General features: G+C 72.3%; 42 protein-coding genes. 28 read left to right on the forward strand and 14 right to left on the reverse strand.

What is annotated here, in order from left to right; translation table 11 throughout:
• Nucleotides 1-120: 120 nt before the first annotated feature.
• Genes ACFV9T_RS21910 through ACFV9T_RS21920 form a run of 3 tightly spaced genes read right to left on the reverse strand, consistent with a single transcriptional unit; the run spans nt 121 to nt 3,490 of the window.
• Nucleotides 121-1,275, reverse strand: coding sequence for an acyl-CoA dehydrogenase family protein (locus ACFV9T_RS21910; RefSeq protein ID WP_385442838.1), 1,155 nt, complete (start codon nt 1,273-1,275; stop codon nt 121-123).
• Nucleotides 1,272-2,489, reverse strand: coding sequence for an acyl-CoA dehydrogenase family protein (locus tag ACFV9T_RS21915; RefSeq protein WP_385442841.1), 1,218 nt, complete (start codon nt 2,487-2,489; stop codon nt 1,272-1,274). Before ACFV9T_RS21915 ends, ACFV9T_RS21910 begins: the two co-directional genes overlap by 4 nt.
• Nucleotides 2,486-3,490 (reverse strand): NADPH:quinone oxidoreductase family protein, encoded by a 1,005-nt coding sequence (locus tag ACFV9T_RS21920; protein WP_385442843.1) that lies wholly within the window; start codon nt 3,488-3,490, stop codon nt 2,486-2,488. The genes ACFV9T_RS21915 and ACFV9T_RS21920 overlap by 4 nt, the downstream gene beginning before the upstream one ends.
• A gap of 246 nt (nt 3,491-3,736) precedes the next feature.
• On the opposite strand from ACFV9T_RS21920, the gene egtA reads away from it, so the two are divergent.
• The 6 genes from egtA to ACFV9T_RS21950 all read left to right on the forward strand — a co-directional run bounded on the left by egtA (nt 3,737) and on the right by ACFV9T_RS21950 (nt 10,717).
• The gene (gene egtA, locus ACFV9T_RS21925) at nt 3,737-5,002 is read left to right on the forward strand and encodes an ergothioneine biosynthesis glutamate--cysteine ligase EgtA (RefSeq protein WP_385442845.1); all 1,266 of its coding nucleotides are present in this window, start codon (nt 3,737-3,739) and stop codon (nt 5,000-5,002) included.
• Entirely contained in the window at nt 4,999-6,333 is a 1,335-nt protein-coding gene (gene egtB / locus ACFV9T_RS21930; RefSeq protein ID WP_385442846.1) for an ergothioneine biosynthesis protein EgtB, read from the forward strand. Before egtA ends, egtB begins: the two co-directional genes overlap by 4 nt.
• 42 nt (nt 6,334-6,375) lie before the next feature.
• Nucleotides 6,376-7,131 carry an ergothioneine biosynthesis protein EgtC gene (egtC, locus tag ACFV9T_RS21935; protein WP_385442848.1) on the forward strand — a complete coding sequence of 252 codons (756 nt, stop codon included), beginning with the start codon at nt 6,376-6,378 and terminating at the stop codon, nt 7,129-7,131.
• Nucleotides 7,128-8,093, forward strand: coding sequence for an L-histidine N(alpha)-methyltransferase (gene egtD, locus ACFV9T_RS21940; RefSeq protein ID WP_385442851.1), 966 nt, complete (start codon nt 7,128-7,130; stop codon nt 8,091-8,093). The genes egtC and egtD overlap by 4 nt, the downstream gene beginning before the upstream one ends.
• 242 nt (nt 8,094-8,335) lie before the next feature.
• Complete coding sequence (locus ACFV9T_RS21945; protein ID WP_385442853.1) at nt 8,336-9,598, forward strand: transglycosylase family protein; 1,263 nt, start codon at nt 8,336-8,338, stop codon at nt 9,596-9,598.
• Between the two features lie 42 nt (nt 9,599-9,640).
• Nucleotides 9,641-10,717: an SGNH/GDSL hydrolase family protein gene (locus tag ACFV9T_RS21950; protein ID WP_385442854.1), complete on the forward strand. Its 1,077-nt coding sequence runs from the start codon at nt 9,641-9,643 to the stop codon at nt 10,715-10,717.
• A 48-nt stretch (nt 10,718-10,765) separates the two neighbouring features.
• Here the strand turns inward: ACFV9T_RS21950 and ACFV9T_RS21955 are convergent, their stop codons facing one another.
• Both ACFV9T_RS21955 and ACFV9T_RS21960 read right to left on the reverse strand, forming a co-directional pair.
• Complete coding sequence (locus ACFV9T_RS21955) at nt 10,766-11,680, reverse strand: SDR family oxidoreductase (protein ID WP_385442857.1); 915 nt, start codon at nt 11,678-11,680, stop codon at nt 10,766-10,768.
• On the reverse strand, nt 11,677-12,495 hold the full coding sequence (locus ACFV9T_RS21960; RefSeq protein ID WP_385442859.1) for an SDR family oxidoreductase: 819 nt from the start codon (nt 12,493-12,495) through the stop codon (nt 11,677-11,679). Before ACFV9T_RS21960 ends, ACFV9T_RS21955 begins: the two co-directional genes overlap by 4 nt.
• Nucleotides 12,496-12,580: 85 nt before the next feature.
• Between ACFV9T_RS21960 and ACFV9T_RS21965 the strand changes: the two genes are divergently transcribed.
• From ACFV9T_RS21965 to ACFV9T_RS22005, 9 genes are all read left to right on the forward strand, one after another.
• Nucleotides 12,581-13,345, forward strand: coding sequence for an enoyl-CoA hydratase family protein (locus ACFV9T_RS21965; protein ID WP_385442862.1), 765 nt, complete (start codon nt 12,581-12,583; stop codon nt 13,343-13,345).
• Entirely contained in the window at nt 13,342-14,211 is an 870-nt protein-coding gene (locus ACFV9T_RS21970) for a CoA transferase subunit A (protein ID WP_385442864.1), read from the forward strand. Before ACFV9T_RS21965 ends, ACFV9T_RS21970 begins: the two co-directional genes overlap by 4 nt.
• On the forward strand, nt 14,208-14,942 hold the full coding sequence (locus ACFV9T_RS21975; protein ID WP_385442865.1) for a CoA-transferase subunit beta: 735 nt from the start codon (nt 14,208-14,210) through the stop codon (nt 14,940-14,942). Before ACFV9T_RS21970 ends, ACFV9T_RS21975 begins: the two co-directional genes overlap by 4 nt.
• A 29-nt stretch (nt 14,943-14,971) precedes the next feature.
• Nucleotides 14,972-16,060 (forward strand): NAD(P)H-dependent flavin oxidoreductase, encoded by a 1,089-nt coding sequence (locus ACFV9T_RS21980; protein WP_385442922.1) that lies wholly within the window; start codon nt 14,972-14,974, stop codon nt 16,058-16,060.
• Nucleotides 16,061-16,096: 36 nt separating this feature from the next.
• Complete coding sequence (locus ACFV9T_RS21985; protein ID WP_385442867.1) at nt 16,097-17,623, forward strand: glutamate synthase subunit beta; 1,527 nt, start codon at nt 16,097-16,099, stop codon at nt 17,621-17,623.
• A 58-nt stretch (nt 17,624-17,681) separates the two neighbouring features.
• Entirely contained in the window at nt 17,682-18,662 is a 981-nt protein-coding gene (locus ACFV9T_RS21990) for an MBL fold metallo-hydrolase (RefSeq protein WP_385442869.1), read from the forward strand.
• A gap of 120 nt (nt 18,663-18,782) precedes the next feature.
• Complete coding sequence (locus tag ACFV9T_RS21995; protein ID WP_385442870.1) at nt 18,783-20,249, forward strand: hypothetical protein; 1,467 nt, start codon at nt 18,783-18,785, stop codon at nt 20,247-20,249.
• Between the two features lie 163 nt (nt 20,250-20,412).
• Entirely contained in the window at nt 20,413-22,173 is a 1,761-nt protein-coding gene (locus ACFV9T_RS22000) for an ATP-binding protein (RefSeq protein ID WP_385442924.1), read from the forward strand.
• 81 nt (nt 22,174-22,254) lie between these two features.
• Complete coding sequence (locus ACFV9T_RS22005) at nt 22,255-24,906, forward strand: hypothetical protein (RefSeq protein WP_385442872.1); 2,652 nt, start codon at nt 22,255-22,257, stop codon at nt 24,904-24,906.
• Nucleotides 24,907-24,933: 27 nt separating this feature from the next.
• Here the strand turns inward: ACFV9T_RS22005 and ACFV9T_RS22010 are convergent, their stop codons facing one another.
• The 4 genes from ACFV9T_RS22010 to ACFV9T_RS22025 form a co-directional block, all read right to left on the reverse strand.
• On the reverse strand, nt 24,934-27,432 hold the full coding sequence (locus ACFV9T_RS22010) for a SpoIIE family protein phosphatase (protein WP_385442927.1): 2,499 nt from the start codon (nt 27,430-27,432) through the stop codon (nt 24,934-24,936).
• A gap of 153 nt (nt 27,433-27,585) precedes the next feature.
• Entirely contained in the window at nt 27,586-31,839 is a 4,254-nt protein-coding gene (locus tag ACFV9T_RS22015) for an amino acid adenylation domain-containing protein (RefSeq protein WP_385442874.1), read from the reverse strand.
• A gap of 94 nt (nt 31,840-31,933) precedes the next feature.
• Nucleotides 31,934-32,953 (reverse strand): methyltransferase, encoded by a 1,020-nt coding sequence (locus tag ACFV9T_RS22020; RefSeq protein WP_385442876.1) that lies wholly within the window; start codon nt 32,951-32,953, stop codon nt 31,934-31,936.
• Between the two features lie 79 nt (nt 32,954-33,032).
• Nucleotides 33,033-34,256, reverse strand: coding sequence for an MFS transporter (locus ACFV9T_RS22025; protein ID WP_385442879.1), 1,224 nt, complete (start codon nt 34,254-34,256; stop codon nt 33,033-33,035).
• A 551-nt stretch (nt 34,257-34,807) separates the two neighbouring features.
• Between ACFV9T_RS22025 and ACFV9T_RS22030 the strand changes: the two genes are divergently transcribed.
• The 8 genes from ACFV9T_RS22030 to ACFV9T_RS22065 all read left to right on the forward strand — a co-directional run bounded on the left by ACFV9T_RS22030 (nt 34,808) and on the right by ACFV9T_RS22065 (nt 45,435).
• The gene (locus ACFV9T_RS22030) at nt 34,808-38,449 is read left to right on the forward strand and encodes an amino acid adenylation domain-containing protein (RefSeq protein WP_385442881.1); all 3,642 of its coding nucleotides are present in this window, start codon (nt 34,808-34,810) and stop codon (nt 38,447-38,449) included.
• A 143-nt stretch (nt 38,450-38,592) separates the two neighbouring features.
• Nucleotides 38,593-39,456 carry a fatty acid desaturase family protein gene (locus tag ACFV9T_RS22035; protein WP_385442883.1) on the forward strand — a complete coding sequence of 288 codons (864 nt, stop codon included), beginning with the start codon at nt 38,593-38,595 and terminating at the stop codon, nt 39,454-39,456.
• A gap of 22 nt (nt 39,457-39,478) precedes the next feature.
• On the forward strand, nt 39,479-40,138 hold the full coding sequence (locus tag ACFV9T_RS22040) for a GNAT family N-acetyltransferase (RefSeq protein WP_385442886.1): 660 nt from the start codon (nt 39,479-39,481) through the stop codon (nt 40,136-40,138).
• Nucleotides 40,110-41,804 carry an aspartate aminotransferase family protein gene (locus tag ACFV9T_RS22045; RefSeq protein WP_385442888.1) on the forward strand — a complete coding sequence of 565 codons (1,695 nt, stop codon included), beginning with the start codon at nt 40,110-40,112 and terminating at the stop codon, nt 41,802-41,804. Before ACFV9T_RS22040 ends, ACFV9T_RS22045 begins: the two co-directional genes overlap by 29 nt.
• Nucleotides 41,801-43,279, forward strand: a complete 1,479-nt coding sequence (locus tag ACFV9T_RS22050) for an AMP-binding protein (protein ID WP_385442891.1) — start codon at nt 41,801-41,803, stop codon at nt 43,277-43,279. The genes ACFV9T_RS22045 and ACFV9T_RS22050 overlap by 4 nt, the downstream gene beginning before the upstream one ends.
• The gene (locus ACFV9T_RS22055) at nt 43,272-44,261 is read left to right on the forward strand and encodes an amidohydrolase family protein (protein ID WP_385442894.1); all 990 of its coding nucleotides are present in this window, start codon (nt 43,272-43,274) and stop codon (nt 44,259-44,261) included. Before ACFV9T_RS22050 ends, ACFV9T_RS22055 begins: the two co-directional genes overlap by 8 nt.
• Nucleotides 44,258-44,509, forward strand: coding sequence for a hypothetical protein (locus ACFV9T_RS22060; RefSeq protein ID WP_385442897.1), 252 nt, complete (start codon nt 44,258-44,260; stop codon nt 44,507-44,509). The genes ACFV9T_RS22055 and ACFV9T_RS22060 overlap by 4 nt, the downstream gene beginning before the upstream one ends.
• Nucleotides 44,506-45,435 (forward strand): amidohydrolase family protein, encoded by a 930-nt coding sequence (locus ACFV9T_RS22065; protein WP_385442900.1) that lies wholly within the window; start codon nt 44,506-44,508, stop codon nt 45,433-45,435. Before ACFV9T_RS22060 ends, ACFV9T_RS22065 begins: the two co-directional genes overlap by 4 nt.
• A gap of 6 nt (nt 45,436-45,441) precedes the next feature.
• Here the strand turns inward: ACFV9T_RS22065 and ACFV9T_RS22070 are convergent, their stop codons facing one another.
• Nucleotides 45,442-46,317, reverse strand: coding sequence for a phenylalanine 4-monooxygenase (locus ACFV9T_RS22070; RefSeq protein WP_385442901.1), 876 nt, complete (start codon nt 46,315-46,317; stop codon nt 45,442-45,444).
• A 193-nt stretch (nt 46,318-46,510) separates the two neighbouring features.
• On the opposite strand from ACFV9T_RS22070, the gene ACFV9T_RS22075 reads away from it, so the two are divergent.
• On the forward strand, nt 46,511-47,740 hold the full coding sequence (locus ACFV9T_RS22075; protein WP_385442903.1) for a cytochrome P450: 1,230 nt from the start codon (nt 46,511-46,513) through the stop codon (nt 47,738-47,740).
• Between the two features lie 76 nt (nt 47,741-47,816).
• On the forward strand, nt 47,817-48,695 hold the full coding sequence (locus ACFV9T_RS22080) for a serine/threonine protein kinase (protein ID WP_385442906.1): 879 nt from the start codon (nt 47,817-47,819) through the stop codon (nt 48,693-48,695).
• On the opposite strand, the gene ACFV9T_RS22085 is transcribed toward ACFV9T_RS22080, so the two are convergent.
• Both ACFV9T_RS22085 and ACFV9T_RS22090 read right to left on the reverse strand, forming a co-directional pair.
• Entirely contained in the window at nt 48,626-49,540 is a 915-nt protein-coding gene (locus ACFV9T_RS22085) for an aldo/keto reductase (RefSeq protein WP_385442909.1), read from the reverse strand. The genes ACFV9T_RS22080 and ACFV9T_RS22085 overlap by 70 nt on opposite strands.
• A gap of 180 nt (nt 49,541-49,720) precedes the next feature.
• Entirely contained in the window at nt 49,721-51,211 is a 1,491-nt protein-coding gene (locus ACFV9T_RS22090) for a SulP family inorganic anion transporter (RefSeq protein ID WP_385442911.1), read from the reverse strand.
• A gap of 256 nt (nt 51,212-51,467) precedes the next feature.
• Here ACFV9T_RS22090 and ACFV9T_RS22095 point away from each other — a divergent pair, with 256 nt between their 5' ends.
• Nucleotides 51,468-51,860 carry a MerR family transcriptional regulator gene (locus ACFV9T_RS22095; RefSeq protein ID WP_385442929.1) on the forward strand — a complete coding sequence of 131 codons (393 nt, stop codon included), beginning with the start codon at nt 51,468-51,470 and terminating at the stop codon, nt 51,858-51,860.
• 94 nt (nt 51,861-51,954) lie between these two features.
• Here ACFV9T_RS22095 and ACFV9T_RS22100 read toward each other — a convergent pair whose 3' ends face one another.
• Complete coding sequence (locus tag ACFV9T_RS22100) at nt 51,955-52,134, reverse strand: hypothetical protein (protein WP_385442913.1); 180 nt, start codon at nt 52,132-52,134, stop codon at nt 51,955-51,957.
• A gap of 30 nt (nt 52,135-52,164) precedes the next feature.
• On the opposite strand from ACFV9T_RS22100, the gene ACFV9T_RS22105 reads away from it, so the two are divergent.
• Nucleotides 52,165-53,025 carry an alkene reductase gene (locus tag ACFV9T_RS22105; RefSeq protein ID WP_385442915.1) on the forward strand — a complete coding sequence of 287 codons (861 nt, stop codon included), beginning with the start codon at nt 52,165-52,167 and terminating at the stop codon, nt 53,023-53,025.
• 51 nt (nt 53,026-53,076) lie between these two features.
• Here ACFV9T_RS22105 and ACFV9T_RS22110 read toward each other — a convergent pair whose 3' ends face one another.
• A complete protein-coding gene (locus ACFV9T_RS22110; RefSeq protein WP_385442931.1) occupies nt 53,077-53,982 on the reverse strand; it encodes an NADP-dependent oxidoreductase in 906 nt (301 codons plus the stop codon).
• A gap of 374 nt (nt 53,983-54,356) precedes the next feature.
• On the opposite strand from ACFV9T_RS22110, the gene ACFV9T_RS22115 reads away from it, so the two are divergent.
• Complete coding sequence (locus ACFV9T_RS22115) at nt 54,357-54,560, forward strand: cold-shock protein (protein WP_010982331.1); 204 nt, start codon at nt 54,357-54,359, stop codon at nt 54,558-54,560.
• The last annotated feature ends 119 nt before the right edge of the window (nt 54,561-54,679 follow it).

The following is a 54,679-nucleotide window of genomic DNA, read 5'->3' on the forward strand; positions in this document are numbered from 1 at the left end:
CCCGGCGGGGGGGCCCCCCCCACGCGTCCCACACGCCCGCGCCCCGGGGGGGGGGGGCGGGCCCCGCGCCCCCGCCGCCGGGGGGGGGGGCGGGTTCACCGGGCGCCGGCGATTCGCTCGTCAGACCGTGGGCGCCGGGAGGTCCACCAGGGCGGCGAGGGCCTCGCGGTGGCGGCCCGGGGTACCGAGCAGGGTCTCGGCGCTCTTGGCCCGCTTGAGGTAGAGATGCGCCGGGTGTTCCCAGGTCATGCCGATGCCGCCGTGCAACTGCACGCACTCCTCGGCCGCGTGCACCGCCGCCTGACCGCAGTACGCCTGCGCCACGGCCACCGCGACCGGGGCGTCCGGGCTGTCGGCGGCCAGTGCGTCGGCGGCGTACCGGGCGGTGGCGCGGGCCGAGACCAGCTCGAGGTAGAGCGCCGCCATCCGGTGCTTGAGGGCCTGGAACGACCCGACCGGGCGGCCGAACTGGTGGCGCTCCTTGGTGTGGCGGACCGTCTCGGTCAGGCACCACTCGGCCACGCCCAGCTGCTCGGAGGCGAGCAGTCCGGCGCCGGTCAGCAGTGCCCGTACGACGGCGGCCTCCGCCCGGCCGGGACCGGCCAGCCGCCGCGCGGGGGCACCGGTGAGGGTCACTGCGGCGATGGGCCGGGTCAGGTCGAGCGAGGTCAGGGGCTCCACGGAGACGCTGGCTTCCGTGGTCTCCACGGTGTACAGCCCGTACCCGTCCGGTCCCTCGGCGGGGACGAGCAGCACATCGGCGCCCGCCGCGCCCGCGACATGGGTGATCCGGCCGCTGAGCGTGCCGTCACCGTCCACCCGTACGGTCACGGCCGGGGCGGCGCCGCCGCCGGGCGAGGTGGTGCCGGGCGGGGTGGCCGCCGGAACCGCCAGCGCGCCGACCGTACGGCCGTCGGCGAGGGCGCCGAGCAGCCGCGCCACGGGCTCCTCACCCGTGTCGCAGCCCAGCACGGCGCTGACCGCGAGGACGGCGCTGGTGAGGTACGGCACGGGGGCGACGGCCCGGCCCAGCTCCTCCAGCACGACGGCCGCCTCGCGCGCGGTGGCACCCTGGCCGCCGAGCTTCTCGGGCACGAGCAGCCCCGCCGTGCCCATCTCGCTGCCCAGGGAGCGCCACAGCCCGGGGTCGTGCGCCCGGCCCGTCTCGGCCTCGGAAACCACGGCGCCGGGCGGGCAGCGGTCGGTGAGCAGCGACCGCACGGCCGCGCGCAGGTCGTCCTCGGCCTCGGTGTAGAGCAGGTCCGGGGTGCTCATCGGGGCAGATCCTTCCACGGGACGTCCTTGTCGGTCCGCGGCTCGGGCGGCAGGCCCAGGACGCGTTCGGCGATGATGTTGAGCAGTACCTCGGAGGTGCCGCCCTCGATGGAGTTGCCCTTGGCGCGCAGATAGCGGTAGCCCGCCTCGCGTCCGGTGAAGTCGACGTGTTCGGGGCGGCGCAGCGTCCAGTCGTCGTAGAGCAGGCCCTCCTCCCCCAGCAGTTCGACCTCCAGCGCGCTGATCTCCTGGTTCAGCCGGGCGAAGGCGAGCTTCATGGCCGAGCCCTCGGGGCCGGGCTGTCCGACGGCCAGCTGCTGGCCCAGCCGCTCGCCCGCGAGCCTGGCGGCCTCGGCGTCCACCCACAGCCGCAGCAGCCGCTGGTGCAGATCGTGGGTGCGCAGTTCGGGGCGGTCGCGCCAGGTCCCGGAGACCAGGCCGATCATGCCGCCCTCGCGGGGGACGCGGCCGCCGCCGATGGCGACGCGCTCGTTCATCAGGGTGGTCTGGGCGACCCGCCAGCCCTCGCCGATCTCACCGAGGCGGCGGCTGTCGGGGATGCGTACGCCGGTCAGGAAGACCTCGTTGAACTCGGCCTCGCCGGTGATCTGGCGCAGTGGCCGGACCTCGACCCCGGGGTCGGTCATGTCGCAGACGAAGTAGCTGATGCCGCGGTGCTTGGGCAGGTCGGGGTCGGTGCGGGCGATGAGGATGGCCCAGCGGGCGAGGTGGGCGCTGGACGTCCAGACCTTCTGGCCGTCGACCACCCAGTCGTCGCCGTGGCGCACCGCCCGGGTGGCGAGTGCGGCGAGGTCGGAACCGGCGCCGGGCTCGCTGAACAGCTGGCACCACACCTCCTCGCCGGTCCACAGCGGGCGCAGCAGCCGCTGCCGCTGCTCGTCGGTGCCGAAGCCGAGGATGGTGGGCGCGGCCATGCCGAGGCCGATGCCGATGCGACGGGGGTCGTTGTCGGGCGCTCCGGCGGCGTCGAGTTCGGCGTCCACGACGGCCTGGAGCGAGCGGGGGGCGTCGAGGCCGCCCAGCCCCACCGGGTAGTGCACCCAGGCGAGTCCGGCGTCGAAGCGGGCGCGCAGGAACTCCAGCGGGTCGGTGGTGGCCGGTGGGTGGGCGTCGAGGAGGGCGCGGGTGCGGCGCCGCAGCCCGTCGGCGTCCACGGGGGCGGAATCCGGGGAGGTGTTCTCGGGGGTGCTCATCGGGCGCCTCCCTCGGGCTGTCCGGGGACGACCACGACGCGGCCGGTGGTCACGCCGTCGGCGACGCGCTGGACGGCGTCCGCGGCCCCCTCCAGCGGCACCCGCTCACTGACCAGCGGTTTGACGGCGCCCTGGGCGGCGAGCTTGGTCAGCTCGTCGTGGCAGGCGCGGATCGCGGCCGGGTCGTAGGTGTTGTAGAGGCCCCAGTGGAGCCCGAGGATGGCGTAGTTCTTGACCAGGGCGTGGTTGAGGGCGGCCTGCGGGACGACGCCGCTGGCGAAGCCGACCACCACGATCCGGCCCTCGAACGCGATGCATTTGACGGACTGGGTGAAGGCGTCGCCGCCGACCGGGTCGTAGACGACGTCGGCGCCGCGTCCGCCGGTGGCCTCCTTGACGGCGGCCACGATGTCGTCGGCGCGCCGGTCGAGCACCACGTCGCAGCCCAGTTCGCGGGCGACCCGGGCCTTGTCCGCGCCGCCGACGACCCCGATCACCCGTGCCCCGGCGGCCTTGCCGAGCTGCACGGCGGCGCTGCCGACGCCGCCCGCGGCGGCGTGCACCAGCAGCGTGTCCCCGGCGCGCAGCCCGGCCCGCCGGTGCAGGCCGAACCAGCCCGTCTGGTAGCCGATGTGCAGGGCCGCGGCCTGGGCGTCGTCCAGGGCGTCCGGCGCGGGCAGCACGGTGGCCGCGTCGACGGTCACGTACTCGGCGAAGCCGCCCGCGGGGAGCGTGGGGGTGGCCAGGACGCGCGCGCCCACCTGGCCCCGCGCCCCCTCGCCGACGGCGACGATCTCGCCGCACACCTCGACGCCCGGGGTGAACGGCATGGGCGGCCGTACCTGGTAGTGGCCGCGGCACAGCAGGGCGTCCGGGAAGTTGACGTCGACGGCCCGGACCCGCAGCAGCAGCTCCCCGGGCCCGGCCACCGGATCCGGCACGTCGTCGAGGCGCATCACCTCACGCGGCTCGCCATTATCGTGCACTCGCCATGCCTGCATCCGGTGGCCTCCAGAAGCTGTCGGTAGGGGCGTGAAACGCGTCGGGGCGCACATACTAACCAGTCGGTACGAGCAGGGGAACCGGCTCGTACCGAGGCTTCAGCCATCCTGCCTTCCCGCCCGGCGCGCGGTGAACTCTTATGCAACTCTGGAGGCACCCTTGAGCCCGGGACCTCGACGGACAAGAGTGGGCGGCGACATATCGGTTCCTATCGCAGCGATCCGATAGCCGGAACGGGACGGGAGATGACGACTGTGCCGGACAGCAAGGCGATCGACGAGGCCGAGATGGAGGCCAGACTCCACGGGATCTGTTTCAAAACCGGTCCCCCGCGACGCATCGGCGTCGAACTCGAATGGATCATGTACGACCCGCACGCCCCCGCACGACCCGTCGAGGCGGCCCGGCTGGAAGCCGCGGTCACCGCCCTGCGCGGACTGGGTCTCTCCTCCGCGCTCACCTTCGAACCCGGCGGCCAGGTGGAGCTCAGCTCCCTCCCGGCCGACTCCCTCACCGCGTGTGTGGAGTCCGCCGCCGCCGATCTGGTCCTCGTCCGCGCGCTCCTCGCCGAGCTGGGCCTCGCCATCGCAGGTCATGGACACGACCCATGGCGCCCGCCGCGCAGGATCCTCACCACACCGCGCTACGACTCCATGGAGACCTACTTCAACCGCCGGGGACCGGCGGGGCGCTCCATGATGTGCAACACCGCCTCCGTACAGGTCTGTGTGGACGCCGGGCAGGAGGAGCCCGGCCCGCTGGGCCTCGGGCGGCGCTGGCGGCTGGCCCATCTGCTGGGCGCCGTACTGACCGCCGCGTTCGCCAACTCCCCGCTGCGCGAGGGCCGCCCGACCGGCTTCCGCTCCACCCGGCAGGCGCTGTGGGCGGCGATGGACCCCGGCCGCACGCTGGCCCCGCCCGACGGCCGGGAGCCCCGCGCCGCCTGGGCCCGATACGTGCTGGACGCTCCCGTGATGGCCATCCGGGACGACGGCACGCACTGGGCGGTGCCGGACGGCCTCACCTTCCGGCAGTGGGCCCGCACCGGTCTGCCGCGGCCGCCCACCCAGGACGATCTCGACTTCCATGTCTCGACCCTGTTTCCGCCCGTCCGTCCGCGCGGCCACCTCGAACTGCGCATGATCGACGCCCAGAGCGGCGACGACGGCTGGATCGTGCCCCTCGCCGTGACCGTGGCGCTCTTCGACGACCCGCAGGCCGCGGAGACCGTCTACCGCGTGGTGAAGCCGCTCGCCGAGACGGCGGGCACCCGGCCCGCGCCCTGCAATCCGCTGTGGATGACGGCGTCCCGTGACGCCTTGGCCGACCCCGAGCTGCGCGCCGCCGCCGTGGCCTGCTTCGCCACGGCGCTGGAGGCGCTGCCCCGGATCGGGGCCTCCCCCGCCGTCGTATCCGCCGTCGCCGACTTCGCCGACCGGTATGTCGCCCGTGGCCGATGTCCGGCCGACGATGTGCTCGCCGCCCTTCCCGGGAAGGAGGAACGGTCATGACCGCTTCCGGCCCCGCACTCGACCCCGAGGCGCTGCGACAGCGCGCCGAAACGGTTCTGCGCACCGCGCGCGACCGTACCCATACCCTCACCACCTGTGTGGACGAGAACGACCTCACCGCCCAGCACTCCCCCCTGATGTCGCCGCTGGTCTGGGACCTGGCGCACATCGGCAACCAGGAGGAGCAGTGGCTGCTGCGCGCCGTCGGCGGGCAGGACGCGCTGCGCCCCGAGATCGACTCGGTGTACGACGCGTTCGAGCATCCGCGCTCGGCGCGCCCCTCACTGCCGCTGCTGGCGCCCGCCGAGGCCCGCGGCTATGTCACGGACGTACGCGACCGGGTGCTCGACGTCCTGGAGCGGACCGAGCTGCGCGGCGCCCCGCTGCTCGACGCGGCCTTCGCCTTCGGCATGATCGCGCAGCATGAGCAGCAGCACGACGAGACGATGCTCATCACCCATCAGCTGCGTCGCGGCCCGGCCGCCCTCACCGCCCCGCCGCCGCCCGACACCTCCGGCGGCCCCCTGCCGGACGAGGTGCTGGTCCCCGGCGGCCGGTTCACCATGGGCACCTCGTCCGAGCCCTGGGCGCTGGACAACGAGCGCCCCGCGCACCACCGGCTGGTGCCGCCCTTCTTCATCGACACCACCCCGGTGACCAACGGCGCCTACGCGCAGTTCATCGCCGACGGCGGCTACACCGATCGGCGCTGGTGGACCACCGAGGGCTGGGCGTACATCCAGGAGCACGGCATGAGCGCCCCGCTGTTCTGGCGGCGCGAGGGCGGCCAGTGGCTGCGCCGGCGCTTCGGGGTGACCGAGCCGGTGCCACCGGAGGAGCCGGTGGTCCATGTCAGCTGGTACGAGGCGGACGCCTACGCCCGCTGGGCCGGGCGCCGGCTGCCCACCGAGGAGGAGTGGGAGAAGGCCGCCCGTAACGATCCGGCCAGCGGCCGGTCCCGGCGCTACCCGTGGGGCGACGCGGACCCCACCCCCGACCACGCCAACCTCGGCCAGCGCCATCTGCGGCCCGCACCCGCCGGAAGCTATCCGCAGGGCGCGTCGGCGCTGGGCGTACGGCAGCTGATCGGGGACGTGTGGGAGTGGACGTCGAGCGACTTCCTGCCCTACCCGGGGTTCACCGTCTTCCCGTACCCCGAGTACTCGAAGGTCTTCTTCGGGCCCGCGTACAAGGTGCTGCGCGGCGGCTCGTTCGCCGTGGACGCGGTCGCCTGCCGCGGCACGTTCCGCAACTGGGACCTGCCGGTGCGCCGCCAGATCTTCTCGGGCTTCCGCACCGCCCGCGACGCGTCCCCGGCGGAGGCGGAGTGAGCGCCCGCCGCATCAGCGCGCTCCGGCGCACCGGGGGCGCCGGTGTGTAGGCATCTGGCGTACCTGGGGCCCGAGAGGCCCATCGGCGAGGTCGTCATCGCGCCCGAGCACAGCCTGTTCACGCAGTCATGGGCGCCGCGTCGGCAGGCGCACGGCACCGTCAACGCCGACGGGTTCGGCGTCGGCTGGTACGCCCCGGGCGATCCGGTGCCCGCGCGCTACCGGCGCGCGGGGCCCATCTGGGGCGATCTGTCGTTCGCCGATCTCGCCCGGGTGGTACGGACCGGGGCGCTGATGGGCGCCGTACGGGACGCCACCGTGGCGAGCGCCGACGGCGAGGCGGGCGCCTCGCCCTTCGCCTCCGGCGCCTGGCTGTTCAGCCACAACGGGGCCATCAGCGGCTGGCCGCACACGCTCGCGGGGCTCGCCGAGTCCCTGCCGTCCGCCGATCTGCTCGGTCTCGAGGCTCGCTGCGACTCGGCGCTCGTCTGGGCGCTGACGCTGCACGCGCTGCGGCTGGGCCACGAGCTGTCCGAGGCGCTGGCCCGGACCACCGAGGCGGTGGCCTCCGCCGCGCCCGGTTCGCGGCTCAACCTGCTGCTCATGGACGGGGAGACGATCGCCGCCACCGCCTGGGGCGACACCCTCTGGTACCTGACAGGACCGGACCGCGCCGTCGTGGTCGCCTCCGAGCCGTACGACGACGATCCGCGCTGGACCGAGGTCCCCGACCGCACGCTGCTCACCGCCACCCGCACCGACGTACTTCTCACCGCACTCAAGGAGGGTTCCGCGTGAGCCCCTTCACCGTCACCCGCACCCTGCCCGCCGATGCCACGACCGCGGCCCTGCGCGCCGATGTCGCCGAAGGGCTGGCCCGCACCCCCAAACAGCTGCCGCCGAAGTGGTTCTACGACGCCCGTGGCAGCGAACTCTTCGAGGAGATCACCCGGCTGCCCGAGTACTACCCGACGCGCGCGGAGCGGGAGATCCTGATCGCGCGCGCGGCGGAGATCGCGGACGCCACCGGCGCCCGCACCCTGATCGAGCTGGGCTCCGGATCTTCCGAGAAGACCCGCCATCTGATCGACGCGCTGCCGGAGCTGCACGCCTACGTACCGGTGGATGTCAGCGAAAGCGCGCTGGAGCTGGCCGGGCACGCCCTGCTCGCCGACCATCCGGGGCTGAGGGTGCACGCGCTGGTCGCGGACTTCCTCGGCGGGCTCTCACTGCCCGAGGACGTTCCGGGGCCGCGGCTGCTGGCGTTCCTCGGCGGCACGATCGGCAATCTGCTGCCGCCCGAGCGGGCGGAGTTCCTGGCCTCGGTAAGCGCCCTGCTGTCGCCGGGTGACGCGCTGCTGCTCGGGACCGACCTGGTCAAGGACGAGGCCACGCTCGTCGCCGCGTATGACGACGCGCAGGGCGTCACCGCGGAGTTCAACAAGAACGTGCTTCGGGTGCTCAGCCGCGAACTGGGTGCCGATCTCGACCCCGCGGACTTCGACCATGTGGCGGTGTGGGACGCCGAGCGGGAGTGGATCGAGATGCGGCTGCGGGCGCGCAAGGACCTCACCGTGAAGATCCCCGCGCTGGATCTCGCGGTGTCCTTCGCGGCCGGGGAGGAGGTCCGTACCGAGGTGTCCGCGAAGTTCCGGGAGGAGAAGGTGCGGACCGAACTGGCGGCCGCGGGGCTGGAGTCGAGGCGCTGGTGGACCGACACCGCGGGCCGTTTCGCGCTGTCGCTGGCGGTACGGATGTGACACATGGGGCTGGTGGGACACGGCAGCGCGCCATCGTCACCCTGTGTTCCGCTTGAGCCACCGACTGAATCTATGTGATGCACATCACATTGCCGGAAGAGGGTCGCAGCACAGCGCGCTGTGACCCTTTTCCGCTGTGAACTCCCTCTTGTTGTGGCCAAATCGGTCCCCTTATGTTTAGCCCGCTTTGGCAGCCCGCCTCACGGGCAGCACCTCACAGGCAGCAGGAGAAGGAGCCGTCCATGCCCTTACGGGGACGCCACCGCCGTTACAAGCCCAACCGCATCTCCCGTGCCTCGCTGAGCGTCACGGCGGGCGGCGCCGGAATCGCACTCCCCCTCGTCGCCGCTACGGGCGCGAACGCCGCGTCCAGCGAGACCTGGGACAAGGTCGCCCAGTGCGAGTCCACGAACAACTGGGACATCAACAGCGGGAACGGCTTCTACGGCGGGCTGCAGTTCACCCAGAGCACCTGGGAGGCGTACGGCGGGACGGCCTACGCGGCGCGGGCCGATCTGGCCACCAAGGCCCAGCAGATCGCCGTCGCCGAGAAGGTGCTGGACGGCCAGGGGCCGGGGGCGTGGCCGGTGTGCTCGGGGAAGGCCGGTCTGGGGCAGGACACCGCAGCGCCGCAGAGCGCGCCCAAGGTCGTCCAGACGGCGGCCAAGGAGCGCGCGAACACCGCCGAGCGGGTCCGGGCGAGCAAGCCGACGCCCACCAGCCTGCCGGGCAACGCGACCACGAAGTCCGGGCCCTATGTGGTCGTGGGCGGCGACACGCTGTCCCGGATCGCCGACGCGCAGGATGTGCGCGGCGGCTGGCACGCGCTGTACGAGAGCAACCGCGCGACGGTGGGCTCCGACCCGGACCTGATCTACCCCGGCCAGAAGCTCTCCCTGCGCGTCACCAAGGCCACGCCGGAAGCCGAGGCCAAGCCCGAGGGGAAGACCAGGACCGAGACCAAGCCCGAGGCGAAGCCCCGGGCCAAGCACAGAGCCGAGCCCAAGGCGAAGGCCAAGGCACAGCCCGAGGCGAAGGCCAAGCCGCGGCAGACCGAGCGGCGCGCGAGCAAGCCCGCGGCGAAGCCCGCCGCCGCCACCGGCTTCGCCGCGCCCGTGAGCGGCGTCAGCCCGACCACCGCCTACCGCGCGTCCGGGTCCAGCTGGTCGAGCGGCCATCACACCGGCGTCGACTTCCCGGTGGGAGTCGGCACGTCGGTGAAGGCCGTCGCCACGGGCCAGGTGGTCTCGGCGGGCTGGGCGGACGCCTACGGCTACGAGGTGGTCATCCGGCACGCGGACGGCAAGTACAGCCAGTACGCGCACCTGTCGCAGCTGTCCGTGCGCGCCGGGCAGGGCGTCAACGTCGGCCAGCAGATCGGCCGTTCGGGCTCGACCGGGAACACCACAGGACCGCATCTGCACTTCGAGGTGCGCACCGGGCCCGCCTATGGCTCGGACATCAACCCGCTGAGCTATCTGCGCGCACGCGGCATCAGCATCTGACCGAAGCTCCATTGTCAGTGGGGCGTGCCAGACTCCCTGCCCATGTCCCCGCGCACGCACGATCGGCCCGCCCCGCTCGCCATCGGTGACGACGATCCGCGCCTGACCTACCGGGGCGCGGTGTCCCTTCAGCGCGGACCCGGCTGGACCGCGCCATGGCGGCTGCCGTACGAGGACGCCGCGCTGTATCTCCCCGAGGGCGGGCTGGGGCGCGCCGCGATGCCCTCCGGGGTACGGGTGACCCTGCGCACCGACAGCCGCTCGCTGGTCTGCCGCTACCAGGCCGACCCCGCGCCGAAGCTGAACGGCCCCGAGGAGCGGGCCCGGCTCGACGTGGTGTGCGACGGGCGGCGGACGGCCACCGCCCACCTGGAGACCCACGGCGGGGACGCGGAGGTCCGGGTCGACGGGCTGCCGGGGCGCATGACGGCGGTCGAGCTGTGGCTGCCGTACTACCACCAGTTCCGGCTGCGCGGGCTGTCCCTGGACGCGGGCGCCGCCGTCGAGCGCGACAGCGCGGAACAGCGGCCGCGCTGGGTCCACTTCGGCAGCTCCATCTCGCAGGGGCGCGGGGCCGCGTCGCCGAGCCGGACCTGGGCCGCCCTGGTGGCCCGCCGCGCCAGCTGGGACCTGACCTCGCTGTCCCTCGGCGCGGCCTGCTGCCTCCAGCCGATGACGGCGCGGCTGATGCGGGACCTTCCGGCGGAACTGCTCACCGTCTGCGTCGGGATCAACATCCAGGCGCTCGGCAGCCACAACCGCGACGCGCTCGCCTCGGCGCTCGTCGGCTTCGTGCGCACCGTACGGGAGGGGCATCCGGACACCCCGTTCGCCGTGATGTCGACCATCACCGCGCCCGAGCGGGAGGAGGTGCCCGGGCCCTCGGGGATGACGCTGCGCGAGTGCCGGGCGCACATACGACGGGCCGTCACGCTGCTGCGCGACCACGGCGATGCGAACCTGCACTACATCCACGGCCCGGAGGTGTTCGGCCCCGGCTGTACGCGGCTGCTGCTGGAGCCGGAGGGGCTGGACCGGCTGCACCCCTCGGCCGACGGCCACCCGGTCTTCGCGTCCCGGTTCCTGACGGTGCTGCGGCGCGCCGGATGCGTGCCCTGAGGGGTGCGTACCCGGGTGCGTGCCAGAGGGGTGCGCATTTCGGCTGCGTCAGGACGCCCCGTACACCGCCCCCGGCGGTTCGGCGGCGGCGAGCAGCTTCGCCGCGGCCTCGCCCGCTTCGGCCGGGGTCCAGCGGGCGCCCTTGTCGGCGGTCGGCCCGGGCCGCCAGCCCTCCATGACGGTGATGCGCCCGGCCTCGGCCTCGAAGACCCGTCCGGTGACCCCGGCGCAGGCGGCGGAGCCGAGCCAGACGACGAGCGGTGAGACATTGCCGGGTGCCATCGCGTCGAACGCGCCGGGGGCGTCGGGGGCCGCCATGGTGTCGGCGAACGTCGACTCCGTCATGCGGGTGCGGGCCGCCGGGGCGATGGCGTTGACCTGGATCCCGTAGCGGCCCATCTCCGCCGCGGCGACGAGGGTGAGGCCGACGATCCCGGCCTTGGCGGCCGCGTAGTTGCCCTGCCCGACGCTGCCCAGCAGCCCGGCCCCGGAGCTGGTGTTGACCACCCGCGCGGCGGGCGTCCGGCCCGCCTTCGCCTCGGCGCGCCAGTGCGCGGCGGCGTGCCGGAGGGGCAGGAAATGGCCCCTGAGGTGGACGCGGATGACGGCGTCCCAGTCGTCCTCGCCGAGGTTGACGAGCATGCGGTCGCGCAGGAAACCGGCGTTGTTGACGAGGGTGTCGAGCCTGCCGTATGTGTCGAGCGCGGCGGCGATGAGGGAGGCCGCGCCGTCGGCGGTGGCGATGTCGCCGCCGTGGGCGACGGCCTGGCCGCCCTGGGCGCGGATCTCCTCGACCACCTCCTGGGCGGGTCCCGGGGACTCCCCGGCGCCGTCCGGGCCCACGCCGAGGTCGTTCACGACGACCCGCGCGCCCTCGGCGGCGAAGGCGAGCGCGTGCGCCCGGCCGAGGCCGCGACCGGCTCCGGTGACAACCGCGACGCGTCCGCTGCAGATGCCTGTCATCGTGCTCCTCCTGATCCTTGGCCTGTTGAGGGTGCTACGTCCGCCGGGGGCCGCGCCGCCGCCAGGAACGCCGGGCGCTCGCCGCCGCCGTGGACGGCCAGGCTCGCGCCGGTGATGTACGCGGCGAGGTCCGAGGCGAGGAAGACGCAGGCGTCGCCCGCCTCCGCCGGGGTGGCCAGGCGGCCCAGCGGCACGGTGCGGGACACGGCGGCCACGCCGGTCTCGTCGCCGTAGTGCAGATGCGCGAGTTCGGTGTGGACCATGCCGAGGACCAGGGTGTTGACCCGGATCGCGGGGGCCCATTCCACGGCGAGGGTGCGGGCGAGGCTGTCCAGGCCCGCCTTGGCGGCGCCGTAGGCGGCCGTACCCGGCGAGGGGCGGGTGCCGCTGACACTGCCGATCATCACCACCGATCCGCCGCCCTCCTGATCGCGCATCACCTCGTAGGCGCCGAGAGCGACCGTCATCGGCGCGATCAGGTTCAGCTCCACGACCCGTGCGGCGCGGCGCGGGCCGGACTCGGCGAGCAGCCCGTACGGACTGCCTCCGGCGTTGTTGACGAGGACGTCGAGGCGGCCGTGGGCCTCGCGCACCCAGGCGAAGAAGTCCGCGACGGCGGCCGGGTCCCGTACGTCCAGCGGCCGGAAGCGGGCCGTGCGCCCGGCGGCCGCGACCGGGCCGTCCGGCGGGCGGCGGGCGCAGACCACGACATCGGCGCCTGCCGCGAGCAGGGCCCGGGCGATGCCCGCGCCGACGCCACGGGTGCCGCCGGTGACGACGGCGACGCGTCCGGACAGGTCGATCGAGTGGGCCATGGCTCCCCTCACCCTCCCGCTGTGCGCCGGGCGCTGCTACCTTCACGCCTAACAAACGTTTGGTGGAAAGGTAGCGGATCTGCTCATGGGTGTCTCCACCTCCGCCCCCGAAGCGGGCGTCGCCGTCGTCACCGTGGACTTCCCACCGGTCAACGCCCTTCCCGTACACGGCTGGTACGAGCTGGCCGACGCGCTGCGCGCCGCGGGCGCCGACCCCGGGACGCGCTGCGTGGTCCTGGCCGCCGAGGGCCGGGGGTTCAACGCGGGGGTGGACATCAAGGAGATGCAGCGCGCCGAGGGGCACCAGGCGCTCATCGGTGCCAACCACGGCTGCCACGCGGCGTTCGCGGCCGTCTACGACTGCCCGGTGCCGGTCGTCGCCGCCGTGCACGGCTTCTGTCTCGGCGGCGGCATCGGCCTCGCGGGCAACGCGGACGCGATCGTGGCGGCCGAGGACGCGACGTTCGGTCTGCCGGAGCTGGACCGGGGAGCGCTGGGCGCGGCCACCCATCTGGCTCGCCTCGTCCCCCAGCATCTGATGCGCGCGCTGTACTACACCTCGCGCACCGCGACCGCCGGGGAGCTGCACCGGCACGGCTCGGTGTGGCGGGTGGTGCCGCGCGCCGCGCTGCGGGACGCCGCCCTGGAGCTGGCCCGGGAGATCGCCGCCAAGGACGGCGCGCTGCTGCGTCTCGCCAAGGCGGCCATCAACGGCATCGACCCGGTCGATGTCCACCGCAGCTACCGCTTCGAGCAGGGCTTCACCTTCGAGGCGAATCTCGCGGGGCTCGCCGACAAGCACCGGGACGCGTTCGTATCCGACAGGTCCGGGGGCGGTGAGCGACGGTGAGCGACAAGCGGATGAGCGCGGAGGAGGCCGTCGGCCGGATCGAGAGCGGCATGACGGTCGGCATCGGCGGCTGGGGCTCCCGGCGCAAGCCGATGGCCCTGGTGCGGGCGCTGCTGCGCTCGGACGTCCGCGACCTGACGGTGGTCTCGTACGGCGGGCCGGACGTCGGGCTGCTGGCCGCCGCCGGGAAGATCCGCAAGCTGGTCACGGCCTTCGCCACGCTCGATTCGATCCCGCTGGAGCCGCACTTCCGGGCGGCCCGCGAGCGCGCGGACTTCGAGCTGGTGGAGCTGGACGAGGCGATGTTCCTGTGGGGGCTGACCGCGGCCGTGCACCGGCTTCCCTTCCTGCCGATCCGGGCGGGCCTCGGGTCGGACGTGATGACGGTCAACCCCGGTCTGCGGACGGTGGTCTCGCCGTACGAGGACGGCGAGGAATTGGTGGCCGTACCGGCGCTGCGGCTGGATGTCGCGCTCGTCCACCTCAACCGGGCGGACGCGCAGGGCAACGGCCAGTACCTGGGCCCCGATCCGTACTTCGACGACCTGTTCTGCGAGGCGGCGGAGCAGGCGTATCTCTCCTGCGAACGCGTCGTCGCCCCTTCGGAGTTCCTGGCGGCGGCCGCTCCGCAGTCGCTGCTGGTGGGCCGCCATGCGGTGACCGGCGTGATCGAGACCCCGCACGGCGCGCACTTCACATCCTGCGCCCCCGACTACGGGCGGGACGAGGCGTTCCAGCGGGCGTACGCGCGGGCCGCCGCCGATCCGGCGGCCTGGCGGGAGTTCACCCGGCGGTTCCTGGCGGGGGACGAAGACACGTATCAGGCCGCGGTCGCGGCGTACGCGAAGGAGGGCACGGAGTTATGACCGTCACCCGGGCCGAGTACTGCGTGCTGGCCTGCGCCGAGGCCTGGCGGGGCGACGGGGAGGTGCTGGCCGCCCCGATGGGCCTCGTACCACGGCTCGGCGCCCGGCTGGCGCGGCTCACGTTCGCGCCTGACCTGCTGCTCAGCGACGGCGAGGCGCTGCTGGTCGGCGCCGACGACGAGACCGTGGAGGGCTGGCTGCCGTACCGCCGCCACCTCGCTCTGGTCATGGGCGGCAAGCGCCATGTGATGATGGGCGCGAGCCAGCTCGACGCCCACGGGAACCAGAACATCTCCTGTATCGGCGACTGGAAGCGGCCCCGGCGGCAGCTGCTGGGCGTGCGCGGAGCGCCCGTCAACACGCTCAACAATCCGACGAGTTACTGGGTGCCCCGGCACTCCCCGCGCGTCTTCGTCGAGCGCGTCGACATGGTGTGCGGCGTCGGCTACGACCGGGCCGCTGCCGCCGGTCCCTCCGCGACGCGCTACCACCGCATCCCCCGGGTGGTGACCGACCTGGCGGTGCTCGACTTCGAGACGCCCGGCCGCACCATGCGGGTGCGCTCCCTGCACCCGGGCGTGTCCGCCGAGCGGGTGCGGGAGGCGACCGGCTTCCCGCTCGCCATCGCCGACGGCGCTCCCGCCACCCGGGAGCCGACCGCCGAGGAGCTGCGGCTGATCCGGGAGGTCATCGATCCGGCGGGGCTGCGCGAGCGGGAGGTACGGCCCTGATGGACGCGGCACCGCTGGACCCGGGGCCGATGGACACCGCGCCCGTGGACGCCGCGCCGATGGACACCGCGCTGACCCGGCTCACCGGCGTCCGGTATCCGATCGTCCAGACGGGCATGGGGTGGGTGGCGGGCCCCCGGCTGGTCTCGGCGGCCGCCGACGCCGGGGCGCTGGGCATCCTCGCCTCCGCCACCATGTCCCCGGAGCGGCTGAGGTCGGCGGTACGGGAGGTCGCGTCGCGTACCGAGGCGCCCTTCGGCGTCAATCTGCGGGCCGACGCGGGGGACGCCGCGCAGCGGGTGCGGATCATCATCGAGGAGGGCGTACGGGTGGCGTCCTTCGCGCTGGCGCCCAAGCGCGAGTTGATCTCCCGGCTGAAGGACGCGGGCGTGGTGGTCATCCCGTCCGTGGGCGCCCGGCGGCACGCCGAGAAGGTGGCGGGCTGGGGCGCGGACGCGGTGGTGGTGCAGGGCGGCGAGGGCGGCGGCCACACCGGCGCGGTGGCGACCACGGTGCTGCTCCCCCAGGTCGTGGACGCCGTGGACATCCCGGTGGTGGCCGCGGGCGGTTTCCACGACGGGCGCGGTCTGGTGGCGGCGCTCGCCTACGGGGCGGCCGGGATCGCCATGGGCACCCGCTTCCTGCTGACCTCCGACAGCACCGTCCCGGCCGCGGTGAAGGCCCGCTATCTGGCGGCGACGGCCTCGGACATCACGGTCACCACGGCGGTGGACGGGCTCCCCCACCGGATGCTCCGCAGCGACCTCGTAGCCTCCCTGGAGCGCTCCGGGCGCGCCGCCGCCCTCGTACGGGCCGTGCGCCACGCGGCGGCCTTCCGGCGGCTGTCCGGGCTGAGCTGGGCGCGCATGGTGCGCGACGGCCGGGCGATGCGGCGCGGCTCGGGGCTGTCCTGGAGCCAGGTGCTGCTGGCCGCCAATACTCCGATGCTGCTGAAGGCGGCGATGGTGGACGGCCGCACCGATACCGGCGTGATGGCCTCCGGGCAGGTGGCGGGGGTGATCGACGATCTGCCGTCGTGCGCGGAGCTGGTGGAACGGATCATGGCCGAGGCCGCCGAGGCCCTGGACCGGATGCCGGGCGGCCGTACAGTGGGGTGAAAGCGGCCAGACCAGGACATGGCACTGGAGGAGGTCATGGCCGACCCCAAGGGCTTTCTCACCACACCACGCCGCCTTCCGCCGCGCCGCCCGGTGGACGAGCGGGTCCGCGACTGGGACGAGGTGTACGTCCCCGGCGGACTGCTGCCGATCATCACCGCGCAGGCGGACCGCTGCATGGACTGCGGGATTCCGTTCTGCCATGACGGCTGCCCGCTGGGGAACCTCATCCCGGACTGGAACGACCTGGTGTCCCGGGACGACTGGCGGCGGGCGAGCGAGCGGCTGCACGCGACCAACAACTTTCCGGAGTTCACCGGGCGGCTGTGCCCGGCGCCCTGCGAGGCCGCGTGCGTGCTGGCGATCAACCAGCCCGCGGTGACCATCAAGAACGTCGAGGTCGCCATCGCCGACCGGGCCTGGGAGAGCGGCTACGCGGTCCCGAAGCCCCCGGAGCGGCTGTCGGGGCGGACCGTGGCCGTGATCGGCTCGGGCCCCGCCGGGCTGGCCGCCGCCCAGCAGCTCACCCGCGCGGGACACACGGTGGCGGTGTACGAGCGTGACGACCGGGTGGGCGGGCTGCTGCGGTACGGCATCCCCTCGTTCAAGATGGAGAAGCACCATCTGGACCGGCGGCTGCGGCAGATGCGCGCCGAGGGCACCAAGTTCCGTACCGGCGTGGGCGTGGGCACCGATGTGGACGCCGCCGAGCTGAGGGCGCGCTATGACGCGCTGGTGATAGCGGTGGGCGCGCGGGCCATGCGCGAACTGCCGGTGCCGGGCCGGGAGCTGGCGGGAATCCATCAGGCGATGGAGTACCTGCCGCTGGCCAACCGGGTCCAGGAGGGCGACTACGACCGGCCGCCGATCACCGCCGAGGGCAAGCACGTGGTCATCGTCGGCGGCGGGGACACCGGCGCGGACTGCCTGGGCACGGTGCTGCGGCAGGGCGCCGCCTCCGTGACCCAGCTGGACATCCATCCACGGCCCGGCGACGAACGGGCGGAGGGCGAGCCCTGGCCCACGTACCCCAAGATCTACCGGATGTCCGCCGCGCACGAGGAGGCGCGGGAACGGGCGGCCTCCCCGGAGGCCGACGTGGACGCCCGGGTGTTCTCGGCCACCACCGTGCGCTTCGAGGGGGACGCGCCGGGCCCGGGGCGGCCGCACGGCAGGGTCCGGGCGCTGCGCCTGGTCGGAGCAGTCCCCGAGGGGCAGCGGGGGCGGGCGGAGGCGCCCGGGGACGGACGAGGCGGCGAGCGGGTGCTGCGGGCCGATCTTGTGCTGCTCGCGCTCGGCTTCAGCGGTCCGGAGCGGGACGGCGGACTGTGCGAGCAGCTCGGCCTGGACCTGGACGCGCGCGGCAACATCGCCCGGGACACCGGTTTCGCGACCGGCCGGGAGGGGGTCTTCGTGGCGGGCGACGCGGGCCGGGGGCAGTCGCTGATCGTGTGGGCGATCGCCGAGGGGCGCTCGGCGGCGGCCGCGGTGGACCGTTATCTGGCGGGCGACACCGCGCTCCCGGCCCCGGTCGGACCGGCGGACCGGCCCATGACGGCGTGAGCCGGGACGCGGGGCGGGGTTGAGGGAACGTCCGGTCCCCGGTGAGTACTGTGCGAGCATGAACTCGCAATCGCCGCTTCTCCCCCTCGCCGACGGTGTGCACCTGTGGACTCCCACGCCCAGTGCGGGCTGGGGGCTCGCCAACTGTGGGCTGATCGTGTCCCCCGATGGCGCCGCCGCCTGGATCGACACCCCCTACGACCGGCACATGGCCCAGGACTTCCTGGAGCGCAGCCGGTCGCTGCTGCCCGAGGGAGGCGGGATCGGGCGAGTGATCGTCACCCATGCGAACGGTGACCATCTGTGGGGCGCGGAGGTCGTGCGCGGTGCCGAGGTCGTGGCCACCCGCGAGGCGCTCGGCCACATCGAGTACGAACCGGCTCCGCAGCAGCTGCACGCCATGGTGCGCGGAAGCGACCCGGCGACCCCGCTCGGGTGGTATCTCCAGAGCCACTTCGGACGGTTCGACTGGGACGGCACCGAGGTCGTCGAGCCCACGACGACGTTCACGGGCGAACTGGACCTGCGGATCGGGCAGGTGCCGGTGGAGCTGACGGCGCTGCCCGCCGCGCACACCACCGGCGATCTCATCGCGTATCTGCCCCAGCAGAAGGTGGCGTTCACCGGCGATGTCATCTTCGCCTCCAGCTCCCAGGATCCCGGCGACCACGCGGTGCACTGGGCCGGTCCGCTGGACAGTGTGATCGCCGCCTGTGAGCGAGTGCTGGACACCGGCGCGCAGACCATCGTCCCCGGCCACGGCCCGGTGCTGGACCGGGAGGGCGTCCGCGGCCACATCGGCTATCTGGAACACATCCGGGACCGGGCGCACCAGCTGCACGCGGCCGGGGTCCCCGCCCTGGAGGCGGCCCGCAAGATCATCGCCGAGAACGCCTTCCCCCGGCCGGGACTGCCCGAGCGCATGGTGATCACGGTGGGCACCGAGTACCGGCATCTGAACGGCGGGGAGGACCGGCCGGACATCGTCGCCATGATCGCCGATGTCGCCCAGGTGGCCTGGGACCTGCGGCAGGGCTGACCGCGCGCCCTCACCCGCCGCGTTGTCAGACCCGGCGGATAGCGTTTTCGGTGTGGGCGGCAAAAGGCCGCCCACGGCGAGGGGTTACGCTCCCGTGCGGGTCGGAGCGGAGGGAAGGCAGTGGCACAGGTAGCGGGGGAAAGCCGGCACGCGCCGGGCCGGGGGGTGATCGACCTGGCCGACCGCCGGGCGCTGCTGGCCTGCGGGCCCGACGATCCGGCGGTGGCCGAGGAGGGCCGCAGGCTCAAGGAGGCGGCGCTGCTGGACTTCGGGGTCAAGGACAGCGTGGTGTCCTCGTGGCTGTACGCGAAGTGCCACCACCAGATCCCCACCACGGCGGTGGACACGGCGGCGGTGGTGGCCACGGGGGACGGCAGCTGTCTGCTGCTGTACAACCCGGAGTTCTTCGTCGCGATCGGGCCGAGCGGGGTGCGCTTCGTCCTGTTCCACGAGGCGCGGCATCTGATCCACCGCCATCTGTACGTGGACGAGGACCTGCGCGCCGACCCGGTCTTCGACCTGGCTGCCGAAGTCGCGATCAACCATGTGGCGCTGGCCCGGCTGGCGCAGGGCGGTCTGCCGACCCGCGAGGTGCCGGACGGTGCGGGCGGCACCCGCCGGGAGCCGGTGGGCGTCGATCCGCGCGAGGTGCACCAGCGCTATGTGGCCGATCTGCGCGAGCAGGGCCTCGAGCCGCTGTCCTACCGGCACTTCACCGAGACTGACCTGAGGATCTACGGCGAGCTGAAGCGGATGCGCACCCCTCCGGTGCCGCCGGTCCTCTGTATCCATATGAGCCCCGGCGGGGACGGCGAGGGCGGTGAGGCGAACCGGCCGCCGATGGACGCGGAGGCGGTGACCTCGGCCGTCGAGGAGACGCTCGCCGAGGTGATGCGCGGCGCGCTGCGCGGCGAAGGGCTCGCCCGGGACGAACTGCTGGCCCTCGCGGACCGCACCACCGGCGGCGGCAAGCGGCTGGAGACGATGTGGGGGCGGATGGGGCTGGGCGCGCTGCGCGGTGAGACGCAGCGGACCCGGCGGGTGGAGTGGTGGCGGCGCTGGCTGTCCGACACCCTCGCCTCCAAGCTGCGCGAGGGCGAGCGGCTGATCTACCCGAAGAAGCAGGGAGCGGTGCTGCTGGCGCTCGGGCACGATCCGATGCTGGCGCGGCGGGGCGCGGAGCGCACCAAGGTCGTGGTCATCGCGCTGGACACCTCGGGGTCGATGCCCCAGCCGGTGATCGACTGGATCACCTCGCTGGTGGGCCGCGCCGAGGGGGTCGAGAGCCACTGGCTGAGCTTCGACGGCACGCTGATGCCGTTCGTCCCGGGCCAGCGGGTGCGTGGCGGCGGGGGCACCGACTTCCAGCAGGTCGTGGACTACGTGGAGGGTCGGCGGGCCGTGGACGGACGGCGGTTCGAGGAGCGCGCCGACGCGGTGATCATGGTCACCGACGGCCACGCCCGGAAGGTAACCCCGGCGGAGCCCGACCGGTGGATCTGGCTCATCACGGACGGCGGTGACGACTGGCCGGAGCGGCACGATCCGCCGATGGCCTGCCACCGGGTGGTCACCGGCGACAGCTGAGCCGAGGAACGGTCCCCGGCCGCCGGGCGGAGCGGGGACGCGCAGGAACGAACGACACGGAACAACGGGGGATTCAGTCACCGTGAGCAGTGTGGACACGACGGCGACAACGGCGCCGCCGCCGGGGCGGACCGGAGCCCGGCTGGAGCAGTTCATCAGCGCCATGATCGCGATGCGGCAGACCGGCCAGGTCTTCGGCGAGCACGGCATCGGCAAGACATCGACATTTCTCTCCTACATCCCGAAAGCCCATCCGGGCACCGAGGTGATCCTGGTCCCGGCGGCCAACCTCACCCCCGACGATCTGCTGGTGAACGCGCCGGTGCGGGACGAGCGCACCGGGGAGCTGGTGCTCACTCAGCTGATCATGCGCCAGCTCAACCCGGGCGTCCCCTTCGTGCTGCTCATCGACGACTCACTGCAGGCCGGGGAGACCATCCAGTCCCAGCTGATGCAGATCGCCTGCAACTGGACGCTGGGCGAACACGATCTGCGCGCGCTCGGCTGTGTCGGGGTGTTCCTCGCGGACAACGAGTCGCTGGCGGAGACCAGCGCCCGGCGCAGCGATCTGGCCGTCCTGGACCGCATGGTCACCCTGCGGATCACGGCCAATGACACCGCCTGGCGGTCCACGCTGGCCGAGCGGTACGCGGACTGGGACCTGACCGGGGTGTTCCAGATCTGGGCCGGGCTCACCCCGTATCTGCGCTCGCTGCTCGCCCCGCGCACCCTCCAGCACGTCCTGGACTGCGCCCGCGCCGGGTTTCCGCTGTCGTGGGGGCTGCCGCTGGTGGGCGGGGTGCGGCTGCGGCTGCGCGACCGAGGTGCCGACGGCACGCCCGGCCCGGACCGCACCGCCGAGCTTCTCGACGCCATCGCCGGGGCCCTGGGCCTCGCCAACCCCGCCACCATCCCCGACCCGGTCCGGTCCATCCTGCGCACCGCGGTCCGGGAGAACTGGGCGGTGCTGCTCCAGGGCCCGCCCGGCTGCGGCAAGACGGAGATCACCAAAGCGGTGGTCCGCGAGGAGAGCGGCAGCGATCCGGTGTACTTCTCGCTGCCGGTGACCAACGTGGAAGACCTGTGCGTGCCGATCCCCACTCCGGACGGCACGCTGGACACCCTGTTCAGCCGGGCGCTGATGGGGCCCGACGCCAAGGTGATCGTGTGGGACGAGTACAACCGGCCCAAGGACAAGGCCACCTTCGCCAAGCTGATGGAGGTCACCCAGGAGTGGTCGCTGGCCGGGCGGCCGATCCCGGGGCTGCGGGCCCAGGTCGCGCTGCAGAACCCGCCGTACCACCTCGGCCGCAAGCTGCTGGTCAGCAGCAACAACGTGGCCCAGGCCAGCCGGTTCACGGTGAGCTACGAGGTGAGTCCGCAGGACATCCCGGCCAACGAGTGGCTGATCGCCACCTACGGCGAGGTGGCCGAGACGGTTCTGGAGTGGTGGAAGAACGACATCGACGACGAGGGCCGGGACTGGATCACCAAGCGCACCCTGGAGCGGCTGATCAAACTGCACCACGCCGGGCAGCCGCTGGAGACGGGGCTGATCTATCTGGGCGAGGGCGAGTACGCCCCGGTGCCGCTGTCCAAGCTGGAGGCGCGGCTCGCCGAGCGGGCCGAGCAGCGGGTGATCGGTCTGCGGGAGATAGCGCGCGACGTGGACCGCTGGGAGGCCCGGCTCGCGGCCGCGTCCGAGACCTCGGCCGAGGGGACCAATGACACCGATCTGGTGCACCAGGTGTTCGCCAACGCCGAGGTGTCCCAGCTCAAGCGGAACGCCGAGGTGGTCGCCCGGCTGCTGCGCCATATGCCGCCCAAGCTGCGCGCCGCCCACATGGTGGGCCAGTCGCCGGAGCGGCAGCGGTTCTGGATCGGCGCGCTGGCCCGGATGACCGAGCTGTCCGGCGCCGGATGAGCCCGGTCCCGCACTCCTCACCAGCCTCTCCCCCTCCCCGCTTTCACGTCGGTATCGAACGATGAACGGAGCGCACCCCGCGTGGTGACCTATGAACGGGACGCCCTGGTGTCCACCGCCTTCCAGCTCGCCGGGCCCTCCCTCACCCCGGCGCTGTTGCCCCGGCTACGGCAGGAGGCCCTGACTCTGCTCCGGTCCCGGCTGCGGTTGCCCGCACATCTGGTGGACGAGGTGTTCGCCTCCGGCGACCGGGAGCTGCTGGAGGTCCTGGCCGGGGCGCGGGTCGGCGCCGAGCGGCAGGCCGTCATGCTCCGGCTCGCCGAGCTGGCCGACCCCGGCCTCGCCCGGATGCTCTACGAGGGGCCGCTGCCCGGCTCGTGGCGGCAGGACCTACGGAGTGCGGTGCTCCGCGCGGCGGCGGCGCGTCCGGCCGACCCCGGCTGGCGCGCCCCGGACGGCCTCGTGGACTTCCTGTTGTCCGCCACCGGGCCGGACGACCTGCGCCCGGCGCTCGACGCGCCGTTCCCGGAGGTGGTGCGGCATGTGATCGAGAAGATCGGCACCACACTGGACATCCCCCAGCAGCTGAGGGCCTGTCACGCGACGCTCGCCCACGGCGGAGTGGCCGAGCTGGCCGCCCTGGCCGACGTGCCCTTCCTGCACTCGGCGGTGACGGATGTGGTGCGCCTGGCGGCAGCGGCCCAGGACCCGGCTGCCGTGCTGGAGAGGGCCGAGCAGGTGGCGGCCGAGGCGGCTTCCGAGGACGAGGCGGCATCCGTCGCGGAGACGGCGTCCAGCGATGAGAAGACGCCCCAGGGCGAGGCGGCAGCCCGGGAAGCCGGGGAGGACGCACCGCCGACCGGCGATGAGCTGGTGCGTCGCCTCCGTGAACTCACCCAGGGGTACGGGACGTTCCCGCTGGGTGCCGTGGACTGGGAACTGCTGCTGGCCGAGCACAGGCGCGAGCCCTTCCCGTGGCTCCCGCTCAAACTGCTGGCATCCCGCCCGGACTGCCCGGATGAGCTGGTGCTGGCCGCGTACCGCCGGTCCTCCCACCTCCCGGACACCTCCCCGCTGCCCTGGCTGTTGCTCACCGAGGCCGACTGGAAGGACGGCTACTACCACGACCGCCTGGCCCATCTGCTGCGGCGCGGCATCCGGGAGGGCGCGTACCCGGTGGACCGCGTCCTGGCCGAAGTGCGGCCCGCCTCCCGGGTCCTGGCCTCGCTGCCGTACCGCACGGACCCGCTCGGCCCGGCCATGGCCGCGCTGCTGGAGCCGCTGGGCGACGGCTTCGCGGCCTGGCGGGCGCTGTATTCGCTGCTCCCCCGGTTCACGGGGACGAGTGCGGAGCTGGTCGCCGCCGCCGTCGAGCAGCAGGCCAAGCACCGTGGCAAGAGCTGGCCGAGGCCGCTGGAAGCCGAGTATCCGGTGAAGCGTCCGGAGGGCGCCCGCGCGGTGTTCCTCCAGCTGTTCCAGCAGGCCACCGAGGAGGTGCGGATGGCGCTGGCGCCCCATCTGGACCGGCGTTGCGTCCAGCACCTGCTGGTCTTCCACCAGCCCTCACCCGCCCTGCGCGACCTGTTCGTCAGCCTCCACGGGTCAGCAGCGCTGGCCTGCGTCGCCTCCGACTTCGAGCTGCCCGCCGAGAAGATCGAGGAGCTGCTGCTCCACGACGACCCCGAGATCAACACCAAGCTGTACGTCTACACGGCGCTCACCGACGAGCAGCGCCGGGGCATCCTAGCGGGCCGCCGCTTCGGCGCCGCCCCGGGAACGGAGCCGCTGCCGATCACCGATGAGCTGATCAAGGAGATACAGGTCAGCGGGCGGCGGCACTGGCTGCTGCCGATCTGCGAATCGGGCGATCCGCGCCTCGCCCGCATCCTGCTCGGCAAGATCAAGCTGCATACGCTCGCCGGGCAGCTGCGTCTGCTGGTCAAGGTGTGGGAGCGGCACGGAGGCGAGGAGGTGCGGGGGCTGCTGGAGGAGACCGAGTTCCCCGAGCGCCGCAGCCGCAAGCATCCGCTGCCGAAGGCCACCCATGAGATCGTCCGGGGCGCGCTGGAGGCAGCGGACGGTCTGACCGTACTGCGCGCGGAGCTGGAGCGCTCCCGTGGGCCGGCGGGTCAGGTGGAGTTCCTGCGCTCCCAGGGCAGCACCGTAGACCTCGCCACACCGGCGCTGGAGCGGATGGCCGAGGAGACCGGGCCGGGGCTGCCCTGGGCGGAGCTGGTCCGGGAGCATGAGCGCGACCCGCTCCCCGACGCCCTGCTGGTGGTGCTCGGCCATGAGGACGGCTGCCCGGAGGAGTTGCGCGCCGACTGCGGTGTGGCGTCGCTGCGGCTCGATCACGACATGCATACGCACAAGTCCACCGGGCCCCGGCCGAGCCCCCTGGAGCTGGTGCGCCACCATCCGCTGCCGCGGCGCCACCGCCGGAACGAGTGGCTGGACAGGGCGGCCCGCCTCGGCATGCTGACCCCGCTGGACGTCCTGTACGAGGCGAGGCCGGCCGGGCACGCGGCCGCCTATCTGATGTACCGCCACGACCGCGCGCGGCAGGGCGAGCCGGACCCGGCGGCGCTCGCGGTCGGCCGCGCGGCCCTGGAGCTGGCCGCCACGCATCTGGGCGAGGACCCGGAGGCGTGGGCGCTGGCGCTGCGGCTGCTGCCCGACTTCACCGGCACCCTCCCCGAGCTGCTGACCACGACGGCCGCCATCGTCAGCTGACACGCCTCGTCACACTGAACGCTGTCCTCAGCCGAGCGCGGGTGGCAGATCCTGCTCGGCCCAGATGATCTTTCCTTCGCTGGTGTAGCGGGTGCCCCAGCGCTGGACCATCTGGGCGACCAGGAACAGGCCCCGGCCGCCCTCGTCGGTGATGGCGGCGCGGCGCAGATGCGGGGAGGTACTGCTGCCGTCGGCGACCTCGCAGATCAGCGTGCGGTTGCGCAGCAGCCGCAGGCGGATCGGGCCGTCGGCGTGCCGGATGGCGTTGCCGAGGAGTTCGCTGACCACCAGTTCGGTGGTGAAGACCGCCTCGTCCAGGTCCCAGTCGGCCAGGGTGCGGGCCACGGCGGCCCGCATCCCGGCGACCATGGCGGGGTCCGAGGGCAGCTCCCAGGAGGCGACGTGCCGCTCGTCCAGGGCGGTGGTGCGGGCGACGAGCAGGACCACGTCGTCGGTGGGGCGCGGCGGCAGCAGGGCGCGCATCACGGCGTCGCACGTGTGCCCCGGGTCGGGGTCGGCGGAGGCGAGGGCGTGGCGCAGCAGGTCGAGTCCGGTGTCGATGTCCCGTTCGCGGTCCTGGACGAGTCCGTTGGTGTAGAGGACCAGTCTGCTGCCCGCGGCCAGCGGGATCGCGGACGCCTCGAAGAGCCGTCCGCCGAGCCCGAGCGGCGGCCCGGCGGGCAGGTCCGGGATGGTCACGGTGCCGCCCGGGTCGACGACGGCGGGCGGCGGATGACCGGCCCGCGCCAGGGTGCAGCGCTGTGCGACGGGGTCGTAGACGGCGTACAGACAGCTGGCCCCGACCGCGCCGATGCCGCCGTTCCTGGCGGTCTCCTCCTGGTCGAGCTGGGCCACCACGTCGTCGAGCTGGGTGAGCAGTTCGTCGGGCGGCAGGTCGACGACGGAGAAGTTGTGGACCGCGGTGCGCAGCCGTCCCATGGTGGCCGCGGCGTGCAGTCCGTGGCCAACCACGTCGCCGACGACGAGGGCGACCCGGGCGCCGGACAGCGGGATGATGTCGAACCAGTCGCCGCCCACTCCGGCGTGGGCGGGCAGATAGCGGTAGGCGGCTTCGACGGCGTGCTGTTCGGGCCTGCCTCGGGGCAGCAGGCTCTGCTGCAGGGCCAGCGCGGTGGCGTGTTCGCGTGCGTACCGCCGGGCGTTGTCGATGGCGACGGCCGCCTGGCCGACGAGTTCGTCGGCGAAGGACCGGTCCTCGTCGTCGAAGGGGGCGGCGCCCTCCAGCCGCCGGAACTCGACCTGCCCCAGCAGCACCCCGCGGGCGCTGAGCGGGACGGCCAGCAGGGTGTGGCCGGACGGCGGGCGGGGCCGCTCCTCCCGTACGGCGCTGACCGCGACCCGGCGCATGCGGGACCGCGCGTCGACCGGCTCCTCCCCGCGCAGCACGGACTCCAGCAGGTCGACGGTGGTGAAGTCGGCGAAGCGCGGGACCGCGACGTCGGCCAGTTCCTCGGCGGTCCGTGACATGTCGAGGGTGGTGCCCACGCCGACGCTCGCGTCGTAGAGGAGTTCCAGGCGCGCCAGGGCGGCGTCGGCCTTGTCGGTCAGCGCCTGGAGTTCGGTGGTGTCGCGCAGGGTGGCGACGCTGCCCCAGAGCTGTCCGCCGCCCGAGGTGTGGCGCTGGTTGACGACCAGCAGCCGGTCCCCCACCTGGATGACCTCGTCGGTGACGGTCCGGCCGGAGGCGAGCAGTCCGGCGGTCTCCGGCGCCAGACCGGCCTCGGTGATCCGCCCGCCGCGCACTTCCGGCGGCAGTTTGAGCAGCCGCCGGGCCTCGTCGTTGGCGAGCACCAGCCGCCCCTGGCCGTCGAGGATGAGCACGCCTTCGCGGACTGCGCGCAGCACGGCGTCGTGGTGTTCGTACATTCTGGTGATCTCGGTGGGGTCCAGCCGGTGGGTCTGGCGCCGCAGCCGTCTGCCGACCAGCGCGGCGCCGCCCGCGCCGAGGAGGAGGGCGAGCGCCGTGCTTCCGTAGAGCACGGGCAGTTGGCGGCCCACCGATACGGACACGCCGGGAAGGATGACCCCGACGTTGACGATGCCGATGACCCGGCCCCCGGCGCCGGTGACGGGGACGGCCGCGCGGACGGAGGGGGCGGAGAGCGCGACGGCGGGGACCTTGTCGGTGAAGGGCCTGCCCCCCGTGGCCGGAAAGAGGGGAATGTCGGTGTGGGTGCCGATGAGCTTCGGGTCGGGGTGGGTGTAGCGGACGCCCCGGGGGCTGGTCACCACGACGTAGGCGACGCCGGAATCGCGCCGGAGTCTCGTCGCGTAGGGCTGGAGGACCCCGGAGGGGTTACGGGACTCCAGCGCCTGCCGGACGCCGGGGGCTGCCGCGAAGGTCTGGGCGAGGTTGAGGGCGCGCCCCCGGGCCTGGCTCTCGTGTCCGCTGCGGGCCTGAAGGACAAGGGTGGCTCCGGTGGCGAGCACCAGCAGTGCCACGATCACCAGCATCAGGGCGCACACCTGCCCGGCGACGCTGCGCAAGCCCAGGGCCGAACGCACCTTCACAGGGCTTTTTATCTCACATACGCCGATACATCACACCTAGTGACATACCGTGTGCTGACCGGCCGTCATCCGCCATCGGAGGGACGCTGGTCCGCGATCCCCGACCAACGGGGCACTATAGGCGTGAAGCCGGTCATATCCGGCCACTCAATCCAGCAAGGAGCTTCCATGCGTATCCGGACGGCCCTGTCCACGCTCGCCCTCACCGCCGCGTCCCTCGCCGTCGGCACGGCCGGTGCCGCCGCGGCTGACGGTCCCGATGTCACCGTTCACAACACCAGCAACATGGCCTTCCCCGGCGTGTGCGCCAGCAACCAGTTCTCCTTCGTCACCGTCCCGGTCAACCTCCTGGGAGCGTCGGACTCCAGCTCGTGCCAGACCTGAAAAACGGCCACCGGTAGGTGATCCGCTTCTTCCGGCGGGCGACGCGGCGATCCGGGCGCGGAGGACCGGGCCGATGTCCGCCAGGGTCGCGGCCGAGAGGACGCTCAGATGGTCCGCGGCTACCCGGTGGTCCTCGACGCCGCCGTCGCAGTACGGCAGCCACGCCTCCGAGGCGCGCGGTGCGCCGGGCCCCGCAGTCGCGTCGAAGCACAGCACCGGGCCGTGGAAGCGCCCGGGTGTGTGCCGCACCATGGCCCGGTGGTTCTCCCGGGCGATGGCCATCAGACGGCCGATGGTCCGCTCGTCCAGTGCGCCGAGGACGCTGCCCGAGGCGCGGAGGGCGCCGCGGACCGCGGCGGCGTCGAGGGTGCCCTGCAGGGGGATGCCGTCCAGCGCCATCCGCAGTGCCTCCTCGGCGCCGGGCCGTCGGCGGCCGTCGAATCCAGGGAAGGCGTCGAACAGGGCGAGCAGCGCCACCCGTTCGCCCTCGTCGTCCATCCGGACGGCGACCTGGTGACCCACCGTCCCGCCGAACGACCAGCCCGCGATCACGAACGGGCCGGCCGGGCGGAGAGACCTGATCTGCGTCGCGAACGCCTCTGCCAGCTCCGTTATGTCAGCTGCGGGTACGGGCCCCTCGGCAGGTGCGGCGAACCGGGGGTCTTGGAGGGCGAAGACCGGGTGGCCGTCCGGCAGGTGGCCCACGAGGCCGGAGTAACACCAGCCGAGGCCGCCCAGGGGCGGCATCAGGAAGATGGGCGGGCGCCCGCCCGTCGCCCGGTACGGCAGCACGGCCCCGACGCCGAGCCCCTCCGACCGTGCCAGCCGGTCGGCCAGCTGCCGCGGAGTGGGGTGCTCGAAAATCGCCGATACGGTGACGTCGGCGTCCAGCACCGTACGCATCCGGTCGGCGAGCCGGACGGCGAGCAGGGAGTGGCCGCCGATGTCGAAGAAGCTGTCGTCGGCGTCGACGTGAGGCAGCCGCAGTACGTCACGGAAGAGCGCCGCGACGGCCTCCTCGGGGCCGGTGCGCGGGCGGTCCGGGGAGCGGTCCGCCGGGCGTCCCGGGGCGGGCAGCGCCGAACGGTCGATCTTGCCGTTGGCGGTCAGGGGCAGGGCGTCGACCACGACGAACGCCGAGGGGACCATGTAGTGCGGCAGCGTCCGCGACAGGTGCGCGCGCAGCTCCGCGGGACTCGGTACGGCGCCGGCGGGTGCGGTGAGGTGGGCCACCAGCCGGGCGTCCCCGTCCTCCTCGTGCACCGCCGCGACGGCCTGCGCGACCTGGGGATGGCCCGCGAGCACGGCTTCGATCTCCGCCAGTTCGATCCGGTAGCCGCGCAGCTTCACCTGGTGGTCGGTGCGGCCCAGGAACTCCAGTTGCCCGTCGGCCGTCCACCGCGCCAGGTCGCCGGTCCGGTACATGCGGCGTCCGGGCGGGCCGAAGGGGTCGGCGGTGAAGCGTTCAGCGGTCAGCCCCGGGCGTCCGGCGTAACCCCGGGCGATGCCGCCGCCCGCCAGGTACAGCTCGCCGGGGGTGCCGATCGGCACCGGGGCGAGGTGGGCGTCGAGCACATAGGCGCGTGTGTTGGAGACCGGCCGGCCGATCGGAGGCGGGTCGTGGCGTTCGTCGACCGCGGCGCATGTCGCGTAGATGGTGGCCTCGGTGGGCCCGTAGCCGTTGATGACCCGGGCACCGTTGCGCAGAAGGTCTTCGGCCAGCCGCCGGGGCAGGGCCTCGCCGCCGGCCATCAGGCGCAGGCCGCGTACCGCGTCGGCGTCCGCGGCCAGCAGGGCCCGCCACCGGCTCGGGGTGCCCTGGGCGGCGGTGACGCCGTGACGCCGGATCAGTTGGGCCAGCAGCAGCGGATCGCGGGCGGCCGCAGGGGAGGCGACCACCGCGGTCGCACCGCACAGCAGCGGCAGGAACAGCTCCAGGGCGGCGATGTCGAACGCCAGGGTGGTGACGGACAGCATCCGGTCGTCGGCGGTCAGCGGGAAGCGCTCGCGCATGTCGGTGAGCAGGTTGGCCAGCGCCTCGCGTGTCACCACGACGCCTTTGGGCCGCCCCGTGGTTCCGGAGGTGTACATCAGGTAGGCGGCCGTGTCCGGCGCGAGGGCGGCGCGCGGTTCCGGGTCGGTGGCGGACAGGCGCGCCAGTTGCTCGGCGGTGGCCGGGGCGTCGAGGTTCCAGCAGGGCAACCCGGCCGGCTCCGGCAGGGCCTTGCTGGAGGCGGAGTCGGTGAGCAGCAGTGCGGGGCGGGCGTCGGCGAGCAGGAAGCGCAGGCGCTCCGCGGGCATCCCGGGGTCGAGCGGGAGGTAGCAGGCCCCGGCCTTCAAGGTGGCCAGGACGGCGGCCGTCGCGTCGGCCGAGCGGGAGAGCGCCAGGGCCACGGTGCGTTCCGGGCCCGCGCCGTGGAGCAGCAGGAACCGGGACAGCTGGTTGGCCCGGGCGTTGAGTTGGCGGTAGGTGGTAGCCCGGGTGCCGCCGCGGTCGTCGTCGGTGAGCACGGCGATGGCGTCGGGAGCGCGCCGGGCCTGCTCCTCGATGCCGTGCACGGGCACCGCCCGGGGAATCGGCCGTACGGTGTCGTTCCACTCGTGCAGCAGGCGCCCGCGCTCGTCGTCGGCGAGCAGGGCGATGCGGCCGATCGGGATCCGCGGGTCGGCGGCGACCGCTTTGAGCAGCCGGACCAGCCGTTCGGCCAGTGCCCGGGCGGTGCCCCGGTCGGACAGGTCGGTGCCGTATTCCAGGGTGCCGCCGATGCCCGCCGGGGCGCCTTGCGGGGTGCGCCGTTCGGTGAGGGAGAAGGAGAGGTCGAACTTGGCGGTGCGCATGCGGACGGGCACCCTCTCGCTGCTGAGACCGGCCAGCCGCAGGGGCGGCAGTTCCTCGGGCTCGACGGCCAGGAAGACCTGGAAGAGGGCGTTCCTGGCCAGCGATCGGGGCGGTTTGACCGCATCGACCAGGTGCTCGAAGGGCAAGCTCCGGTGGTCGTAGGCGGCCAGGGCGCTGTCGCGCACCCGGGTCAGCAGTTCCGTGAAGGCGGGGTTCCCACTGGTGTCGTTGCGCAGCACCACCGTGTTGACGAAAAAGCCGACCAGTTCGTCGAGTTCCTCCTCCTCGCGTCCACCGACGGCGGACCCGATGGGGATGTCCGTGCCGCAGCCGAGGCGGGTCAGCAGCGCCGCCAGCGCCGCCTGCACCAGCAGGAACATGGTGGTCCGGTGCTGCCGGGCCAGCTCGGACAGACGCAGGTGGGTCCAGGCGTCCACGGAGAACGCGACGGTGTCACCGAGGTAGGAGGCCCGCGGCGGGCGGGGGCGGTCCGCCGGCAGCGGCAGCTCGGCAGGCAGGCCGGCCAGTCGTTCCTTCCAGAAGTCCAGATCGGCCCTGAGCCGGGGGTCGTCCGCCGCGTCATCCGTCAGGCGCCGTTGCCGGGCGGCGTAGTCCGTGTACCGCAGGGCCGGCGGTTCCCATCCGGGCGCGCGCCCGGACCGCCGCGCCGCGTAGGCGTGCGAGAGGCCGGTGTCGAGCAGACGCCGCGACCAGCCGTCGACCGCGATGTGATGATACGTCAGGACCAGTACGTGGTCCTCGGCGCCGATCCGCAGCACCCAAGCCCGCATGGGGGGCTCGGCGCGCAGGTCGAAGGGGCGGTGGGCGGCCCGGTCCACGGCGCGGCCGATGCCGTCGGGGGTGCAGGAGACGACCTCCGGGGCCACGGCGAGGCTGTCGGCGGGAAGCACACACTGGAACGGTTCGCCGTCCTCCTCGGGGAAGAGGGTGCGCAGCGGCTCGTGGCGGCTGACGAGATCCTGCAGCGCCGCGGTCAGCGCGACCTCGTCGAGCGGTCCGCGCAGCCGGGTGGCCTCGGCCAGGTTGTAGGTGGCCGAGGGCCCTTCGAGCCGGTCGAGGAACCACAGCCGGCGCTGGGCGAGAGAGAGCGGGGGCCGGGCGGGCGCCGGTGCGGTGCGGGTGGTCCGCCCTGTGCGGTCGGGCACAGCGAGAGCCATGCTGTCGTCCCCTCTTCATCGGAGTCGTGGCGGAATCGCCTTGTCACTGCCGTGCCGGGGTGCAACGCGGGGGCCGGAACGCCGGTGCCATGCCTCAGGGCGCCCGGCCAGCCTCGATCACGCACATGCCGGGCGGCCCCTGGACCACGCGCTCCAACCGCCAGCCCCCGGCGGCCAGCAACGCACGGAACTCCGCCGCCGTGCGCTCCCGCGCGCCCTCGTAGAACATCAGCATGGCCAGATCCGCCCATGCCTGGGGCGCGGTGGGCAGCCGGTCACCGGGGAGGACGTCCTCGAAGACGCGCAGGACGGCCCCGGCGCGGGCGCCGCGGGCGAGCGCCGCGAGGATGCGCACGACGCCGGCGTCGTCCCAGTTGTGCAGGACACGCGAGAGCACGTACATGTCGGCAGGGGGCGGAGGGCCGAGCAGATCGCCCTCGTGCACGGTGCAGCGGCCGTCCACACCGGCGTCTTTGAGCGCGCCGAGGGCCTGCTCAAGGACCTGGGGCTGATCGACCAGCACCCCGGACAGACCCGGCTGTTCGTCCAGGATGTGAGCCAGGAGCAGCCCGCTGCCTCCGGCGATGTCGGCCACGGTGCCGGAGGACGGCCAGTCCAGCAGGGGTACGCAGGGCAGGGTCAGCAGCCGCGCCTGCTCGGCCATGGCGTCGCCGAAGAGGGTCTGCTGCTCGGGGTGGCGGGCCAGGTGCTCCCAGAAGCCGGTGCCCACCGCCACCGTCGTCGCGGGGGCGCCGGTCCTGATCGTTTCGGTCAGGGCGTGGGCCACATCCGGGACGCCGAACGTGGCGAACGTGGCACCGAGGGCGTACGGATGCCGTCGGCACAGCACCTCGCCCAGTTCGGTGAGCGCCGCACGGTCCGCCTCGCGGTCGAGGTCGAGGACCCCGTGGCAGGCCAGCAGGATCAGCACCCGCCGCAGCGCGCCTTCGTCTCCGTCGACGGCCGTGGCCAGCTCCGGGACGGTGCGTGGTCCGTCGGCCAGCAGGTCGGGGATGCCGAGGCGGCTGACCGCGCAGATGCCGTGGAACAGCATTGCCTGCTGGTAGACGTCGAGCAGAGCGGAAACCGGTCCGAGCGATGATCTGGCATGCATGAACGTCCTCGTCCTTCACGGTCCTTCAGGCCGGGACCGGCCCGGGGCCGACCGCCTCCGGTCGGGCGGAGGGCACGGATCAGGGCACGGCGTCGGCGGCCTTTCCGTCCTGCGGCGCGTCCTGTGCGGCAGCCGCCGGCGGCCGCGCGGGCAGCAGCGCCTCGACCGCCAGCACCCCCAGTGACGCGACGGTCAGCAGGCCGCCGACGAGGAAGGTCTCCCGCACCCCCAGGACGTGCAGGACGAGCCCACCGCACAGGGCGCCGACCGCCACGCCGACGTTGAAGGCGGCGGAGTTGGCGGCCAGGGCGATCTCGGTGCGGCCGGGGGCCACCCGCAGGATCCAGCTCTGCGTGGCCATGAAGACCGGTGCCGCCGCCGCGCCGAGCACGGCGATCGCGATGGTCACCACCACTTGGTGATGAGCGCCCGCGTAGAGGGCCAGCAGCCCCACCGCCTGGATGGTGACCGGTACGGTCAGCGTCGCCCGGGGAAACCGGTCGAGCAGTGGCCCTGCCACGGTGACCCCGAGGAAGCCGCCCAGCCCGAACGCGCCGAGCAGGCCGCTGACCGCGTCACCGGAGAACTCGCTGGTCTCCTGGAGGAAATCGACGACGTAGGTGAAGCCAGCGAACACCCCGGTGACCGACAGCGCGGTGACGGCCAGGACGGCGGCGAAGCGGCGGCTGTCCGGTTCGGCACCGTAGGCCGCGTGCCCCTCCTCGGGGCGGGTGGACGGCAGGAACATGGCGATCACCACGAGGGCGACCAGTACGAGTACGCTCAGCACCTCGAACGGCACCTGCCAGTCGGTGCGCCGGCCGAGCCAGTTGCCCGCCGGCACACCGGCCACCGTGGCCAGCGCACCGCCGACCGACAGCAGCCCGATGACCCGGCCGCGTACCGCCGGAGAGAACAGACCGACCGCCACCGGGCCCATGACCGCCCAGAACAGCGCCTGCGCCAGGGCCGTGGCGACCCTGGCGACGAGCAGCAGTCCGTACGAGGTCACCAGGGCGGGCAGCAGGCTGGCCAGGAAGAGCACGGCCAGTACACCGCACAGGACGAGACGGCGCGGGGTGCGCCTGGTCAGATGGGCCAAGGGCAGCGAGGCGACCGCCACGGTCAGGCCGTAGCCGCTGACCAGAAACCCGACCGACTGCAGTGAGACGTCCAGATCCTCGGCCATGAGTTTGAGCAGGCCGATCGGCAGATTTTCGGTGGTATTGAAACTGAAGGCCGACAGCATGATGGCCCCGACCACCGCTGCCTTGCGCGCAATCCCCAATTCCGTGCCGGCCATGCATCCCTTTCCAGGGGCAGCCTGGTCTTCACCAGCAACCACGGGGTCTCCGTGGCGCCCCCCATCTCGAACCAGCCTGATCGACTCCGGACCGGAGCGTACCCTCCGGCGCAGCCAAGGCATATCCCGCCGACTCTTGTTCGGCTGATTCTCGATGTTTCCGGAACCGGCCACAGGCCATCTGCTTCGGGTTATGCCTCACGAGGGGAGGTGCGGTGGCGGAAACCCAACACACCCTGCAATCCCGCCTCTTGACACTGCATGCCATGTCCATGCAGGTTGTAGGGCGTCGGTTTCCCGGTCTTGATCGCAGGTATCTCCGGTCATGATCGTAGCCATTTTTCTCGGCGGGCGGTGGCAGGCGGCGCGGATTCAGCGACCGTAATTGCGGCCCGCCTCCTCTGGTTCAGCGGTAATCAATCACCGAGCCGATAACAGTCGGCTCCTGCTCAATGTGGCACTGGCGGGCAGAACCTCGCCACGGCCGGAACAGGGCACCGCGAGGAGAGGATCGAGCGTTGGTCGTCCGTCATCCCGAAGAAACGATTGGGTTGCTCCCAGCACAGCTGCGCACCTGGAACGCGCAGGCCCGCGATCTGAACAATCCGATATTCAAGATCGCAGATTATCTCCGCATTGACGGACAGGTGGACCCGGACCTGATGCGGGCCGCCTACGAGCAGGTCACGGCCGAGGCCGACGCGCTGCGCCTGGCCATTGTCACCGCTGGCGGAGAGCACCGTCAGTGCCCGACGGCCGACCCGGAGCCGTTGCGCTGCGCCGACCTCACCTCCGAGCCCGACCCGGGCGCGGCCGCCGACGCCTGGATGCGGGCCGACCTCACCACGGCCGTCGACCCGCTGCGCCTGTGCGCCGCCGCCCTGCTGCGCACGGCCGCCGACCAGTACCTGTTCTACTGGCGGGTCCACCACGCCGTGCTCGACGGCTGGAGCCTGGCGCTGCTCTTCAACCGGCTCGCGCAGGTCTACACCGCACGGGCCGAAGGACGCGACGCGGACGCCGGACGGCTGCCGCCGCTGGGCCGGCTGGTCGACGCCGAGCGGGATTACCGGGACTCCTCACGCCTGCTCGCCGACCGCTCCTACTGGCTCGCCAAGCTGGCCGACCGCCCCGAGCCCCCCATCCTGGGCGGGAAGCGCCCCAGCGGCACCCCGGTCGGGCACCGCCGCACAGCTGCGCTGGGGCACGACCTCGTGACCAGGATCCGCGCCGCCGCGGACCGGCTCGGAGTGTCCTGGTCCGATGTCGCCATCGGAACCACCGCGGCTTATGTGGCCCGGATGACCGGCGCCGAGGACGTCATCCTCGGCATGCCGTTCGCCGGCCGGCTCGGCCCCGACCTGCGCAAGGTGCCGGGCATGGTCACCAACGGCCTTCCTGTGCGCGTGCCGGCCGCCTCGGACACCCCGCTCGCCGACCACATGCGCCGGGTCTCCCGCGAGGTACGGGCGGCGCTGCTGCACGGCCGCTACCCCACCGCCGAACTATCCGCCGAACTCGGCCTGCCCGCCGCCGGACGGCCGCTGTGGGGGCCGATCGTCAACGTCATGACCTTCCCCTACCAGCTGGACTTCGCCGGCTCACCGGCCGCGGTGCACACGGCCAGCATCCCGTTCAGCCCCGATGTGAACATCTACTTCACCCAGACGTCCTCCGAAGGGGACATGGAACTGATGGTGGACGCCCACCCCGAGCTGCACAGCGCCCGCGACACCGAGGGCCACCGGGAGCGTCTGCTGTCCCTTCTGGACGCCGTCACCGCCGCCGACCCGGACCTGCCCCTCGGACAGCTTCCCCTGGTGGGCGCCGAGGAGCGGGAACGGCTGCTGGCATGGGGCACCGGGCCGGTCCGCGCCATCCCCGACACCACGGTCCACGGCCTGTTCGAGGCGTGGGCGGCGCGCACCCCGGACGCACCCGCGCTGCAATTCCCCGACCGGGCCGTCAGCTTCGCGGAACTCGACGCCCGCGCCGGGCGGCTGGCCGGGCTGCTGCGCGGCCGGGGCGCCGGTCCCGGACAGCTGGTCGCGTTCGCCCTGTCCAGATCGGCCGACCGGTACGCCGTGCCGCTCGCCGTACTCAAGACCGGCGCGGCGTTCGTCCCGGTCGACCCCGACTACCCGCTGCCGCGCATCGCCTACATGGTGGGCGACGCCCGGCCGACGACCGTGGTGCTGGACGCCTCCACCGCCCACCTCGCCGCCGGTCTCGGCACCGACTGCGTCGTACTCGGCGACCCCGCCACGGAACGCGCGATCGACGCCCTGCCCGCGGACCTCCCGGCGGCGGAGCGGCCGACCGGCGCGGCCGGGGACCCGAACCCGCCCGCCTACGCCATCTACACCTCCGGCTCCACCGGCACTCCCAAGGGCGTCCTGGTCGGCCACCGAGGCGTGGTCAACCTGGTCGCCGCGTACGTCGACGAGCTGGACGCCGGTCCCGGCACCCGGACCGTGCACTCGGCCTCCCCGGGGTTCGACGCCTTCGTCGGGGAGATGACGCAGTCCCTCCTGAACGGCGGGACCCTCGTCGTACCGGGCTCCGAACGTCCGGCCCCCGGCCCCGAACTGGCCCGCGCGGTGACCCGGCACCGCATCAACGACCTGGTACTGCCCCCGTCGGCACTGGAGGTGATGGACCCGCGGGAGTGGCCGCCGGGCACCACGATCACCGTCGTGGGCGAGGCGTGCCCGCCCACCGTGGTGGAACGCTGGGCCGGGGTCTGCCGGCTGTTCAACGGCTACGGTCCCACCGAGGCCACCGTCTGCACCACGATGAGCGGCCAGCTCGCCCCGGGCGGGAAGACGGCTCCGCCCATCGGCACACCCCTGCGCAACGCCCGCGTCTACGTGCTGGACGAGACGGGCGGACTCGTCCCGGCCGGCGTGCCCGGGGAACTGCACATCGGCGGGGCCGGAGTGGCCCCGGGCTACCTCGGGCAGCGGGAGCTGACCGCTGCCCGCTTCCTCGACGACCCGTTCGCGCCGCCCGGCGGCCGCATGTACCGGACCGGTGACCTGGTGCGCTGGACCCCGGACGGGCAGCTGGTGTTCGTCGGGCGCACCGACGACCAGGTGCAGCTGCGCGGCTTCCGTATCGAACTGGGTGAGGTCGAAGCGGCCTTGGCCCGCTGCCCCGGGGTCGTCCAGGCCGCCGCCGCGGTACGCGCCGACGACGCGGGAGAGCGCCGTCTGGTGGGCTACGCCGTCCCCGCACCGGGCACGGCCGCCGACCCCGACACGCTCCGTCGGATTCTGGCGGCCGAACTGCCCGCACACCTGGTCCCGGGGATCGTCGCGGTCTTCGACGAACTTCCGCGCAACGCCCATGGCAAGCTCGACCGCGCCGCGCTGCCCGACCCGCGGCCGGTACCGGCCGCACACGGAGCCCTGCCGCGCACTCCGCTGGAGGAGGTCGTCGCCGCCCTGTTCGCCCAGATACTGGGCCTGCCCCTGGTGGGCATCCACGACGACTTCCTGACCCTGGGCGGGCATTCGCTGCTCGCCACCCGCCTCCTCGGGCGGATCCGCCGGACGCTGGGCGCCGAGCTGGCGGTGAGCGAGTTCTTCGCGGATCCCACGGTCTCGGGCGTGGCGGCGAAACTCGCGGCCGGACACCGGCTGCCGAGCACCGATCACCCCGGGCTGGTGCCACTGCGTGCCGGTGGCACCGAAGCGCCCGTGCTGTGCGTCCCCCCGCCGGGAGAGGAGAGCTGGTCCGCGCTGCGGCTCGCCGGGCGGCTCCCCGCGTCCGTGCCGCTGTACGGCCTGCACGCCGAGGCCGCCGAAGCGGAGACCGGGCAGGCCGCGGTCCGGCTCGCCGCCGCGATCCGCGCCGTACGGCCGGACGGGCCCTACCGGCTGCTCGGATGGGGCGCGGGCGCCGCGCTCGCCCTTACCGTCGCCCGCCAGGTGCAGGCCGACGGGGGGCAGGTCGACCTGCTCGCCGTGGCCGGTGCCGCCCCCACCGAGGGCACGCCCGCCGCACGATTCAAGGGAGACCTGGTCGTCTTCACCGCCTCCGGCACGGCTCCCGACGACACCGCGCGGCCATGGCGCGACCATGTGACCGGCCTCGTCGAGACCGGTCCGGGAGACGCGCAGGACCTCTTCCGGCCATCCGCGCTGCCCGCGGTGGCAGATGTGCTGACCCGCGGCCCCGTACGCCCGTAGGGCCGAGGAACCGCCGAGACCCGCTGAGATGTGAGGGAGTCATGCAACCGCAACCCCCAGGGAGTCGAACGCCGGCCGCGGACAGATCCCGGACCGGCGAGGAGGCGGAAACGCGGAAGCTGCTCAAGGAGCTTCGTACCGAGGTGCGCGGCCGGATCTTCACCGCCAAGCTGGCGCTCTGCCTGGCACTGACCGGGGCCGGCGTCCTGCTGGCCGTGCAACCGGCGTGGTGGGCCCGGGCCATGGGCGTCGTGCTGACCGGCTGCATGTTCGCCCACGCGGCGGAACTCCAGCACGAGACCCTGCACCACCTCGCCTACCGCAAGCCGCGGGTCAACCGGGTGGTGGGGGTCGCGCTCGGGCTGCCGATGCTCATCTCGTTCACCGCCTACCAGGTGACCCATCTGCGCCACCACCGTGACCTGGGTACGCCCCGGAACCGGGAGTTCTTCGACTACGGCAACCAGTACGGCACACCGGAACAGCGCTCCCGGCTGGGCGCGGCCGCCTCGTGGTGCGTCCGGTTCACCATGCTCCACCACTACGCGCAGTTCACCCGCGACGTGGCCCGGTCGCTGGTCGGCCGGAACATCGACGGGGAGCGCCCCCACACCTCGCGCCGCATCCGCCACGAACACCTGCTGACCTTCGCCGTCCTGCTCGCCCTGGTCGCGGTGTCGGTCCTGTTGGGCCGGGGCGTCGTGGTGTGGGCATGGCTGCTTCCCCTGGTCCTGGTGGCGGCGCCGGTCCACGCCCTCGTCGAACTGCCCGAACACCACCGGTGCGAGACGCTGAACCGGTCGCCCTTCGCCAACACGAGGACCATCAGGTCGAACGTGCTGATGACCTGGTTCACCAACGGCAACAACTACCACGTCGAACACCACCTGATGCCCAACCTGCCCATCCGGCAACTACCCGAGCTGCATGCCGTCGTCCAGGACCGGCTGCGCCACTTCCACCCGAGCTACCGCGACTACTTCAGCAAGCTCATCCGCAGCAAGTGACCCGAGAACCTGGGGGTGCAGCATGGCAGGTCCGGAGTTCCGCATCGCACGCACACGACAGGAGCAGGCAGATGTGCTCCGCCTGCGCGACGCGGTGTACGTCCAGGACCAACAGCGGTTGGCCGACGTCGGCGACACCGCTTCGTCCTTCGACCGCTTCGACACTCAGTCCCGCTACATCGTCGGTTACCAGGACGGTGCCGCGGTAGGAACGATCAAGGTGGTGCCGGACTCACCGGCCGGTCTGCCCTGCGACGGTGTCACCGACCTCGCGACCCTGCGAACGGGCAACCGGCTCGTGGAGTTCGGACACCTGATGACCCTGCCGGAGGCCCGGAGCACCGGCATCGGCATGGCGCTGATGCGCGAGGCGTTGGTGCACAGCGTGTGCACCTTCCGTGTGACGCACATCCTCGGGGACTTCTTCGTCGACGACGATGGCGGCGGCGGTCTGCGCGACTTCTACACCGGGATCGGCTTCCTGCCGCTCCACGGCCCGTACCGGGACGACCGGTTCCAGGACGCCCCGCTCAGCATGGTCGCCGTGCTCGACGTGCCCGAGGCCGCGCGGCGGTCGGCCACCGAGGAAGGACGGACCGGGCAGCTGCTGCGGTTCTTCTTCCACGACTACCCCTTCGCGAAGGAGTCCGCGCTTGCGAACGCGTCGTCAGCGACTCGCTGAAGCCAAGGCGGCACACAACCACCCGGCATACGCCCGAATGGCGTTCGTCATGGGGTGCGGGGTCCAGGGCCGGGGAGCGGGAAGCGCCGTATCGGACGAGGACGGGCGGTCCTACCTGGCCCTGTTCGACCAATACGGCAACCAGTCCTTCGGCTACTCGCACCCCCGTATCACCGCCGCCGTACGGGAACAGCTCGACTCCGGCATCCTCAACAGCACGAAGATCATGTTCGAGGAGGTCCAGATCCGGCTGTCACAGCAGCTGGCCGAGCTGACCGACCGACGGCTGCCGTACTCCTACCTGGCCAACAGCGGCGGAGAGACGATCGACAACGCGCTCAAGCTCGCCCGCGCCGCCACCGGACGGCCCGGTTTCCTCAGCGCCACGGGCTGTTTCCACGGCAAGACGTTCGCCACCCTGAGCGCGGCCGGCCGCCCCGAACACCGCCAGTCGCTGGGGCCGTTCATCGACCACTTCCGGCAGGTGCCCTTCGGTGACACCGAGGCGCTCGCCGAGGCGCTGGACGACACCGTGGCCGCGGTCCTGCTGGAGCCCGTACAGGCGGAGGCGGGGGTGATCGTGCCACCGCCCGGCTATCTGCGCGAGGTCCGCGCGCTGTGCGACCGCAACGGCTCCCTGCTGATCCTGGACGAGATGCAGACGGCCTTCGGCCGGTGCGGCACCTTCTTCGCCCACGAGCAGTTCGGCGTCACCCCCGATCTGCTCTGCATCGGAAAGGCGTTCGGCGGTGGCGTACTGCCCATCTCCGCGGTACTCGGCACCCCCGAGGTGTGGGAGGTGCTGCGCACCCTGCCCTCCACCTTCGGTTCGAGTCTGGGCGGCAACCCGCTGTCCTGCCGGGTGGGTTCCGAGGCGATCGCCATCGCCGGGGACGAGCGGTTCCTGGCCGACGTGGCCGCCAAGGGACGGACCCTGACCGAGCGTCTCACCGCCGCCGCGTCCCGGCACCACCGGCTGATCGGCGCACACCGGGGTCTGGGCATGATGCACGGCCTGGAGTTCCGCGACGATTCCCTGGCGGGGCTGGTGCTCAGCCGGCTGCTGGAGGAGGGCGTGACGTCCACGTACTCCCTGTACAACCCCCGGGTGGTGCGCGTACAGCCGCCCATGGTCATTTCCCCGGCGGACCTCGATCGCGGGCTGGACATCCTGGAAGACGTCCTGGCGCAGGCCGATCAGCAGGCCGCGGCCCCGCGGCCCCGCCCCGTGGACGCCCCGTCCGCCGGTAACCGGATCGACCGCACCGTGCGGCTGCCGCACCGCGCCGCGGACCTCCTGGCCCGCATCCACCGCACGCCTCACCTGCTGGACCCGTTCGCCATGCACGCCACGGACCCGCACCCGCGGGCCGGGGAGTTCGCCGGACGGCTCGGCGACGACCTGGTGGTGTGGCCGGACCGCTGCGAACAACGCGGCGACGGCATGGTGCTGCGCGCCGAACCGGGATGGCTGTGGACATCGCTGGAGCGGGCCGTCCACGTGAGGCCCGCAGGACCGGACGGCTGCGAGGTACGGGTGTCCATCTCCTGGGACACCGGAAGCGGCGCGTACGAGGAGATGCTCGGCGGCCGGATCGGCTTCTTCGCCGCGCAGCGGCTGACCCAACTACTCAACGCAGTACAGACGGAGGAGGTGACCGCGTGAGCGTCAAGCTGGCCGAACTCGGCAACCGCTATGCGGACGAGGACACGGCACGCGTCGTGGAGATCGATGTCTCCGGCGGCCGGAAGGAGATGACCCACCGGCAGCTGCACGAGCTGGTCCGGGCCCGGGCCGACCAGCTCGCCGCGGCCGGTGTGGGCGAGGGCCACGTCATCGGCCTGCGGGCGCGGAACAGCATCGACTGGGTGTCCTGGGACCTGGCGGCGCTCATGGTCGGGGCGGTGATCAAGGCGTTCCCGGACGCCCAGGAACTGCCGGACGCCGGAGAGTTCCTCGCCCACCACGGCCTGGCCCTGCTCATCACCGACGACCCGCCGCCCGGCGTGCCGGCGGTCATCGCGCCGGACGGCACTCCGGGCCCCGCCGTGGTGCCGGACTCGGCTACCCGGGTGGTGGGCGAGGACCTGCACAGCCTCGTCTACTCCTCCGGCACCACCGGCCGGCTCAAGGGCCTCCAGATCAGCGCCAAGGGGACCGAGTACGTCATCGCCCTCTTCATCGAGCACTTCAAGGTGACCAGCGCCGACCGGCACCTGATCTTCCTGCCGCTTTCCAACTACCAGCAGCGGCTGTCGGTGTACTGCTGCCTGTGGCTCGGCGCGGACCTGGTCCTCGCGCCGTACCAGCGCGTCTTCAACGCGGTACGTGACACCCGGCCCACCTTCCTGATCGGGCCGCCGGTCTTCTACGAGACGCTGCTCCAGCTGTACCGGAAGACCGGCGGCGGTTCGCTGCCTGACTTCCTCGGCGGTGCGGTCCGTTTCCTGATCACGGGCATGGCCCCGATACGCCGGGCGACTCTGGACGCGTACTGGGCCGAAGGGGTGTCACTGCTGGAGGCGTACGGTCTGACCGAGACCGGCATGGTCGCCTGGAACACCCCCGACGCCCACCGGAACGGCACGGTCGGCCGGCTCATCGATCCCTCGGCGGTGATCTTCCGGCCCGACGGGGAGCTGGTCATCGACCGGCCCGCCCCGCTCAGCAGCGGCTACTTCGACCACGACGACCAGGCGGCCGACGTGTTCCTCCCCGACGGCGGCATCGCCACGGGCGACTACGGAGACCTCGACGAGGACGGCTTCCTCACCCTGGCGGGGCGCAAGAAGGACGTCATCGCCCTGGGCAGCGGGCGCAAGGTCCACCCGGCGCGGATCGAGAGTGCCTTCACCGGTATCGAGGGCGTCGCCGAATTCGTGGTCGTACCCACCCCGCAGTCCGGCAGGCTGGGCGCGATCGTGACCCCGGCGGCACCCGACGACGCCGCTCTGACGAAGCGCATCCGCGCGGCGGTGGACGAGGTCAACCGGGGGCTGGAGGCGAGTGAACGCGTGATGTCCCTGGTGTTCTCCGCCAGCCCGCTCGGCTCCGACCAGCGATTCCTGACGGCGAACCTGAAGCTCAGCAGGATCCGCGCGGCGGAGTACTTCGCGGAGGCGGTCGGCCACGGTGGATGAGGCGGAGGCGACGGTACCGCAGGGCTCAGGAGCGGCGCCGCGGATCATCGACGCCCAGGTGAACCTGGCCAGTGAACTGGCCGTGCCGCGGGCCTTCATCGAGTACCAGGCCGCCAACGCGTACCACCGGCTGTCCGCCTACGGCCACGCCGTCACCCTGGGCCGCATCACCGACCAGGTGGCGTCCCTGTACCAGGACCCCGAAGCTGACCAGCTGGTGGCCGAGATGGACACCGCCGGGGTGGACCAGGCGTTCCTGATCGCGCCGGACTTCTCGTACGCCGCGACGTGCGCGCTCTCGCCGCCCGAGCTGGCCGAACTGCACCACCGGGTCGTCCGCCGCCACCCGGGCCGGTTCGTGGTCTTCTGGGGCGTCGATCCGCGGGCCGGACAGGACGGCCTGGATCTTTTCGAGCGGTGTGTGACGGAGTACGGATTCGCCGGGATGAAGCTGTACCCGCCGTGCGGGTACTCGCCGAGCGACCGGCGGCTCTACCCGTACTTCGAGGTGTGCGCACACCACGGCCTGCCGGTCCTGAGCCACACCGGGCCCGGCTGGGGCCCGCTGGACTTCACCTGGGCGGAGCCGCTGCTGCTGGACACGGCGGCGCGCGACTTCCCCGGCGTCGACTTCATCCTGGGACACGGCGGGGTCACCCATGTCGACGAGGCGGCCTATCTGTGCGCGCACCGTCCCAACGTGTACCTGGACATCAGCCAGTTCCACTCGGTGCTCAGTGCGGACGGCTGGCAGAACCACCTCAACCGACTGTTCCGGAGCGGCATCTCCCACAAGATCCTCTTCGGCACCTGCTGGCCCTCGTACCGGCAGAGCCGGTCGCTGGCGTCGCTGGTGAAGGAGTTCGACCGGCAGGGGGGCGTCTTCGACGGCGTCAAACGGTCGGAACAGCGGTTGATCATGAGCGGCAACAGTCTCCGCCTGCTGAACCGCGGGCGGACCCAAGGAGGCGCTGACCGATGACGGACACCGATGTCCAGACGCTGGAGCAGGACCTGATCGCCTGGGTGGCACGGTGGAACGAGGACGAGGCGGATGTCGACGTCACCGCGGAGACGGAACTGAGCCACTCGGGCCTGCTGGACTCGATGGCTCTGGTGGGCCTCGTGTCCTATCTGGAGGACCGCACGGACAGCGCTTTCGACTTCGGCAGCTTCGACCCGGAGCACGGGGTCACCATCCGCACCCTCGTCACCCACTGCATGCCGTGATCGTCTATGACGGCCACTGCCATGTGGCGTCCACCGAGCTGATCCCCCACGGATTCACCCACGACGTGGCCGGGAACGTGACGGCCCGGCTGACGGCGATGGGCCTGCCCGCGGAGACCGACCGCATCGCCGCGCGGTACGCACAGGAAATGGGCGACCACCTCGCCGACCGGCTGATCGTGGAGATGGACGCGGCCGGGGTGGGCCGGTCCGTCCTGCTGTACCCGGACTTCGGGCTGACGATCGACGGCGCTCCCGCACCCCCCGAGATGGCCGCGCGCCACCGCGAGATCATCAGGCGCCACCCGGGACGGTTCTGGGGATTCCTGGGCGTGGACCCGCGGCGCGGAGAGGACGGGGTGGCGGAGTTCTCCCAGGCGCTGGACGCCGGGGGGATCGACGGCATCAAGCTCTATCCGCCCTGCGGCTACTCGCCGTCCGACCGGCGGCTCTACCCCTACTACGAGATCTGCGCCGCCCGCCGGATGCCGGTGTTCGTGCACACCGGTCCCAGCGCCCGGCGGCTGGACAACCGGTCGGCCCGCCCGGTCCTGGTGGACTGCGCGGCGCGGGACTTCCCCACGGTGCCGTTCATCCTCGGGCACGCCGGGCTGACACACGTCGGCTCGGCGGCCGAACTCGCCGCGGCCCGGTTCAACGTCTACCTGGACATCGGCGGGTTCGGCAGCACCCCGACGCTGCCCGACTGGAAGACGCACCTGAACCGGCTGTTCCGGCTCGGCGTCAACCACAAGATCGTGTTCGGTACGGACTGGCCGCTGGGCCGCCGGGCGGGCGGGCTGAAGCGGCTCGTCCGGGAGGTGGTCGACGGGCCGGTCGTGCTGGCCGGCGTGGGGCGGCGCGAGGCGGCGATGCTGCTCCACGAGAACCTGCTACGGGTACTCCCGCCGCACAGCCGCCCCTGACCGGCCTCAGGCCGCGACCAGCGGGCTGTCATCCTGCAAGGTGGTGAGAAATCCGCAGAGGAAATCCTCGAAGTGGCTGAAGGAATCGGCACGGAAAAGCACCGGCTGGAACTGCTGGATCAGGTATTTCTGACTGGCCATGGCCACAATGTCTAGCGGCCGGATGTCGGCCTGGTGATACTTCTCCAGTTCCCCGCAGGAGGACAGAAGACTGGCGCCGCAGGCCTTGGTAACACCATCCTCCAGCACCAGCCCGTATTCGAAGGTGAACCAGAACACGCGCGATATAAGACTGATCGCCTCGCGGGTTTCCAGGCGGCGCACCGTTTCACCGACGAGCTGGTAGAGATCCGCCAGCCGCTGGTTCGCCAGATGGGTTCCGTGACCGACGACTTCATGAATCATGTCGGGTTCTGGAGAGAAACGGGGAAAGGACGAGTGGCGAATGTACTGGGTTGCCTGGAACCTGCGGTCCGCCAGCGAACCGTAGAAGTCCTCCTGTTCGACCAGGCCGGCTGCCGGGCTGAAGGTGAAGCCGGTCAGCCGCCGCACGGCGGCGGACACCTCGCCGAGCTGTGGCAACCGGTCACTCGGAAACGGCAGCAGATTGCGCCCGATGAGGTACTGCCGACAGGCGTGCTGCCGGTGTTTGCTCAGCAGCTCCGCGCTGACCGCCCGCCAGATCTCGTCCTCGGCCGGTGTGTACGATATTTCGGGTACCGGCTCGCCGAGCCGGTACCCCAGCGCCGCGTCGGCGATCCGGGCGCGATGCTTCTGGTATTCCTCGTCGCGGTATCCGGGATGGTCCGCGGAGAAAATAACGGAGACCCGCCCCTGGTCGTTGGTGACTACCGGAGCAAACACGGTCGCTTCCTTGAACATCAGCCACTCCTTCGCCGCGTGCGGCGGCCGTATACCTGGGGTACCGAAACGCAGCCTGCAGGGCATGTCCACACCTCGGGAAATCGTAACCATCCGGTCGGCGCGTGTCATCCTCTAGAAATAGAGGTACGGCCCGGGAACCTGCGGAGACCGATCGACCGCACAATACGTCGAGTTGATTTGGAGGGAAGCAATGGAGGGGCGTTTTCCCGTATGGGCCGCCGGCCCGCCCGGCATGGACCTGGCCGACCCGGGGCTGTACACCGGGACCGCGCATCTGGAGATGTGGCGCGAAGCCCGCGCCCGGCACCCCGTCGCCTGGACGGAGTCCCCGCTGGCGGGCGGCTTCTGGTCGGTGACCACGCATCGGGAGTGCGAGGAGGTGCTGGGCCGACCGGACACGTTCATCTCCGAGCAGGGGATGCGGCTGGGCAGCAACCCGGCGGGGGTACGGGCCGCCGCGGGCCGCATGCTGGTGGTCTCGGACGGGGCGGCGCAGGCGCGGTTGCGGGCGGCGCACCAGGTCTGGCTGGGCAGCCGGTCGGTCATGTCGCAGGGCGTAGTCCTCAGGGAGCGCGTCGCCGCACGCCTGGACGAACTCCTGGCACGCGGCGCCGCGTTCGACGCCGTGGGGGAACTCACCGCGCGGGTGCCGCAATGGGTGCTCCTGGACATGCTCGGCGTGCCGAGGCAGGACTGGGACTCCCTGACCGTCACGATGGCCGAGGCGTTCGACCACACCGATCCGGGCCCGGAGGCCGAAGCTGCCAGGACGGCGGCCCACGCCCGGATCTTCGCCTACTTCGACGAACTGCTCGACATGCGCCGCGAGCAGCCTGGCGACGACATCGTCTCGGCCCTGGCCCATGCGAACCCGGGCGGCACGCCACTGACGGACGAGGAAATCCTGCTCAACTGCGACGGCCTGATGAACGGCGGACTCGAAACCGTTCCGCACGCCCTGGCGGGTGCTCTGCTGCTCTTCGCCCGGCAGCCCGGACTGTGGGAGAGGCTGAGGAGCGAGCCGCGGCTCATCGGAACCACCGTCGAGGAGATCGTGCGCTGGACGTCGCCCGCTCTGCACGCCATGCGCACCGCGGTCCGGGAGACCTCCATCGGCGACGTCACGGTCCGGTCCGGGGACCGGGTGGTGCTGTGGTATCCGTCGGCCAACCTCGACGAGCGGGTGTTCCCCAACCCGGACACCTTCCTGCCGGACCGGCGGCCCAACCCGCACATCGCCTTCGGAGCCGGGGCGCACTACTGCGTCGGGGCGGCGCTGGCCAGGCTCGAACTGCGCTGCCTGCTGGAGGTGATGGCCGGACGGGTCGCCACGGTGGAACTCGCCGGGGAGCCCGTCCGGCGTGCCTCGAACTTCCTCCAGGGCTTCGACCGGCTCGAGGTGGTCATGAAACCGCACTGACCGCGTCCGGCCCGGCGGCAGGGGCCCGGCACACGCGGACACCGATGACGGGGAGCACGGAAGAGGGGAAGCACACATGGGATGGTCCGCACTCGCGCTCCGCGTCGTGGTGGCCGGGACGCCGGGGGGCTCCGCCCCCGCCGTGGAGGTGGTGTGCGAGGAGGAGATGACGTTCGGCGCCGGCCTCGCGAACACCCCGGTGGACATCCCGCTCGACGACGAGAGCGGCGAGCCGGTGGCGGGTCGCATCCGTCGTGTGGACCGCTTCTGGCTGATCACCAACCTGAGCCGGAGCCGCACGTATGTGGTGGAGAACGAGGAAGGGAGCGGGGAATACGTCTGCGTGCCGCCCGGGCGGGCGGACATGCCGGTCCCCTTCACCCGCTCCCGGATCACCCTGCCCTCACCGACCGGGCTGGTGTGCCTGTCCGTCACCGCACCCGACCCCGCCTACCTCGCCTCGCCGGAACCGTCGGCCCGCCCGGCACACCGCCCGGACGAGCCGACGTCCGCCTTCGGCCTCGATGAGCACGCGAAGTACTTCATGGTGCTGGTGGCGCTGTGCGAGCCGCGGTTGCGCGACTCATCGAGCCCCGCCATCCCGAGCACGCCCGAGATCGTCAGACGCCTCCAGCACCACGGCCTGTGCGCGGGCATCACCGAGGCCGCCGTCAACTACCACATCAGCTACCTCGCCCGGCGCAAGCTCCGCGTGCGCGGCGACACCAGGTCAGCGCGGGATGCCGGGGCCAGGATCAACTGGCAGCGCGCCGCCGTGGTCTCCACCGCCCTGAGATTCCGGCTGGTGCGGGAGGAACACCTGAGGCTGTTCGCCACGGCTGACGCCGACGACGAGACCGGGGCGGAGCGGCACCCGCCGCGGCGTCACCAGGCGTACGCCTCGGGAGCCGCACCTCCGGGGCCGGGGAACATCTCGTCCAAGTCGGCGAGTTGAGCGCTGTCGAGGCTCAGCTTCAGCGCCGCGAGCGCCCCGTCGAACTGTTCCAGGGTGCGCGGCCCGACCACGGGAGCGGTGACACCCGGCTGGTGCAGCAGCCACGCCAGGGCCACGGCGGCGGGGGCCGCGCCGATCTTCCCGCACCACTGCTCGTACGCGGCCAGCCGCTCGCCCTCTGCCTCCAGCAGCCGCCTGGCCTTCGGCACGGCCGTCCGCTTGCCGCCGTCCGCGCGGGCCGCCGCTCCGGCGAGGAGCCCGCCGTTCAACGGGCTGTACGGCAGCAGCCCCATGCCGTAGTCACGGCATGCCGGCAGCACCTCGAGCTCGACCGTACGCTGCATCAGGTTGTACACCGACTGTTCGGTGACCAGCCTCAGCAGGCCCCGCCGCTCGGCACGTTCCTGGGTGCGCGCCAGATGCCATCCGGCGAAGTTGGAGGAGCCGACGTACAGCACCTTCCCCTGGGTCACGAGCAGTTCCAGAGCCTGCCACGTCTCCTCCCAGGGGGTGACGCGGTCGATGTGATGCATCTGGAGCAGGTCGATGCGGTCGGTTCGCAGGCGGCGCAGCGAGTCCTCGCAGGCTCTGCGTATGTGCAGCGCCGTCAGGCGCGCGGAGTTGCGGTCCCGGCCCATGGGGCCGAAGGCCTTGGTCGCCAGAACGATCCGGTCCCGCCGCGAGGAGTCCTGGGCGAGCCACTCACCGATGATCCGCTCGGTGACCCCCTCCCCCAGCCGCCCGCCGTAGATGTCGGCCGTGTCGAACAGGTTGACCCCCCGGTCGAGGGCCTTGTCCATGATGGCGTGGGCCTCCTGGTCGGAGGTGTGCTGGCCGAAGTTCATGGTACCCAGGGCGAGTTGCCCCACCTGAACGCCGGAGCGTCCTAACTGTCGGTACTTCACCTGAGCGTCCGCCTTCCGATGCGCCGATTCGGAATCCGCCACGTGACCCTACTGACGCGATGACGTCGTGTGCCAGAGCGCGGGTACGTGACCCGGCTGGTTCCTGGACGGCTTCGCAGGTCAGTGGTCGGCTGTGAGTTCGCCGCTGAGTTTGCCGTGGAGGTGGGCGCTGGGGTCGTTCAGGCCGGTGATCTCGACGGCCTTGCCGCGCTGGGCGTACTTGGTCTCGATGGCGTCGAGGGCGGCGACGGAGGAGGCGTCCCAGATGTGGGCGGCGGACAGGTCGATGACGACCTTCTTCGGGTCGGTGGCGTAGTCGAACTGGCCGACGAGGTCGCCTGCGGAGGCGAAGAACAGCTCGCCGGTGACCCGGTAGACGACGGTCGTGTGGTCGGGGTCGGTGACGGCGGTGACCTCGGCGAGGTGGGCGACGCGCCTGGCGAAGACGACCATGGCGGTGATCGAGCCGACGACGACGCCGATGGCCAGGTTGTGGGTGGCCACGATGACCGCGACGGTGATCGCCATGACGGCGATCTCCCCGGCGGGCATCCGCTTGAGGGTCTTGGGGGCGATGGAGTGCCAGTCGAAGGTCGTGAACGACACCATGACCATGACGGCGACCAGAGCGGCCATCGGGATGTCGGAGACGACCGGTCCGAAGACGATGCAGAGCACCATCAGGAACGCACCCGCCAGGAACGTCGACAAGCGGGTGCGGGCGCCGGAGACCTTCACGTTGATCATCGTCTGGCCGATCATGGCGCAGCCGCCCATGCCGCCGAAGAAGCCGGTGACGATGTTGGCGATGCCCTGGCCGATGGATTCGCGGGTCTTGTTGGAGTGGGTGTCGGTGATGTCGTCGACCAGCTTGGCCGTCATCAGCGACTCCATCAGACCGACCAGGGCCATGGCCAAGGCGTAGGGCGCGATGGTGGTCAGGGTGTCCAGGGTGAAGGGCACGTCGGGCAGTCCGGGGACCGGCAGGGAGGACGGCAGGTCGCCCTTGTCGCCGACGGTGGGCACCGCGATCCCGGCCGCGACCGTGATGGCGGTGAGGATCACAATCGACACCAGCGGGGCCGGGATCACGGTGGTGACCTTCGGGAAGAACACCATCAGCGTCAGGCCGCTGATGAGCAGCGGATAGACGGCCCAGGGCACGTCCGTCATCTCGGGGACCTGGGCCATGAAGACCAGGATGGCGAGAGCGTTGACGAAGCCGACCATGACCGAGCGGGGGATGAACCGCATCAGCTTCGCCACGCCCAGCGCGCCGAGCGCGATCTGGACGACACCGGCGAGGATCACCGTGGCGATCAGATAGCCCAGGCCGTGCTCGCGGTTCATCGGCGCGATCACCAGCGCTACGGCACCGGTCGCGGCGGAGATCATCGCCCGGCGCCCGCCGACGAGCGAGATGGTTACGGCCATGGTGAAGGCGGCGAACAGGCCGATGGCCGGGTCGACCCCGGCGATGATCGAGAACGAGATCGCCTCGGGGATCAGCGCGAGCCCGACCACCAGGCCCGCCAGGACCTCGGTACGCCAGACCTTCGGATCGGTCAGCCAATCGGGCTTCAGGCCGCGCAGGCGGGCGGCCGGGGACATCGCGGAACCAGACAAAGGGAGTAGGAACCTCAAGCTCGGGCGCGCCCCTTCAGCAAGGCCGGGGCGTTGCAAGAATCGGATCTTCGCCGGGGGCGCCATCGGCCCCGACACGGCAATGGCGGGCAGCCGCAGGCCGCCCACGCCGCCAGCAACTCTACCCTAACGTTAGGGTAGAGATCGGGAGGGGGTCGCGACCGGACGCGGCCTGCCGGAGAGCGAGAAGGGCCAGAGGATCACGGGTGTGGACGGCAAGCACATGCAGATCGGTGAAGTCGCCGCGCGGACCGAGTTGTCCCTGCGCACCATCCGGCACTACGAGGAGACCGGCCTCGTCGTCCCCTCCGCCCGCTCCCAGGGCGGCTTCCGCCTCTACGCCGAGGCCGATGTCGCCCGCCTGATGGTCATCCGCCGCATGAAGCCGCTCGGCTTCACCCTGGACCAGATGCGCGACCTGCTGGAGGCCACCGACCACCTCGACTCCGGTGCGGAGTTGCCGCCCGGTGAGCGGGAGGATCTGCTGGAGCGGGTGAACGGTTTCCACGAGGCCGCACAGCAGCGGGTGGCGGACCTGCGGACCCAGCTGGCGCGGGCGGAGGAATTCGCCGCCACGCTGAGCGAGCGCCTTACCTCGGCACAGGATTCCCGGTGAGGTGATGGCGCAGCACGGCCCGGTCATCACCCCTGGCGGCCAGCACCGCGGTGCGACGGCCTTCACCCCATTCCCTCAAGGCCGGAGACGGCGCTTATGCCCGCCGCGCCGGACCCGCCTCGTCGTCCGGCTGCCGCGTGGTGTTGGCGGCGGTGTCGATGACGCTGTCCAGCAGGGAGCGGGAGCGCTGAAGGTCTTCGATCATGCGGTCGATGCGGGCCCGCTCTACCATCAGCTCGCTCACCAGGAACTCGTCGGCCGTCTCGGCTCCCACGAGCTGGCGAACCGCCTGGTCATCGCCCCCATGACCCGCAACCGCGCCGAGAGCGACGGCACTCCCACCCCGCTGATGGCCGAGTACTACGCCCAGCGTGCCACCGCCGGAGCGATCATCGCCGAAGCCTCCACCCCCAACGCGGTCGGCCAGACCTACCCGAACATCACCGCCCTGCACACCGATGCCCACACCGCCGGATGGCGCCAGGTCACCAAGGCCGTCCAGGCCGCGGGCGGCGGCCCGATGTTCCTGCAGATCCAGCACGGCGGACGGGTCGGCCACCCCGACAACAGCGGCCTGACTCCCCTCGCCCCCTCGCCGATCCGGCTGCCCGACCCCATCTACACCCCGACCGGCTTCCAAGAAGCAGGCACCCCGCGCGAGATGACGTCCGCCGACATCCGGCAGACCATCGCCGACTTCGCGGCCACCGCCCGCCGCGCCGTCGACGCGGGCTTCACCGGCGTCGAGGTCCACAGCGCCAACGGCTACCTGCTCCACCAGTTCCTCGCGCCCAACACGAACCAGCGCACCGACGCGTACGGCGGCACCATCGAGAACCGCATCCGTTTCACCACAGAGGTCGTCGACGCCGTCATCGACGCGATCGGTCCGGAGCGCACCGGCCTGCGGATCTCGCCCGGCACCACCGACCCGCTCCTGCCCGCCGACCAGATCCCCGCCGACGGCGGACGCGCAGCCGCCGAACGCCTCCTGGACGCGGGCGCCGACCTCATCGCGCTGGGCCGTCCGTTCCTCGCCAACCCCGACCTTGTCCAGCGGATCCGCACCGGCGCCCCGATCAACGCCGTACGCGCCAAGTACGCGATGTACACCGGCGGACCCACCGGCTACACCGACTACCCCGCCCTACAAACCCACAACTGACCCGCGCGGCAGCCCAGGCACGTGACCTCGCACCTGGGCCATGTCCCCACGTCAGACGCAGATGACGATCTTTCCGCGGGTGCGTCCGCGCTCGGCGTGCGCGTGGGCGTCGGCGATTTCCTCCAGGGGATAGGTCTGTTCGATACGGGGTGTGTAGCGGCCCTGGCGCCCCAGTTCCGCGGCCGCGGACAGGAGGGTGGAGTCGTTCTCCGCATTGACCACATGCGTGCCCAGGCGCTGCCCGCCCGCGTGGTCGGCGACCGTCGCGACGCGCGTCGGGTCGCCCGTGATCGCGACGAGGTCGTCCAGCGAGCCGGAGGCCGCGGTGTCGAGCGCGATGTCGACGCCGTGCGGAGCGAGAGCGGTGAGGCGCTGCGCGAGGCCAGGGCCGTAGGTGGTGGGAACGGCGCCGAGAGAGGTGAGGAAGTCATGGTTGCGTTCGCTGGCTGTCCCGATCACGGTGGCACCTTGTGCCACAGCGATCTCGACCGCCGCGCTGCCCACGCCTCCGGCGGCGCCCTCGACGAGAAGGGTGCGCCCCTCGAGGGAGCCGAGCGCGTTCAGTCCACGCATCGCGGTCACGGACGCGAGACCGGCGCCCGCGGCCTGCTCATCGTTCCACGTGGCGGGGGCGTGGGCCCAGGCCGAGAGGATGACCAACTCTGCCGTTGCGCCAGTGACGCCACCCAGCCCGAAGACGCGGTCGCCGACGCTCACCCCCTGCACTCCGTCACCGATTTCGTCGACCACGCCGACGGCATCGCGCCCGGGAATGGCGGGCAGTTCCAGGGGAAGCAACTGGTGCAGGGCGCCGGTGCGCAGCTTCCAGTCGATGGGATTGACGCTGGCCGCCGCGACGCGGACACGGATCTCACCAGATCCGGGGCGGGGGTCGGGAGCCTGCTCGATCACCAGGCTCTCCGCTCCGCCGTATGCGTGGAAACGGGCTGCGCGCATAATGTCCTGCCTCACCTTTTTGGTCGAAATGACGTTCATTCGATGCCCGTTACTCTAGAACCTGACGTCAACGTGAGGTGTAAATCGGCACGCCGGGACTCCTCCGGCCGCCGTCACCGGGGCCGATCGGCCCCGCTCCATGCGGCCAGATCACACAACTCCGGCCCCCACACCCGGTCCGGGGCCGTTGCCTTGGCGAGAAAGGGGCAACTGCCGGTGTAGCCTCAGCACCAGCTGTCATGGTTCCGAAGTACTGGTCGCCCGTGAGCGTGCTCACGGGCGACCTTTCTGTTCAGAGTCTCTGAGGACCAGGGCGATCACCTCCGGCTCCCGCACGGTGCGGAAGCCGACTTCCAGTCCCCTTGGAGGGCAAAATGGCCAGCGGAACCGTCAAGTGGTTCAACTCGGAAAAGGGCTTCGGCTTCATCGAGCAGGACGGCGGCGGCCCCGACGTCTTCGCCCACTACTCGAACATCGCCAGCTCCGGCTTCCGTGAGCTCCAGGAAGGCCAGAAGGTGAACTTCGACGTCACCCAGGGCCAGAAGGGCCCCCAGGCCGAGAACATCACCCCCGCCTGACCTCGCACTACCCGGCGCCCGCCCCCCCCCCGTAGCGGGGGGGGCGCCCGGCAACCCCGGGGCCGGCCCATAATAACCACAGACCCCGCCCCCGCGATCGGGAGGGGAGGTCGACGGGG

This window comes from Streptomyces sp. NPDC059850 (assembly GCF_042731515.1).
Lineage (GTDB): Bacteria > Actinomycetota > Actinomycetes > Streptomycetales > Streptomycetaceae > Streptomyces.

Bases quoted from the DNA above. Each gene is read 5' to 3' on its own strand.
- ACFV9T_RS22040 (WP_385442886.1), top strand. From the start codon at position 39,479: ATGGCAGGTCCGGAGTTCCGCATCGCACGCACACGACAGGAGCAGGCA.
- ACFV9T_RS22080 (WP_385442906.1), top strand. From the start codon at position 47,817: ATGGGATGGTCCGCACTCGCGCTCCGCGTCGTGGTGGCCGGGACGCCG.
- ACFV9T_RS22025 (WP_385442879.1), bottom strand. From the start codon at position 34,256: ATGGCCGGCACGGAATTGGGGATTGCGCGCAAGGCAGCGGTGGTCGGG.
- ACFV9T_RS21960 (WP_385442859.1), bottom strand. From the start codon at position 12,495: ATGGCCCACTCGATCGACCTGTCCGGACGCGTCGCCGTCGTCACCGGC.
- ACFV9T_RS22105 (WP_385442915.1), top strand. From the start codon at position 52,165: ATGACCCGCAACCGCGCCGAGAGCGACGGCACTCCCACCCCGCTGATG.
- ACFV9T_RS21920 (WP_385442843.1), bottom strand. From the start codon at position 3,490: ATGCAGGCATGGCGAGTGCACGATAATGGCGAGCCGCGTGAGGTGATG.
- ACFV9T_RS21945 (WP_385442853.1), top strand. From the start codon at position 8,336: ATGCCCTTACGGGGACGCCACCGCCGTTACAAGCCCAACCGCATCTCC.
- ACFV9T_RS22060 (WP_385442897.1), top strand. From the start codon at position 44,258: ATGACGGACACCGATGTCCAGACGCTGGAGCAGGACCTGATCGCCTGG.
- ACFV9T_RS21950 (WP_385442854.1), top strand. From the start codon at position 9,641: ATGTCCCCGCGCACGCACGATCGGCCCGCCCCGCTCGCCATCGGTGAC.
- ACFV9T_RS21985 (WP_385442867.1), top strand. From the start codon at position 16,097: ATGGCCGACCCCAAGGGCTTTCTCACCACACCACGCCGCCTTCCGCCG.
- egtB (WP_385442846.1), top strand. From the start codon at position 4,999: ATGACCGCTTCCGGCCCCGCACTCGACCCCGAGGCGCTGCGACAGCGC.
- ACFV9T_RS21990 (WP_385442869.1), top strand. From the start codon at position 17,682: ATGAACTCGCAATCGCCGCTTCTCCCCCTCGCCGACGGTGTGCACCTG.
- ACFV9T_RS22020 (WP_385442876.1), bottom strand. From the start codon at position 32,953: ATGCATGCCAGATCATCGCTCGGACCGGTTTCCGCTCTGCTCGACGTC.
- ACFV9T_RS22095 (WP_385442929.1), top strand. From the start codon at position 51,468: ATGCAGATCGGTGAAGTCGCCGCGCGGACCGAGTTGTCCCTGCGCACC.
- ACFV9T_RS22090 (WP_385442911.1), bottom strand. From the start codon at position 51,211: ATGTCCCCGGCCGCCCGCCTGCGCGGCCTGAAGCCCGATTGGCTGACC.
- ACFV9T_RS22000 (WP_385442924.1), top strand. From the start codon at position 20,413: ATGATCGCGATGCGGCAGACCGGCCAGGTCTTCGGCGAGCACGGCATC.
- ACFV9T_RS21915 (WP_385442841.1), bottom strand. From the start codon at position 2,489: ATGAGCACCCCCGAGAACACCTCCCCGGATTCCGCCCCCGTGGACGCC.
- ACFV9T_RS21955 (WP_385442857.1), bottom strand. From the start codon at position 11,680: ATGACAGGCATCTGCAGCGGACGCGTCGCGGTTGTCACCGGAGCCGGT.
- ACFV9T_RS22115 (WP_010982331.1), top strand. From the start codon at position 54,357: ATGGCCAGCGGAACCGTCAAGTGGTTCAACTCGGAAAAGGGCTTCGGC.
- egtA (WP_385442845.1), top strand. From the start codon at position 3,737: ATGACGACTGTGCCGGACAGCAAGGCGATCGACGAGGCCGAGATGGAG.
- ACFV9T_RS21910 (WP_385442838.1), bottom strand. From the start codon at position 1,275: ATGAGCACCCCGGACCTGCTCTACACCGAGGCCGAGGACGACCTGCGC.
- ACFV9T_RS22015 (WP_385442874.1), bottom strand. From the start codon at position 31,839: ATGGCTCTCGCTGTGCCCGACCGCACAGGGCGGACCACCCGCACCGCA.
- ACFV9T_RS21965 (WP_385442862.1), top strand. From the start codon at position 12,581: ATGGGTGTCTCCACCTCCGCCCCCGAAGCGGGCGTCGCCGTCGTCACC.
- ACFV9T_RS22075 (WP_385442903.1), top strand. From the start codon at position 46,511: ATGGAGGGGCGTTTTCCCGTATGGGCCGCCGGCCCGCCCGGCATGGAC.
- ACFV9T_RS22110 (WP_385442931.1), bottom strand. From the start codon at position 53,982: ATGCGCGCAGCCCGTTTCCACGCATACGGCGGAGCGGAGAGCCTGGTG.
- ACFV9T_RS21975 (WP_385442865.1), top strand. From the start codon at position 14,208: ATGACCGTCACCCGGGCCGAGTACTGCGTGCTGGCCTGCGCCGAGGCC.
- ACFV9T_RS22070 (WP_385442901.1), bottom strand. From the start codon at position 46,317: ATGTTCAAGGAAGCGACCGTGTTTGCTCCGGTAGTCACCAACGACCAG.
- ACFV9T_RS22085 (WP_385442909.1), bottom strand. From the start codon at position 49,540: ATGAACTTCGGCCAGCACACCTCCGACCAGGAGGCCCACGCCATCATG.
- ACFV9T_RS21980 (WP_385442922.1), top strand. From the start codon at position 14,972: ATGGACACCGCGCCCGTGGACGCCGCGCCGATGGACACCGCGCTGACC.